We start from the raw sequence: 57671 nt of genomic DNA on the forward strand, positions 1-57671 counted from the left end.
CGCCAGCGTTCGTCCTGAGCCAGGATCAAACTCTCCATGAAAAACCATAGAAAAACAGCCACCAACCCAAAGGCCGGCAACCAGAATTTCGAAACAATCTTCCCAGCAGAGACAAAATCCCAACCAAAAAAAACAAACAACCGACAACCACCCAGGAGCTTAACCCCAGACGGCATCAATCATCACAAAAACCACACCCCCACAAACCACTGTCCGCGAGGATGCAGCACCAAAAAAATTGGCATTAACAATCCATCAACACACTATCGAGTTCTCAAAGAACACACACCCGCGGCGCGTCAATCCCCATCGGGAACCTGCTACCGAAAGCTTGTTCAGGACGTTGCGTCCGTCTCCGGGGCAACTTTTCCAGCCTAGCAGAGTCATGAGGGCCGGTCAACCAGTGTCTGGTCGAGGTCTTCGGTGATTCTGTTCGGCCCCGCAGCGATTACTACCGCTTTCGCAGTTCGTGTCTCGCGTTGGGTGGTCTGCGCTGAGCCCGGTTTCCCAGTCCCGGATTCTTGCTTTCCCGGGAGGCGCCGTGGCGCGCTGACTTGGAAGAAGTTACGCGGCTCGCGAGCAGCCCGTCAAATCGCCTGGTCAGAGCGACGCCCAGTTCGTTCACCGCAGGTCAGCACGCCCGTACCAGTTCGCTTCAGACGTCTCGAAAACATGGACGTTGCAAGCGATTTCGGTGACGCCCGCCACATCTGGCGGGTTTCATGGACGGGTCTTCAGCCGTTGACGCGCTCGATCTCGGCCCCGAGACTGCGCAGTTTCCCGATGAACTCGGGGTATCCGCGATCGATGTGGAAGACGTCGTGCACCTCGGTGATCCCGTCGGCGACAAGACCGGCCAGCACGAGACCCGCGCCGGCACGGATGTCCGAACACCACACCGGCGCGCTCGAGAGCTGTTCGATCCCGCGGATCACCGCATGGTGACCGTCGGTGCGCGCATCAGAACCCAGTCGGACCATCTCCTCGACGAACCGGAACCGTGCCTCGAACACGTTCTCGGTGATCACCGACATCCCTTCGGCCACCGCCGCCAGTCCGATCGCCATCGGTTGCAGGTCGGTCGGGAACCCCGGGAACGGCAGGGTCGAGAAGTTCACCGCACGCGGACGGTCTGTCTGACGAACACGGAAGCCGTCGGAGAACCTCTCCACCTCCGCGCCGGCATCGACCAGCTTGTTCAACACCAACTGCAGGTGGGCGGGGTCGACGCCGGTCACCCGGATGTCCCCCCTGGTCATCGCAGCTGCAATACCCCATGTCGCGGCAACGATCCTGTCGCCCACCACCACGTGGGTCGTCGGAGACAGCTTCGCCACCCCTGTCACGGTCAGAGTGGACGTCCCCTCCCCCGAGATCCGGGCACCCATCTGCTTGAGCATCACGCAGAGATCGATGATCTCCGGCTCCCTCGCAGAGTTGTCGATCGTGGTGGTTCCATTCGCCAGCACCGCGGCCATCAGGATGTTCTCGGTTGCCCCCACCGACGGGAACTCCAGGGCGATCGCAGCGCCGGTCAGCGATTCTGCTTCTGCCACAACACATCCGTGCTCGATGGTGCTGTGTGCACCGAGCGCTCGAAGGCCGGCCTGATGCATGTCCAGGGGTCGGGATCCGATGGCGTCACCGCCCGGGAGGGCGACCACGGCGCGACGACACCGCGCGATGAGAGGCCCCAACACGCACACCGACGCGCGGAACTGCTTCACCGCGTCGAAATCGGCGTGGAACTTCGGCTCGGCCGGGGTGTCGATCGTGACGGTCTCGCCGTCCAGGGTCACCACGGCCCCCAACCCCCGCAGCACGTCGGCCATCAGCGGGACGTCGGCGATCTCGGGACAGTTGGTGAGCGTCGTGCGCCCCTCCGCCAGCAACGCCGCGGCCATCAGCTTCAAGACGCTGTTCTTGGCGCCGACCACCGAGACCTCGCCGTGAAGGCGTGCGCCGCCGGTCACCAGAAAGCGATCATTCACGACCCGAGCCTATCCACTCACGCCATCGCCACTGTTCGCGGGCGGAACTCACTGTGCTCCCCACCCCCGAGCGCCCGGTAGGTTTGCGGCCATGGCTGTCCACCTCACTCGGATCTACACCCGCACCGGCGACGACGGGACCACCGGGCTCAGCGATTTCTCGCGGGTTCCGAAGACCGACGCGCGGGTTGTCGCCTATGCCGACTGCGACGAGACCAATGCGGCGATCGGCACCGCAATCGCACTCGGTGATCCCGATGACCATGTCCGGGCGGTGCTCACCACCATCCAGAACGACCTGTTCGACGCAGGTGCGGATCTCGCCACCCCGGTCGTCGCCGAGCCGGAGTACCCGCCCCTACGTATCGCGCAGAGCTACGTCGATGCCGTGGAGACCTGGTGCGACGAGTTCGGGGATCCGCTCGAACCCCTGACCTCGTTCATCCTGCCGGGGGGAACCGTCCTCAGCGCCCTGCTGCACCAGGCGCGAACGGTGACGCGGCGGGCCGAACGGTCGGCGTGGGCGGCCGTGGCCGCGCACCCCGACAACACCTCGGCGCTCCCGGCGAAGTATCTCAACCGGCTCTCTGATCTGCTGTTCATCATGTCCCGAGCGGTCAACACCGACGGCGACGTCCTCTGGACTCCGGGAGGTCAGCGGCAGCGGCCGCCCGCCAGGGACGAGTGACGCTCAGGCGGAACGTCGTCGGACCGACCGGACCGGTGGTCTGGACTCCACCCACGACTGGAACGCCGTGACCGCACCGGAGGCCATCGCGAGCTCGAAACCCGCACCGTCTGCGTCGATCTCGAGGATGGTCATCGCGTCGATGACCTCGACCTCGGTTCCGCGGGGCGCTCGACGCCCCCGCGTCTCGATCGCCTGACGCGCGATGACCTCGCTGGGACCGGTCCGCAGGCTGCTCAGTCGGTAGTAGATCAACGAGTGGTCGTCGTAGCGGACGATGCCGTGACGCCACCCCCGGTCGTCGCCGGCCGGGAGACTTCGCAGCAACACCGCGGTGCCCCGACTCCGCAGCCGCATGACTCGGAATCCCACCAGCGCCAACACCGACACCACCACGGCGACGAGCAGCGCGACGCACACGCCGAGAACCATCACCGACATCGTGTGCTCCTGCCTGACCTCGTACCCTGCGACCACCTCGACATACACCGATCCCCGCACGCCTCGAAAGGCTGCGGGGATCGACGTGTAGGTGTCGCTGTCCTCACCACAATGCCACGACCGAGCTGGTCATGGCACCGGGCGAGGTGCACATCACTTCTCCTGCGTGAGCTGCTCCACAGCTCGGATCCGCGAGAGTGCGCGATCGTGTTCCTCGGACCCCTCTTCGGCGGACTCGAGTTCGGCGCGCGCGGCGTCGGCATCGATGTCGCGGGCCCACTCGGCGGACTCGGCGAGCACCGTGACGGCGTCGCCGGTCACCGAGAGGAAACCTCCCTGTACCGCCGCGACGCGACGGGTGCCGTCGGTCTGCTCGATCACCACGAACCCGCCGGCGATGAGCTCGCCGAGCAGAGGTTCGTGGTGGTTGAGGATGCCCAGTTCGCCCTCGGTGGTCTGTGCGATCACAAAGGTGGCCTCGCCGGAGTAGAGACGCTCCTCCACCGAGACGACCTCGACCGGAAAGCCTGTGTCAGCCATGAGGTCGCGTCACTTCCCCGAGATCTTCTCGGCCGCGGCCTCCACGTCGTCGAGTCCGCCACAGCTGTTGAACGCCTGCTCGGGCAGGTGGTCGAACTCGCCCTTGCAGACGCGGTCGAAGGCCTCGATCGTGTCCGCGAGCGGGACGACCGATCCCTTCTGACCGGTGAACTTCTCGGCGACGATGAAGTTCTGACCCAGGAACTTCTGGATACGACGTGCACGCTGCACCGTCACCTTGTCCTCTTCGGACAGCTCGTCCATACCGAGGATGGCGATGATGTCCTGCAGCTCCTTGTACTTCTGCAGGATGCGCTTGACCTCGTTGGCGACGCGGAAGTGCTCGTCACCGACGATCGATGCCTCGAGGATGCGCGAGGTCGAGGTCAGCGGGTCGACGGCCGGGTAGATACCGAGCTGCGAGATGGGTCGTGACAGCTCGGTGGTGGCGTCGAGGTGGGCGAAGGTGGTCGCCGGCGCCGGGTCGGTGTAGTCGTCGGCGGGGACGTAGATCGCCTGCAGCGAGGTGATCGAGTTACCGCGCGTCGAGGTGATCCGCTCCTGGAGCTCGCCCATCTCGTCGGCCAGGGTCGGCTGGTAACCGACGGCGGACGGCATACGGCCGAGCAGCGTCGAGACCTCGGAACCGGCCTGGGTGAAACGGAAGATGTTGTCGATGAACAACAACACGTCCTGGTGCTTCTCGTCGCGGAAGTACTCGGCCATGGTCAGGGCCGAGAGGGCGACGCGCATACGCGTGCCCGGCGGCTCGTCCATCTGGCCGAACACCAGGGCGGTGTCCTGCAGAACGCCCATCTCCTCCATCTCGAGGTGGAGGTCGGTGCCCTCACGGGTGCGCTCACCGACGCCTGCGAACACCGAGGTGCCGGAGAACTCGCGGGCGATACGGGTGATCATCTCCTGGATCAGAACGGTCTTGCCGACACCGGCACCACCGAACAGACCGATCTTGCCGCCCTTGACGTAGGGGGTGAGCAGGTCGATGACCTTGATGCCGGTCTCGAGGATCTCGGTCTTGCCCTCGAGCTGGTCGAAGGGCGGCGGCTTGCGATGGATGCTCCACTGCTCGCCGTCGCGACCGGTTCCCGGCGAGTCGAGGCAGTCACCGAGAGCGTTGAACACGTGGCCCTTGACGACGTCACCGACGGGGACGGAGATGGACTTGCCGGTGTCGACGACCTCGGTGCCGCGGGTCAGGCCGTCGGTCGGCTGCATGGAGATGGTGCGCACGAGGTTGTCACCCAGGTGCTGGGCGACCTCGAGGGTCAGCGTCTTCGCGACCGACTCGAGCGCGATCTCCGCGTGCAGCGCGTTGAACAGCTCGGGTACGGCTCCACGGGGGAACTCGACGTCGACGACGGGTCCGATGACGCGGACCACGCGCCCGGCCGTGTCCTTGGCCGAGGAGCCCTGGGGGGCTTCAGTTGTTGCAGTGCTCATTGTTGGTCACTTCCTGGCTTGGAGGGCCGATACAGCTCGATGTGTCATGGGTGCGGCTGCCGCCGCGGTTCTACTTCGCGAGAGCGGACGCGCCGCCGACGATCTCACTGATCTCCTGGGTGATCTGCGCCTGACGCAGCTGGTTGGCCTGCCGCGACAGGTCGGTGATCAACTCGTCGGCGTTGTCGGTCGCCGCCTTCATGGCGGTCCGTCGGGCCGCCGACTCCGACGCAGCCGCCTCGAGCAGCGCGGCGTACACACGGGTCGCGATGTACTTCGGCAGCAGAGCCGACAGCAGCGTCTCGGCACCGGGCTCGAACGAGTAGTTCCGAGCCTCGGTCGACGAGTCGTCCCCGCCCGACGACGAATCGTCGGATTCCCCGTCGTCCTCGGACACCACCAACGGTGCGATCCGACGGACCTCGGGGACCTGGCTGAGCATCGAGACGAACCGGGTGTAGACCAGGTGCAGCTCGTCGAGTCCCTCGAGGGCGTGGTGCTCCTCGGTCTCCTCGACCTCGGTACCCGAACCCGCGACGAACAGATCGACCAGGCGGTCGGTCGCCGTCTTGGCGTCGGAGTACCGCGGCTGCTGGGAGAACCCGGTCCACGATCCCTCGACGTCGAGATCGCGGAAGGTGAAGTACCGCAACCCCTTCTTTCCCATCACGAAGATGATGGGGTCCTTGCCCTCGTCGCGCAGCAACGCCAACAGCTCACGGGTGGCCCGCAGGACGTTGGAGTTGTAACCGCCGCACTGGCCGCTGTCACTGGTGACGACCAGCACGCCGGCACGCTTGGGCTCCGGACGCTCCACCAGCAGCGGGTGATCCAGGGTCGCCGACTTGCTGGCCAGTTCGGAGAGGACCGAGGTCATCTCCTCGGCGTAGGGCTTCGACGCGGTCACCCGGGCCTGGGCCTTGGTGATGCGCGAGGTCGCGATCAGCTCCTGCGCCTTGGTGATCTTGCGCGTCGACTGGACCGACCTGATGCGTGAGCGCAGTTCACGAATACTCGCCATCGGCTGCCTCACACCTCCTTCGGGTTGACCACACGGTCACGGTTTGTCATGGGTCCTACGACTTCTTCTTGAGCTTGATCTCCTCGTTGTTGACCTCTTCGGGGTCCAACGAGTCCGACTCCTCCTCGTTCACGACGCGCGATCCGTCGCTGGCGAGGAAGCCCTGCTTGAACTTGTTCGTCTCGTCGACCAGGGCCTCGGCCTGATCGTCGGACAGTGCCTTGCCACCGGCGATCGAGTCGTAGACACCGGTCGCGCTGTGGTGCAGGTGGCTGATCAGTTCGCTCTCGAAGCGCTTGATGTCCTCGACCGGGACCGAGTCGAAATGTCCCTCACCGCAGAGGTAGATCGAGACGATCTGGTCCTCGACGGCAGCCGGGCTGTACTGATCCTGCTTGAGCAGCTCGACCCAGCGGGCACCACGCTCGAGCTGGGCCTTCGAGGCGTCGTCCAGGTCGGAGGCGAAGGCCGAGAAGGCTTCCAGCTCACGGAACTGGGCGAGCTCGAGACGCAGCGAGCCACTGACCTTCTTGAGGCCCTTGGTCTGCGCGGCGCCACCGACACGGGAGACCGAGGTGCCGACGTTGATCGCCGGTCGGACGCCCTTGTTGAACAGGTCGGACTCGAGGAAGACCTGTCCGTCGGTGATCGAGATGACGTTGGTCGGGATGAACGCCGAGACGTCGTTGGCCTTGGTCTCGATGATCGGCAGGCCGGTCATCGAGCCGCCGCCGAGCTCGTCGGACAGCTTCGCGCAACGCTCCAGCAGACGCGAGTGCAAGTAGAAGACGTCACCGGGGTACGCCTCGCGGCCCGGCGGGCGACGCAGCAGCAGTGAGATGGCGCGGTAGGCCTCGGCCTGCTTGGTCAGGTCGTCGAACACGATGAGGACGTGCTTGCCCTCGTACATCCAGTGCTGCCCGATGGCCGAGCCGGTGTACGGCGCCAGCCACTTGAAGCCGGCCGAGTCGGACGCGGGCGCGGCGACGATGGTGGTGAACTCGAGAGCTCCCGCGTCATCGAGCGCCTTCTTGACGCCGGCGATCGTCGAGCCCTTCTGGCCGATCGCGACATAGATGCAACGGACCTGCTTGTCGGGGTCACCGGTCTCCCAGTTCGCCTTCTGGTTCAGGATCGCGTCGATGCAGACCGCGGTCTTGCCGGTCTTGCGGTCACCGATGATCAGCTGGCGCTGTCCGCGACCGATCGCGGTCATCGCGTCGATGGCGGTGATGCCGGTCGCGAGCGACTCCTCGACGGGCTGACGCTCGAGAACGCTGGCCGCCTGGAGCTCGAGCACGCGGGTCTCGGACGACTCGATGTCGCCCTGCCCGTCGATCGGCTGACCGAGCGGGTTGATCACGCGGCCGAGGAAGTTGTCACCGACCGGGACCGAGAGCACGCCGCCGGTACGGCTGACCTGCTGGCCCTCCTCGATGGATTCGTAGTCACCGAGGATGACCACGCCGATCTCGTCTTCGTCGAGGTTCAGTGCGACACCGAGGACGCCGCCGGGGAATTCCAGCAGCTCGTTGGCCATCGCGCCGGGGAGACCACTGACGTGGGCGATTCCGTCGGCGGTGTCGGTGACGACACCGACCTCCTCGCGGGACGCCTCGGCCGTGAACGTCGAGACGTACTGCTCGATCGCGCCTTTGATCTCGTCGGATGAGATCGTCAACTCCGCCATGAGTATTCGTCTTCCTTGCGTTGGGGTGGGTATGTGGTGGCCTGGGCCAGTGGACTTCGGGACGCCGCGGTGCGGCAGCTACCTGGGCAGCTCTTCGGCCGCCTTGGCCAGTCGGGTCGCGACGTCTCCGTCGATCACCTCGTCGCCGATGGCGACCCGGAGGCCGCCCAGCAGGCTTGGATCGATCTCCACCTGCGTGGAGATCTCACGGTTGTAGATGCGCCCGAGCACTGCGGTGAGCCGCTCCTCCTGGGCATCGGTCAGCGGCGATGCGGACACCACGTGGGCGACCGACTCCCCGCGACGGGCCGCGGCGAGCTCGGCCAGATCCGACACCGCGGATGCTGCGGCCTGGCCGCGGAGCAGCCGGACGGTCTGATCGAGAACCGCCTTGGTGACGTCGTCCACCTTGCCGGCGACCACGGTGTCGAGAAGCTCGAGACGCTTGTCGGCGGGTGCGTTGACGTCCGAGAGCAGCGCGCTGAGTTTCGGCTCGGCCACCAACAGGCGACCGAAACGGAACAGCTCGTCCTCCACGTTGTCGATCGTGCGCGCCTTCTCGGCGACGATCAGCAGTGCGAACCGCGCGAGACGCTCGATGGCGAAGGTGAAGTCGCTGGTCGCCGACCAGCGACCGACCACCGCGCTGCGCAGCAGTGCGAGGGTGTCCTCCCCCAGCTTGGAGCCGAAGAGGTTGTCGATGATGCCGGTCTTGGCGTCGTCGTCGTCCGAGGCCTCGGCCAGGTGCTTGCGCAGCACCGGCTCCGAACCGAGCAGCGCGACCACGTCGGCGAGTTCGCCGGCGAGGGTCCGCAGTCCGGAGTCGTCCAGCGACTCGACACGGCGGTCGAACTCGTCGGACAGCTTCTTGATGGAGTCGCGCGAGGCAGCGCGCATCGAGTGCACGCCCACCAGGTCGGCGGGCGCCGAGATCCGTGTGGATCCGGCGACCTCGCCGGAGGACGCCATGTCCCCCAGCTCGTCGATCACGCGGTCGACCGACTGCTCGCGAGCGGTCGGATCGTCCAGGTGCTCGCGGACCAGGTTGCTCGCGATCTCGACCGAGGTGAGGCCGAGGTCGCTGCGCAACTGGCGGACCAGGGCCGCGCGGTTAAGCGCGACCTGTGACTTGCCGTGCTCGGTGATGCGCTTGACCTCGTGGTCGGCCTGCACCGACATCTCCTCGGAGATGGCCTGTGCATCGGCCCGGGCGTCCTCGCGGATCTGGCTGCCCGCGGCCCGTGCCTCCTCGACGGCGTTCTTGTGCGCCTCTTTGGCCTCGGCGAGCCGCTTCTTCGCGTTCTCGCTCTCCTCGATCTGCGTCGCGATCGTGGTCTGCTGCGACTTCATCGCCTTGCGGACCGGGGGTGCGACGTAGCGGACGAGGACGAAGATGATCACGAAGAAGCCGACGAGTTGTCCCAAGAAGATTCCCATGGGTCAGCTTCCCTTCGCGCTGGGCTGCGGGGCGTCGGCGGAGAGCCGGTCCACCGAAGCGGCGAGTGTCGAATCGGATTTCACGTCGAAGCCGAGCACCCGGCTGGCGAGATCCGCCGACAGGGTCCCGACCTCGGAGCGTGCCTGCGTCGCCGCCTGCTCGCCCTGGGCGTTGAGCTGCGAGGTGGCCTCGGAGAGAACGGAATCCGCCTCGGCCGTTGCCCGCTGCTTCATCTCGTCGAGACTCTCGCGGCCTTTCGCGCGAGCCTCGTCACGGATACCGGTGGCCTCGCCGCGAGCCGACTTCATCGCCTCGCGGTACTCCGATTCGGCGTGCTCGAATTCCTCGGTGGCGGCACGGTTGTCCTGCGACGTCTGTGTCACCTGATCCTCGCGCTCCTCGAGCACCGCCTTGATGGGCGGCACGACGAACTTGCCGATCACGGCGAGAACGATGAGGAAGATGATCAGAACGACGAAGAACGTGCCGTTCGGGATGAGGAAGTTCTGTGCGGCGAGCGCCATGGTGCGTTACCTGATTCCGTGTCTACCCGGTCCCCGACGTGTCAGGAGGCCGAGATCGGGGTGGCGAACACGAAGAGAGCCATGAACGCCAGGTTGATGAAGTACGCGGCCTCGACGAGACCGACGGTGATGAAGAACGGGGTGAACAGTCGGCTCTGCGCCTCGGGCTGACGGGCGATTCCCGCGATCAGCTGAGCACCGGCCAGGCCGTCGCCGATGCCGGCTCCGATCGCGCCGCCGCCCAGGATCAGGCCGCCGCCGATCAGTGCACCCATTCCAATCGTTGGATCCATGTGACTTTTCCCTTTCGGTGTACTGGCACCGCCGGTGCCAGTTGTGGTGCCGGCCGATGCGGTCATCAGCCAGGTCGTGGTGGCCGATCGGAGATCGGCCGGGTCGGGTCCGGCGGGTGCCGGACCGTGGTTCTAGTGCGCGTCCTCGGATTCCATCGACTGACTGAAGTAGAGGATGGTCAACAGGGCGAAGATGAAGGCCTGGATGAGTCCGACGAAGAGGTCGAACAGCTTCCAGACTGAGTTGGGGGCCCACATGATGTAGGGCGGGAACAGCGTGATCAGCGAGACCATGATGCCGCCGGCGAAGATGTTGCCGAAGAGTCGCAGCGAGAGCGAGACCGGCTTGGCGATCTCCTCGATGATGTTGATCGGCGCGAGTCCGATGACGTGACCCTTCACCAGCTTGACCGGGTAACCGATCGGTCCACGCTTGCGGAAACCGGCACCGTGGTACCAGACGAACACGGTCAGTGCGAGCGCATAGACGAAGTTGATGTCGGAGGCGGGCGGCTTGAGCCACTCGGCGGCGACGCCCTCGGAGTTCCCGTACTGAACCGGCAGGACGGCCAGCCAGTTGGAGATCAGGATGAAGATGAACAGTCCGACCGCGAGCGGGAGGACGAACGGCGCGACGCGCATGCCGATCGAACTCTCGATCTGTCCGCGCATCTGATTGGTCACGGCCTCGAAGAACAGCTGGACCCCGTTGGGGACGCCGCGTGAGGTGATCTTGGCCCGCAGGAAGAAAGCGAGACCGATCAGGATGATCGCGGCGACGGATGTGCCGATGATGGTGTCGAGGTTGAACGACATTCCGAGGAAGTCGACCACGGTGTGGTGCCCGACCTCGATCTTGGAATCGGATTCTTCGGCTTCAGCAGCCAGGTTGAAGACTACGGTCATGACTGCTTGCGGAGTCCTTTCATCACGGGGATCACCGTGGACAACACCACGATCACCTGACACAGAGCGAGCCCGAACATCACGCCGAGACCGTCGGGGCGGAAAAAGAACGCGATCACCAACGCGGCGACGGTGATCAGACCGAGACGGACCGCGGTGTTGAGGACAACCGGCTTCTTGCGTGGGTTGTCACTCGCCGTCGCCGCCCCGACCGAGGCCTGGACCATCTTGGCGTTGAGAAGGGAGAGCACGAGACCTGCGGCGAACCAGACGCCGAAGAAGATGTGACCCAGGAACCCGCTGATCACCAGGACGACCACGGCCAGAACGGACGCGATGATCGCGGGACGGGCCAGGCTGAGCGGGATCTCCGGGTAATAGACCGGTGCCGAGTCTGGGGCTGACGTCGTCATCTGCCTCTCCTCGGGTCGGAGCGCACGGTACTCGTCGTCGAGCACCAGTGGTCGTACTTGGTGTGGGCGGCGTCCATCGAGCGTGCGAGCCGCTCGGGTAAAGCGGACGTAAGCTCCCGGTTCGTTGTGACACTACCAACACCGTTTCGGGCGTCTGACGTGGGGTGCATGTTGGTGCGGTGGTTATTCCCTGTCGTGCTGTGCCCTACTACCCGAAATAGTACTACAACGGATAGTTTGTCCGTTTCACCGGATACCCGCGGGTCAGACGTCACTTGTGCGGACTGCGACGAGTCGTCGGCGGAGTCTCGGGACCACGGTGGCGATCATCGCGATCACCAGTCCCCCGGCCAGGGCGGGGGCGACGACGGTCACCGAGAAGACGGTACTGGCCGCCACGCTGAACGCCAGGACCGCCACCCAGAGATAGATGACCAGGACGACGCGGCGCTGGGAGTGCCCGAGCTCGAGCAGACGATGGTGCAGGTGCATCTTGTCCGGGGTGTAGAAACCGACGCCGGCACGGGTGCGGCGGATCACCGCCAGCAGCATGTCGAGCATCGGGATGAACATGACCGCGGCGACGAGGATCAGGGGCGAGAGCAGGGTGAAGATGTCGGCGGGACCGTAGGCGTAGATCGCGACGCGACCCGAGGCACTCGTCGAGGCGGTGGCGAGCATCAACCCGATCAACATCGAACCGGAGTCACCCATGAAGATCCGTGCGGGTTGGAAGTTGTGCGGGAGGAAGCCGAGGCAGGCACCCGCGAGACTCACCGCGATCAGCGCGGGCGGGTAGTAACTGACGTCGCCGCCCTGATCGCGCAGCAGGCCGATCGAGAACAGCAGGATCGCCAGCGCGGCGATGACGGCGAGGCCGGCGGCCAATCCGTCGAGGCCGTCGACGAAGTTGATCGCGTTGATCGTCGCCACGGTGATGGCGATGGTGAGCAGACCGGACTGCAGAGGATCCAGTACGACCGTGCCGATGTCGCCGAACGGGACCGGGACAACCGTCCAACTGACGCCCATCAGCACGAGCACCCCGGCGGCGGTGAGCTGACCGACGAACTTGGTCAGCGCGTCAAGCCCCCACCGGTCGTCGATGACGCCGACCGCGACGATGACGAACCCGGCGACGACCACGGCGTCCATGTCGTGGGTGTAGGCGAACCCACGGGTCAACGCGGGTAGCTGTTGGGCGAGCACGATGGCGGCCAGGACACCGGTGAAGATACCGACGCCACCGAGACGCGGGGTGGGGATGGCGTGCACGTCCCGTACCCGGGGCACTGCGACCGCGCCGGTGCGGGTGGCGACCACGCGCACGATGCCGGTGGCCAGATAGGTGATCACGGCGGCCGCGATGCCGACCAGCATCAGCTCTCGGAGCGGTACACCCGCCCCGCTACTGGCTGCCTCGGCGAGAATCACGGCTCAACGCTACTAGTGCGGGAGGCGCGCCCCACTCAGGCTCGCAGCGAGGCCGCGTCCACACCGAGGACCTCGGCGATCTGCTCCACGGTGACCGCTCCCGTACGCAGGATCGTCGGCGCCGCGCCGGTCAGGTCGACGATGGTGGACGGCGTCGCGTGGGCCGCGGGGCCGCCGTCGAGGTACACCGCGACATCGTCGCCGAGCTGGTCACGCGCGTCGGTCGAGGTCGTCGCGGGCGGTTGTCCGGAACGGTTCGCGCTCGACACCGCCATCGGACCGACCTCGCGCAACACCTCGATGGCCACCGGGTGCAACGGCATCCGCAGCATCACCGATCCCTGGGTGTCGCCCAGATCCCAGGCGAGGGAGGGCGCCTGCTCGACCACGAGGCTCAGGCCCCCGGGCCAGAAGGCACGGACGAGCTCACGGGCCTGCGTCGACACCGACAGGACCAGACCGTCGATGGTGTCCCACGACCCGACCAGCACGGGCACCGGCATGTCGCGACCGCGCCCCTTGGTCGCGAGCAGGCTGGTGACGGCGTCGGAGTCGAAGGCGTCGCAGCCCAACCCGTACAGGGTGTCGGTGGGCATGACCACGAGACGTCCCGCCTTGACGGCGCCGACCGCGGCGCGGACCCCCGCGCTGCGCGAATCCGGTTGGTTGCAATCGAACACAGTGCTCACGCGATCATCCTTGCACGTCATCTCGGCTCGCCTCGGCGGTGCGTCGGGCGGTCACGAACCGGGGACGTCCGGCGAGGTCTGCTCGGGCCGTGATCTCGTCGAAGCCCCCGTGTCCACGCAGTTCGGCGACGACCAGGTCGGCGGTGGTGTCGTCGTGCTCGATCGCGCATCGCCCCCCGGGTACGAGGGCGTGGGCGATGAGCCCGATCATCGGGGTGATCACGGACATCCCGTCCGCACCGGCGAACACGGCGACGGCGGGATCGTGCTCGATCACCTCGGGCGACAGGTCGGCGCCGACGGGGACATACGGCGGATTGCTCACGACGAGGTCGGCCGTGTCGGGACCGAGGACGTCGTGGGAACGGACATCGCCGTGGATCACCGTCAGTCGGCGGCGGACACCCTCCACGGCGCGGGTGACGTTGTCGCGCAGCCAGATCAGGGCATCGGGGTCGTTCTCGACGGCGATGACGGTCGCGTCGGGCACCGTGGTGGCGACGGCGATGGCCAGGGCTCCGCTACCGCTGCAGAGATCGACCACACGCGGATGGTCGATCCCCGAGCAGACCGCGCCCGCCCATTCCAGGATGGCCTCGGTCTCGGGACGCGGGACGAAGACACCGGGGCCGACCGCGAGGTCGATCGGTCCGAACGACGCCGAGCCGACGATGTGCTGCAGGGGCTCACGAGCGGCCCGTCGGTCCAGCCACTCGTCCAGGAGGGCGGCCTGGGTGTCGGTCGGGTCGTCCGCCGCGATCAGCCGACCTCGATCGACGCCGAGCACGTGCGCGAACAGCAGTTCCGCGTCGACACGGGGCGAATCGACGCCGGCCGCGGTCAGGCGGTCGACGGCTGCGGCGATGATCGCGCGGTTCACCGCGACCCGACGGTCACTGGGCCTCGAGTCGCGCCTGTTTGTCGGCGGCGACCAGGGCGTCGAGAAGTGCGTCGAGATCCCCGTCGAGGACGGCGTCGAGGTTGTTCGACTTGTAGCCGATCCGGTGATCGGTGATCCGGTTCTCCGGGTAGTTGTAGGACCGGATCCGCTCGGACCGGTCGACGGTGCGGACCTGCGCGGTACGCCCCTCGGAGGCCTCCGCCTGCGCTTTCTCCTCGGCGGCGGCCTGCAGTCGTGCGGCGAGCACCTGCATCGCACGGGCCTTGTTCTGCAGCTGCGACCGTTCGTTCTGGCAGGTCACCACGATGTTGGTCGGCAGATGGGTGATTCGGACGGCGGAGTCGGTGGTGTTAACACCCTGACCGCCCTTACCCGAGCTGCGGTAGACGTCGATCCGCAGGTCGGACTCGTCGATCTCGATCTGCTCGACCTCGTCGGGTTCCGGGTACGCCAACACCCCGGCCGCCGAGGTGTGGATGCGGCCCTGCGATTCGGTGACCGGGACCCGCTGGACGCGGTGGACGCCTGCCTCGAACTTCAGTCGCGCCCACACACCGTCGGGCGAGTCCCCCGGCGACTTGATCGAGAGCGTCGCGTCCTTGTATCCACCGAGATCGGACTCGGTCACGCCGAGGATCTGGGCCTTCCACCCGTGGCGTTCGCAGTACTTGAGGTACATCCGGGCCAGATCGGATGCGAACAGAGCCGATTCCTCGCCACCGGCCCCGGACTTGATCTCGAGCACGACGTCGTCGCCGTCGTGCGGATCACGTGGGGCCAGCAGATCGGTGAGGGTGGCGTCGAGGGTCGACACCGTCCGCTCGAGTTCGGGGATCTCGGCGGCGAAGGACGCGTCGTCGTCGGCCAGCTCACGGGCGGCCTCGAGGTCGTCCCGCGCGGCGGCGAGCCTGTTGTAGGTGCTCATCACCGGCGCCAACTCGGCGAACCGCTTGCCGACGCGTCGGGCGGCGGCGGGATCGTCGTGCAACGACGGGTCCGACAACTGGGTCTCGAGGCCCGAGTACTCGGACAGCACGTCATCGATGGCGGTGCCCACTGACTTGTCGGTCACGGGGTCGACTCCGTTCTGCCGGTTTTCTCGGGGTGGACAAAGCGAAGACGCCCGCCCCGCGCTGGTGCACGGGACGGGCGTCGACGGACGGGCTAGTTGGAGGCTTCGGCCTCGGTGGCGGCTGCGCCCTTGGCGGGCCGCTTGCCGTAGCGCTTCTCGAAGCGCGCGACACGTCCACCGGTGTCGAGGATCTTCTGCTTGCCCGTGTAGAACGGGTGGCACTGGGAGCAGACCTCGACCGAGATCTGGCCGCTCTCCTTGGTGCTCCGGGTGGTGAAGGTGTTCCCACAGCCGCACACCACGGTGGTGTCGACGTAGGTGGGATGAATACCCTGCTGCATCTGGTGTCCCTTTCATGGTCGCCGGGTCACCGGCCGTGACGCGACGTGTGCCGCGCGGTGGACGGTGTGAACCGGAACCGGACTTGATGGAGCGCGCCACCTGCTGGCGCGCAACGGGCCGAGTATGCCAGACCGGAACCCGAGAAAACCAATCTGCGGCTTCCCCGGCCGATCTGCTCGACTGATGGACTCAACCGGGACAGACCTGCATCTATTCCGGCGAACGGTCCGGGTCAGTCGTTGTTCGTACCCGGCGTGTTCTGCTGGACCTGCATCAGGAACTCGATGTTGGTCTTGGTCTTCTTGAGCTGCGAGATCAACAGGTCGATCGCCTGCTGTGAGTCGAGTCCGGAGAGCACGCGGCGCAGCTTGTGCACGATGGCGAACTCGTCGGGCGACATCATCAGCTCGTCCTTGCGGGTGCTGGACAGGTTCACGTCGACGGCCGGGAAGACCCGGCGCTCGGAGATCTTGCGATCGAGCTTGAGCTCGGCGTTGCCGGTGCCCTTGAACTCCTCGAAGATGACCGTGTCACCGGTCGATCCCGTCTCCACCAGGGCGGAGGCGATGATCGTCAGCGAGCCGCCGTTCTCGATGTTGCGCGCCGCGCCGAGGAACCGCTTCGGCGGGTACAGCGCCGTCGAGTCGACACCACCGGAGAGGATGCGCCCGGACGCCGGCGACGCGTTGTTGTACGCGCGGCCGAGTCGGGTGATCGAGTCCAGCAGCACGACGACGTCCTTGCCGTTCTCCACCAGGCGTTTGGCGCGCTCGATGGCGAGCTCGGAGACCGAGGTGTGATCCGACGGCGGCCGGTCGAAGGTGGAGGCGATGACCTCGCCCTTCACCGAGCGGGTCATGTCGGTGACCTCTTCGGGACGCTCGTCGACGAGAACGACCATCAGGTAGCACTCGGGGTTGTTGATCGAGATCGCGTTCGCGATGTCCTGGAGGATGGTCGTCTTACCGGCCTTCGGCGGCGAGACGATCAGCGCACGCTGACCTTTACCGATCGGCATGATGAGGTCGATGACGCGGGTGTCGAGCTGCTCGGGACGGGTCTCGAGGCGGAGTCGCTCGTTGGGGTAGAGCGGCGTCAGCTTGTTGAACTCCGGGCGGCGGCGGGCCGCCTCCACCTCGGCGCCGTTGACCGAGTCGAGTCGAACGAGCGGGTTGAACTTCTGACGCTGGCTGCTCTGCTCGCCGTCGCGCGGCAGTCGGACCGCACCGGTCAGGGCGTCGCCCCGACGGAGTCCGTTCTTGCGGACCAGGTTCATCGAGACGTAGACGTCGTTCGGCCCGGCCAGGTAGCCCGAGGTCCGGACGAACGCGTAGTTGTCGAGGACGTCCAGGATGCCGGCGACCGGCTGCAACACGTCGTCCTCGTTGACGCTCGTGTCGTTGTTGCCGCCGCCACCGTCCTGCCCGTCGCGGTCGCGTCCACGGCGACGCTCGCGGAAACGACGACCCCGCCGTCCGCGGCCGTTGCCCTCGCCGTCGGGATCGTCGTCGCGGGGACCGTTGTTCCGAGGACCGTTGTCGCGGTTCTGCTGGTCCCGGTTGCTGTCGCGATTGTTCTCGCGGTTGCCGTTGCCGTCGCGATTGTTGCTCTCGCGGTTGCTGTTGTTGTTGCGGTTGCCCTGGTTGCCGTCGCGGTTGCCGTTGTTCCGGCCGCCCTCGCGGTTGTTCTCGCGGTTGCCGTTGCCGTCGGTGTTGTCACCGCGGTTGCCGGACTCGGCGCGATCGGATCCGCCCTGGCCGCGGCCCTGGTCGGATTTCGCTGCGCCGGCGCCGTTCGCGTCCTTGGCGTTGTTCTCGCGACTGTTGTTCTCGCGGTTGTTGCTGTCGCGGTTGTTCTCGCGACTGCCGTCGCGGTTGCGGCGGCGGGTGCGATCGCCGCCCGCTTCGGTCGACTCGGCGGTCGCGTCGCTCGCGGGGGCGTCCCCTGCGGACTTGTCGGCGGCCGGGGCGTCGACTCGCGATGTCGTCGCGGTGGCGTCGGATCCGGTGGCACCCTGCTCGGAGCCGGTTGCGGCACCGTTTCGGGTGGTCGCGGACTCGGGGTCGTTCGTGGGGGCGGTCGTGCTCGTACGCTCGACGGTCGTGTCGGCGGACGGGGCGTCGGCCACGGTGGTGGCGCGTTCCTTGGCGGGACGGGTCGACGAGGCGCCGCCCTGACGGTCGGCGATGGCGGCGATCAGGTCGCCCTTGCGCATCCCCGACGTTCCCTTGATGTTCAGTTCGCCGGCCAGCGCTCGGAGCTCGGTGAGCACCATCGAACTGAGGCCACCGCCACGTGCGGAGCCCGATTTGGCCGGTCGTGAGCTGGGAGTGTCTCCCGCTGACTCGGGCGCCGCGTCGTCGGCAGGCGCTGAGATCAGGTCCGTATCGGTCACGGATTTCCTTTCGTTCCCCCGCAGCGCACCGCGAAGGGTCTTGATCATCCCCGTCGAGTCGACGCGGGATGTCGAACCCGCCGGACCGGCGGGCTTCAAGTGGTGTGATCTGCCGTCATCGTGATCCGGCGACGCACGCTCTACCTCGATCGTTGACCGGAAAGCTGTGAACTCCCTGGCAGGGCCCGGATGACGGGTGGGCACCAGGAAAATGTGCACCCAAACGGTGATCGAAGAAAGCACGGCCTGGACGACACGTCCACGGCTAGACAAACACATGCTAACCATGATCCGTCGGATCCGGCAACACCCTGCATCGACGTGTCGCCGACGCGGCAGATCTCAGCGGACGCTGACCGGTCCCGCGATCGTGAGGTCGTGGACGCGGAAGCCGAGGTCGGAGGCCATCACCAACGACTGTTCGGGCAACGGTTGATCGTGCAGGGCCATCACCGAGGGTCCCGCCCCGGACACGAACGCCGCGACGCCGCGTCCGCGCAGTTCGGCCACGACCCGCGTCGTCTCGGGCAACACCGGGGCACGGTAGTTCTGGTGCAGTCGGTCCGAGGTGGCCGCGGGCAGGCAACTCGGATCGGAGGTCAACGCCACCACGGCCAGCGCACTACGGCTCAGGTTGTGCACGGCGTCGGCCCTCGGGACGGCATCGGGCAGCAATCCCCTGGTCAAGGCGGTCGACGACTCGGTTCCCGGCACGAAACCGGTGACCCGGATGGCGGGGTGGACCTCGAGTCGGCGGGCCTGATAGCGCGGTCGGCCGTCCACCACATCGGTCCACGACACGATCGCCGAGCCCAGGACACTCGCCGCGGCGTTGTCCGGGTGGCCCTCGAACTCGCTCGCGAGCTGGATCAACTCATCGGCCGAGAACCCCGCGCGGACACCGCTCTTCGCCATCAGCCCGGACGCCGCGGCCAGGCCGGAGACGACCGCCGCGGCCGACGACCCCAGGCCACGGGAATGCGGGATCGCGTTGGTGCAGAGGATGTCGAGGCCGGGTGCGGTGACCCCGCCGGCCTCCAGTCCGCGCAGCAGAGCACGGACCACCAGGTGCGTGTCGTCGAGCGGGACCGCCCCCTCCCCCTCACCGGTGACCAGCACGCGCACACCGGACTCCGCGGTCGAGACGGTCAGATCGTCGTACACGTCGAGGGCGAGTCCCAGGCAGTCGAAACCGGCACCGAGGTTCGCCGACGATGCGGGAACGCGTGTCTCGACGGTGATCCCCTGCGGCAGAACCGAATACATCGTCGACTCAGCCGAGGTCAAGGGCGCGGGCAACGGCACTCGGATCGACCTCGATCGCCTGCACGGTGGGCATGCCCGCCAGCGCGGTGTCGGGGTCCTTCAGACCGTTGCCGGTGACGGTGCAGACCACCATCTCCCCGGCGCTGACCCAGCCGTCGGCGCGCGCGGCCAGCAGACCGGCGACGCTCGCCGCCGACGCGGGCTCGACGAAGACACCCTCACGCTGGGCGATCAACCGGTACGCCTCGAGCAACTTCTCGTCGGTAGCGGCACGGAACTGACCCTTCGAGGCGTCCTTGGCCGCCTGGGCCTGATCCCAACTGGCCGGCGACCCGATGCGGATGGCGGTGGCGATGGTCTCGGGGTTCTTGATGGGCTGACCGGTCACCAACGGGGCGGCCCCGGCGGCCTGCACGCCGAGCATCCGCGGACGCGAGTCGGTGATCCCGTCGGAGTGGTACTCGTCGTAGCCCTTCCAGTACGCGGTGATGTTGCCCGCGTTGCCGACCGGGAGTGCGTGCACGTCAGGGGCGCGACCGAGGACGTCGACGATCTCGAAAGCCGCCGTCTTCTGGCCCTCGATGCGCGCGGGGTTGACCGAGTTGACCAACTCGATCTCGGAGAACTCCGCGGTGGCCTTGCGGGCGAGCTCGAGGCAGTCGTCGAAGTTGCCCTGCACCTGGATGATCTTGGCGCCGTGCATGACTGCCTGAGCGAGCTTGCCCAGCGCGATCTTGCCCTCCGGGATCAACACCGCGCACGTGATGCCCGCCCGGGCGGCGTAGGCCGCGGCCGCGGCGGAGGTGTTGCCGGTCGACGCGCACAGCACCGCGGTCTTGCCCTGGTTGACGGCGTTGCTGACCGCCATGGTCATGCCGCGGTCCTTGAACGATCCGGTCGGGTTCAGACCCTCGACCTTGAGGTACACCTCGCACCCGGTGATCTCCGAGAGGTGCCGGGCGGCGATCAGCGGGGTGCCGCCCTCGAGGAGGGTGATCACCTTCCAGTCCGGTTCGACCGGAAGGCGATCGCGGTAGGCCTCGATGAGTCCCGGCCAGGCCGAGTGCACCGGGGTGGTCTTGCTAGTCATCGGTTCCCTCCAGTCGGAGGACGCTCGACACGCTCAGTACGGAGTCGAGATCCTTCAGTGCGTCAACGGTTTCCGAGAGCGCCGAGTCCGGCGCACGGTGGGTGACCACGATCAGGCGCGCGTTCTCCTCGGCGCCTTCCTGGCGCACGGTGGCGATGCTGACGCTGCGCTTGGAGAACTCCCCGGCCACCGTCGAGAGGACGCCCGGTCGGTCGGCGACCTTCATCGAGACGTAGTAGCGGGTGTTCACGTCGCCCATCGGTGCGATCGGCAGTGAGGCGTAGGTGGACTCGAGCGGTCCGCGCCCGCCGTGCACCTTGTTGCGTGCGGCCATGACGAGGTCGCCCATGACCGCCGACGCGGTCGGGGCGCCGCCGGCGCCCTGCCCGTAGAACATCAGTCGGCCCGCGTTCTCCGCCTCGACGACCACGGCGTTGAACGCCCCGTTCACCGATGCGAGAGGATGCGTGTGCGGGACGAGCGCGGGGTACACCCGTGCGGAGATCCGTTCGCGCCCACTGGAATCGTTGATCCGCTCGCAGATCGAGAGCAGTTTGATGGTGCAGTCCAGGGTGGCCGCGGAGACGAGGTCGTCAGAGGTGATCGACGAGATGCCCTCGCGGTAGACGTCGCTCGCGGTTACCCGGGTGTGGAACGCGATGGAGGCCAGGATGGCCGCCTTGGCCGCGGCGTCGTACCCCTCCACGTCGGCGGTCGGGTCGGCCTCGGCGTAACCGAGGCGTCCGGCCTCCTTCAGCACGACCTCGTAGTCCTCCCCGTCGGCGGCCATGGCCGACAGGATGAAGTTGGTGGTGCCGTTGACGATTCCCGCGACGCGTTGGACGGTGTCGCCGGCCAGCGACTGCATGAGCGGACGGACCACCGGGATGGCACCGGCCACCGAGGCCTCGAAGTAGAGGTCCACCTTCGCCGACGCCGCCAGGGTCGCCAGCTCCCCGGTGTAGTCGGCGAGAAGTGCCTTGTTCGCGGTGACGACGGACTTGCCGTGCTCGAGCGCGGTGGCGATCAACGTGCGCGGTACGTCGATCCCGCCGATGAGCTCGACCACGATGTCCACGTCGTCGCGGACCACCAGGCTCGCCGGGTCGTCGGTCAGCAACGACGTCGCGCAGGCACGCGCCTTGTCGAGGTTGCGCACCGCGACGCCGCGGATCTCGATGGGCGCACCCACTCGGGCACGCAGGTCTTCGGAGTTCTGGAGCAGGATCCGGACCACTTCGGCCCCGACGTTGCCCATCCCCAGTACTGCCACACCGATGGGTCGGCCGGTTCGGTCGCTCATCTCGTCACCTCCAGGCTCACTAGGTCTTCCACGGTTTCGCGACGCAGCACCAGCCGCGGCGCGCCGTCCCGGACGGCCACCACCGCCGGCCGCATCGACATGTTGTAGCGACTCGACATCGCGTAGCAGTAGGCGCCCGTCGCGGCCACGGCGAGCAGGTCACCGGGGGCCACGTCGGCGGGCAGCCAACAGTCTTTCACGACGATGTCGCCGCTCTCGCAGTGTTTTCCGACGACCCTGCTGAGCACCGGGTCGGAATCGGAGGTACGCGAGACCAGGCGGACGTCGTACTCCGCCTGGTAGAGCGAGGTCCGGATGTTGTCGCTCATCCCGCCGTCGACGGACACGTAACGACGATGGGTGCCGCCGCCGAGCGCGACGTCCTTCACGGTCCCGACCCGGTAGACGGTCACGGTCCCGGGCCCGGCGATGGCGCGGCCGGGCTCGACGGCGAGGATCGGGGTCGGCAGACCCAGCTGCTCGGACTGGCGCGTGACGATGTCGGCGAGGGTGGACGCAACCACCTCGATGGGAGGCGGGTCGTCCGAGGGAATGTACGAGATACCGAGTCCGCCACCGAGATCGAGCACCGAGAGCTGCGAGGTCTTGTCCACCCCGAACTCGGCGACGATGTCTCGGAGCAACCCGAGGACCCGGTGCGCGGCGAGTTCGAAACCGTCGAGATCGAAGATCTGCGATCCGATGTGGCTGTGCAGGCCCACCAGACGCAGGTTGTCGGTGTCGAACACCTGCCGCACCGCGTCCATGGCGACGCCACCGGACAGCGAGAAACCGAACTTCTGGTCCTCGTGCGCGGTCGAGATGAACTCGTGGGTGTGTGCCTCGACGCCGACGGTGACGCGGATCAGCACGTCCTGGACGATCCCGGCGTCCCCCGCGGCGGCGTCGAGTCGTTCGATCTCGATGGCCGAGTCGACGACGATGTGCCCGACCCCCGACGTCACCGCCAGGGCCAGCTCGTCCGGCGACTTGTTGTTGCCGTGCAACGCGATCCGATGCGTCGGGAACCCAGCGCGCATCGCGACGGTGAGCTCACCCGCCGAACACACGTCGAGCGAGAGCCCCTCCTGGTCGACCCAGCGGGCGATCTCGCCGCACAGGAACGCCTTGGACGCATAGTGCACCCGACCGGTGGACCCGAACGCGGCGAGCATATCGGCACACCGTGAACGGAAGTCGTCCTCGTCGATGACGAACAGCGGCGTGCCGTACTCCTGCGCCAGCTCGGTCACGGGGGCACCGGCCAGCACGACGACACCGTCGTCGGCACGGGTGGCGTTACGTGGCCAGACCGCAGCGGGCAGGACGTTGAGTTCGGCTGCGCCAGTGGGGTTCTCGGACCGTCGGGTGGCGTTGACGCCCTCGGCGTGGCGGGGTCCGGCTGGGTGGGTCATCACATCCGTTCCGGGGCGCTCACGCCCACGAGGTCGAGTCCGTTGGCGAGGACCTGCCGGGTCGCCGAGCACAGGGCCAGGCGTGCCGAGTGCACCGGCCCCGGGGTCTCGTCACCCTGGGGCAGGATCCGGCACCGGTCGTAGAAGCGGTGATAGGTCCCGGCCAGGGTCTCGAGGTAGCGACAGACCCGGTGCGGTTCGCGTAACTGCGCTGCGGTCGCGACCACGGCGGGGAAGTCACCCAGGGTGCGGATGAGGTCACCTTCGGCCGGGTCGACCAGTTCGGCGAGGTGCGCGGAGTCGGCGACCACACCGAGATCGGCGGCGTTCCGGGCGATCGCCGACAGCCGTGCGTGCGCGTACTGCACGTAGTAGACCGGGTTCTCGTTCGACTGGGTGGTCAACAGGTCGAGATCGATGTCGAGGTTGACGTCCACCGACGACCGGATCAGCGAGTAGCGGGCGCCGTCGACACCGACCGCGTCGACGAGGTCCTCGAGGGTGATCACGGTGCCCGCACGCTTGCTCATCCGGACCGGGACACCGTCGCGGACCAGGTTGACCAACTGTCCGATGAGGACCTCGACGGTGTCGGGGTCGTCGCCGAGAGCGGCCGCACCGGTCTTGAGACGCTTGACGTAGCCGTGGTGGTCGGCGCCGAGCATGTAGATGCACAGGTCGAAGCCACGACGGCGCTTGTCGCGGTAGTAGGCGATGTCGCCGGCGATGTAGGCCGCCTCGCCGTCGCTCTTGATGACGACGCGGTCCTTGTCGTCGCCGAAGCTCGTCGACCGCAGCCACCAGGCGCCGTCCTTCTCGTACAGGTTGCCGTTGGCCTTCAACTCGGCGATGCACTCGTCGACCAGACCTGAGGAGAACATCGCGTTCTCGTGGGTGAAGACGTCGAACACAGTGCCGAACTCGTTCAGGCTCGACTTGATCTGGTCGAACATGAACTCGACGCCATCGGCGCGGAACCGTTCGAGACGCTCGGACTCGGACAACGAGGCGATGTCGGGGTTCTTCGCCACGACCCGCTCGGCGATCTCGCCGACGTAGGCGCCGGCGTACCCGTCCTCGGGGGTCGGCGCCCCGTCGGCGGCGGCCTGCAGCGACCGGGCGAAGCGGTCGATCTGCGTGCCGTGGTCGTTGAAGTAGTACTCGCGGGTCACCGCCGCACCCTGCGCGGCGAGCACGCGGCCCAAGGCGTCCCCCACCGCCGCCCACCGGGTTCCGCCGAGGTGGATGGGCCCGGTGGGGTTGGCCGAGACGAACTCGAGGTTGATCGCGCGGTCGGCGAGGGCCGTCCCACGTCCGAACCCGACGCCGGCGGCCAGGACGTCGGCCACGACCACGTTCTGGGTGGCGGCGGCGAGTCGCAGGTTCACGAACCCCGGACCGGCGACGTCGGCCGAGGCGATGCCGTCGGTGGTCGCCAGTTCCTCGATGAGCCATCCGGCGAGGTCGCGCGGGGACAGACCGAGTTTCTTGGCCAGCTGCAGGGCGATGTTGGTGGAGTAGTCGCCGTGCTCGGGGTTGCGTGGGCGCTCGACGGCAACCGCGTCCGGGACCACCGACGCGTCGAGTCCTCGTCGGGTCAGCACCGTCGTGGTCGCGTCACGCAGCACGGCAGGCAGATCGGCGGGAGTCACGGTTGACCATCCTATTGGCCGCAGGTCGCAACCCGACACCCGCGGTGGGCCACCACCATCCCCGGCGCGGATGCGCGTGGGGAAAATGCGCGGACGGCTGTCAGTAGACTGTGCTGCGCATACTCAGACGAAAGGCAGTCATGGCGACCGAGAGCCCCCGGCCGGCACCGAACACGAGCTCGACGAATTCCCCGTCGGGGCCACCCGCGTCCAAGTCGTCGCCCAAGAAAAAGAAGAAGTCACGTCCGGGAACCGTTCCGACGGTCAAGGCCGGTGGCCGCCGCCAGATCCCGTGGATGACCGTCGGCGCCGTGGTGGTGGTGCTCATCATCGTCGGAGCACTCGCCGCCTACCTCGCGCCGAAGTACATCGACCGCGAAGAGGCCCAGAAGTTCGTGCCGAGCGCCTCGAACCCCGATCCGTCCGACAACATCAACGGCGTGACGAAGGTCTTCTATCCGGCCGGACAGCACGTCGCCCCCACCCAGCGCGTCGCGTACGACCAGTCGCCCCCGTTCGGCGGACCCCACGACGCGATCTGGGCGACATGTACCGGGATCGTCTACCCGAATCCGTTGCGTTCGGAGAACGCCGTCCACGCGCTCGAGCACGGATCGATCTGGATCACCTACAACCCGGAGACCATCGCCTCGGGCGATCTGGACAAACTCAAGAGCAAGGTAGAGGGGCAGCAGTACATCCTGCTGTCGCCGTACCCGGGCCTGAGCAGCCCGATCTCCCTGCAGTCGTGGGGCCATCAGCTCAAGCTCGACTCGGCGGGCGACAACCGCGTCGACGAGTTCATCACCGCCCTGCGCCGCAACTCGCAGACCAACGTCTACCCGGGCCAGCCGCAGCAGTCGGCGTACCCCGAGGTCGGCGCGACCTGCGATGCACTGGTCGGGCAGGGCTTCGATCCGAGCAACCCGCCGCCGGCCGATTCCGGCCCGGTTCCGGCCAACGCGGTCCCGATGTCCGGCGAGGGCACGCAGCAGGCCACCAACGAGGCAGGCGTACCCGCCGCACCGACGACCCCGGGCGCGGCGACCGCTCCCGCGGTCCCGGCTCCCACACCGGCTCCGGCGGGCTGATCCGACATGTCGACCGACGCCTCCACCGACCGGATGCCCTCCGACGCCCCGGAACGATCCGACCGACGCTCGCTGCAGCGTCAACTGCCCGCACTGTTGGTCCTCGGTGCGGTCGCGATGCTGCTGGTCGGCGTCGCGATCGGGCTGATGATCCGCGGCGACGGCGGTGGGACCGACCGGCCGGCCGCCGACTCGGCCGCCGTCGGGTTCGCGCAGGACATGTCGACCCACCACGCCCAGGGTGTGGCGATGGCGAAGGTCGCGCTGACGCAGGCGCAGTCGCCGGAGGTTCGGGCACTGGCCTACGACATCCTCACCCAGCAGACCAACCAGATCGGGCAGATGCAGTCCTGGCTCACACGCTGGGACCGTCCGATGGACAACCCGGGTACGGCGATGGCCTGGATGTCGGCCGACGGTCACGACCACTCGGGGTCGATGGGTCAGATGACGGCCATGCAGATGACGGCGGGCAACGGGGTCACCACCCCGCTCATGCCCGGCATGGCCACCGCCTCCGACATGGCGCGGCTGCAGTCACTGCGCGGCGACGCGGTCGACGTCGACTTCCTCCAGCTGATGTTGCGCCACCACCGCGGCGGTCTGCCGATGATGGAGTACGCCGTCGACAAGGACCACGTGTCGGAGCCCTATGTCCGGGAGCTCGCGCAGCAGATGATCAACATCCAGACCAACGAGGCCGACACCCTGGCGAAGATGCTCGCCGAGCGCGGTGCCGCCCAGCTGCCGATGAACTGACCTTCGACCGTCCCCAAAATCGTTGAGGATTGCTAACCGTCGAGTAGGCCACGTCACAGGATGTGAAAGTATGTCGGGCGTGCGACTCAGCCGCACACCGTCGTCCACCGAACTCAGCAGCACCTGGGGGTATTTTGAGTCCGTTTCGTCCGCACGAGTCGACGACCTGTGTCGAGGGCGCGTCGTGAAGGCCGCCGACGTCAGCTCCGCCGATCGGGATTGGACGCAGTACTACGAGCCGTCCGACCATTATCAGATCGGTCGTGAGGAGATCCGCGAGTTCGCGCGGTCGATGAAGGACGCACACCTCGTGCACTGGGACGACGAGTTCGCCGCGAAGCGCGGTCACGAATCACTCGTCGCACCGCTCACCTTCACCGCCCGCCTCGCCGGGACCGGTCTCAACTGGCTGATGGAGAACGTGCTCACCGAGTACGACACCAGCGCCTTCGTGCAGACCGATCAGGTCTTCACCTACCACCGTCCGTTGCACGCGGGCGACCGACTGCGGTTGATCATGGGCCTCGCGCCGATACGTCAGAAGGCGGGCGGCGACACCATCACCGTCTCCGGACTCCTGGTCAACGAGCACGACGAACTGATCCAGACCCTGCAGACCACCGCGGCCGGCCGTCGCGGGGCGCAGACCGAACCGGCACTCAACGCCGCCCTCACCGACGTCATGATGGGCGACTTCGTCGCGCCGACGACGACGTCGTGGAGCGAGATAGAAGGCGAGCCCGCGTTCACCGACATCGCCTGGGACAAACCGCTCGACCCGTCCGTCCCGGCCTTCGACGACCTCGCGGTCGGAGACGAACTGCCTGCACACACCGTCACGCTGCGCCGTGGCGACCTGGTGAACTACTCGGGCATCTCCGCCGACTACAACCCCATCCACTGGAGTGATCGGGTCGCCGAGATCATCGGACTCGAGACCACCATCGCCCACGGCATGTTGACCATGGGCATGGGATCGGGTTTCGTGACCTCGTGGCTCGGTGACCCTGCGGCGATGCGCGACTATCGTGTCCGTTTCACCGGCATCGCCTACGTGGCCGATGACGCCCCGGCCGAGGTCGAATACACTGGCCGGGTCAAATCGCTGGACAGCGAGGCGAAGACGGCGACCATCGCGATCCAGGCGACCTTCCGGGGCAAACGGATATTCGGGCGCGCGGTTGCCACGGTGCAGTTGAGATGAACCGCGCTTTCGAATGAACCGATAACCCAGTCAGCACCACAGCCACACCCATGACGCACCGGCATCGTCGCCGAGGTGTCCACACCAGAGAGGTTCCGTTTTGACCACCGAAACGCCGTTTTTCGAGGACGTCCAAGCCCACTACGACCTGAGCGATGATTTCTTCGCACTCTTCCTCGACGAGTCCCGCACCTACAGCTGTGCGTACTTCAAGGAAGAGGACTACAGCCTCCACGAGGCCCAGATCGCGAAGATCGATCTGTCGCTGGGCAAGCTCGGCCTCGAGCCGGGTATGACGCTGCTCGACGTCGGCTGCGGCTGGGGCGCCACCGCCCTGCGCGCGATGGAGAAGTACGGCGTGAACGTCATCGGACTCACCCTCAGCAAGAACCAGTACGGCCACGTCAAGAAGCTCGTCGAGGACAAGGCCGCCGAGACCGGTCTGTCCGGCGACATCCGCCTGCAGGGCTGGGAGGAGTTCGACGGCAAGGTCGACCGCATCGTGTCGATCGGCGCCTTCGAGCACTTCCGCTTCGAGCGTCACAAGCAGTTCTTCGACTTCGCCTACAACGCGCTGCCCGACGACGGCAAGATGCTGCTGCACACCATCACCGCCTACGGCCTGTCGCACCACCACGAGACCGGCAACAAGATCGGCAAGGACGACTTCGCGTTCCTGCGTTTCATCGCGACCGAGATCTTCCCCGGCGGGCAGCTCCCGCTGCCCAAGCAGGTGACCGACGGCGCGACGAACGCAGGGTTCACCGTCGAGAAGGTCCAGCCGCTGCAGTTGCACTACGCACGCACCCTCGACGCGTGGAGCAAGGCCCTCGGCGAGAACCGGGACAAGGCCATCGAGCTGTGTGGCCGCGCCAACTACAACACCTACGTCAAGTACTTGAGTGGCTGCGCCGCGTCGTTCCGCAAGGACATGATCGACGTCATGCAGTTCACCTGCGTGAAGGGCTAGTCACCCACCCCGGGGCGCACCGCCCCGTCGCACGACCATCGAGTCGGCGTTCACACGGTCACCCGTGCGAACGCCGACTCGACTGCTTTGGCGGCCGCCGCGGCGGCGTCGGCGGGTGCGATCATCTGTGCGCCGACCGCTTCGGCGCGCCGGATCGTGTCCGGCCGCAGGAGCACGGCGAGCCCGTCGGTGAGCGTCGCCGTGTCCAGCGTCGACAGGCGCGTCGAGGTACCGATCCCGAGTCTGGTGACCGCCGCACCCCAGTGGGCCTGATCGGCCCCGGCCGAGGCGACCATGGTCGGCAGGCCGGCGCGGACGGTGGCGGCGGTGGTTCCCGCTCCCCCGTGATGCACGGCCGCCCGACACCGCGGCAGCACCGTCGCGTGGTTCATCGCGCCCGCGACGAACACGTCGTCGGTGCCCACACCCACCCCTTCGGAGCCCCCTCGTGCGCCCACCAGCGCACGGATGCGCAGGACCCGGGCCGTGTCGCGGATCGCGGTGTGGACGCGCTCCGGATCCGAGAGCGGCGCGCTGCCGAACGAGATGTACACCGGCGGCGGGCCGGTCTCGAGCCATGTCGACAGCGGACCGTCGCCGGCGACCTCCTCGCCCACCGCCGCACGTTCGTCGACGGGAAGGTCCAGGAAGCCCACCAGTGGCCGATCGGCCCCCCATTCCTGGTTCAACCCGGGGAAGAAGACCGGGTCGTAGGCCTGGATCTGCAGCACTGCCTCGCGCTGCAGACGGTGCGTGAGTCGATGGCGGGCGGCGGGCAACCCCAGACGGGCCCGGAACCGGTTCTCGGGTCCCTTGCCGAAGGTCCACGTGATGGCGTCGGCGGTGCGCCACGAGGCACGGTTGACCGCGGCGGGCAGGGTGCGCGACGACGGGATGGCGCCGACGACCCCGTTCTCCGACATCGCGCAGAACCGCATGGTGGCCATCGGCACCGCGAGGTGCTCGGCGAGGGCGTGGATGCGCTCCTGGCCCAACGGGCCGCTGATCAGCCCGTCCACCCCGGCGTCGGCGGCGAGGTCGGTGACCGTCTCGGCGAGATCGGCGTCGAAGCGCGCGAAGCCCTCGGCGACCTGCTGCTGCGCCAAGCGCAGTTTGCGCACGGGGTTGCGGGTGGCCAACAGCTCCCGGGATCTGTCGCTGTCCCAGTACGACTCGCTGTCGAGACCGATGGGGAGCGCGGCGAGCCCCATGGAGGCGGCGAACCCCACGTAGTTGGGCGGGACCAGCATGGTGACGGTGTGCCCGCGCCGGGTGAGCTCGTGGCCCAGGCACACGCCCGGCTGGATATCGCCCCTGCTGCCGTAGAAAGACAGTGCCAACTTCATGTGGCCAGATTAGGTGGAATGTGTGCCCCCGGCAGGATTCGAACCTGCGGCCTTCCGCTCCGGAGGCGGACGCTCTATCCCCTGAGCTACGGGGGCTCGACGGGCGAGAGCCAGACTATCGCACGGCTCGTCGCTCACCCAAACCGCTGGCCGGAGGTGCCGATCATCTGCAGCGCCGACCCACCCTCTCCGCGAATCACCCGCAGCTGCGCGGGGATTCGCGCGCGCATCTCGTCGACGTGACTGACCACCCCGACGACCCGCCCGCCGGAGCGCAACTCGTCGAGGACGCCCATGACCAGGTCGAGCGCCTCGGGATCGAGCGTCCCGAAACCCTCGTCGATGAAGATGGTGTCGAGGACGCGGCCGCCGGACTCCGCCGAGACCACATCGGCCAGGCCCAGCGCGAGGGCGAGCGAGGCGAAAAATGTCTCACCGCCGGACAGGGTGTTCGCGGGACGGACCGCGCCGGTGTACTCGTCCCGGATCTCGATACCCAACCCGGATCGGCGACCTCGCGACGCGGCGGCATCGGAGTGCGCGAACTCGTAACGCCCCGAAGACATCTGACGCAGACGGAACGAGGCGGCCAGGATGACCTCCTCGAGGCGGGCGGCGAGCACGTAGGACCGCAGCGACATCCGCCGCGAGTTCTGACCACGGCCCGCCACGAGCTCGGCGAGGCCCTGCAGCTCGGCGTCGCGTGCCGCCGCCGGCGCGAGCACCGACACCGCCGACCAGAAGTCGGCGCAGAGGTGCTCTAGTTTCGCGGCCGTCGCGACGGCGCTCGCGTGGCGCGTCGCCGCCGATGTCGCTGCCGTGTCGGCGGCGATCCGGTCGGCCTCGAGCCGGTCGAGGTCGGGGCGGTCGGTGCCGATGACCCGGGCGACCTCCGGGTCGTCGACCGTCGCCTGGGCCGCGGCCCGGATGTCGGCGGCCTGCCGGACCTGCTTCTCGAAGCCGGCGATCTCAGCCGGTGTCAGCAGGGCGGCCCGGGCCGCGGTGACGGACTCGAAACCGGTCTCGGCGAGCGCGACGTCGAGTCGGGCCGTGCACTCGCGGACCCGGTCGTCGGCGGCGGTGCACGCCGACCGGGCCTCGCGGACCTGGGTCAGGGCGGCGCACGCGTCGGCGAGCGCACGGCGGCGGGCGGCGACGGTGGTCGTACCGTCGGTGGCCGAGGCCGTCTCCGCGTCGAGGTCGGCGAGTCGTCGTGTGAGGTGCGCCCCGCGTTCGCGGAGCTCGGCGACCAGGGTCTGCAGGGCGGCGCGGTCGGCGCGCAAACGCTCGGTGTCGGCGTCGTGCGCGGTGAGGTCGGCACGGACCGTCGCCTCCGCGTGCGCCTCCTGCGACACACGGCGACGCTCGCCGACGATCCGGTCCACCTCCGCCGTCGCCTCGTCACGGGTGACACCACCCGTGCGTTCGCGCCACAGTGCCCGATCGGTCTCGATGGCGGCCAGCGCGCGTTCGGCGGCGGAGCGGTCGGTCTCGCAGGCCCTCTCCTCGGCTCGCGCGTCGGCCTCGTCCTGCTCGCGGACGTGTTCGGCCTCGGTCACCGCGGGCGCGGGATGTTCGGTGGCACCACACACCACGCACCGATCACCGTCGCGCAGACCGGCTGACAGTTCGGCGGCCATCCCGGCGATCCGGCGTTCCCGCAGGTCGAGGACCCGCTCGCGGGCCAGCTGGTGACGATCACGGTGGGACGCGAGCTGCGTGCGCGCACGCTCGACGTCGGCGTCGAGGTGCTCGAGTCGGGCGTGCGCGGTCCGGGCCACCTCGGCGGCCTCGGCCGCGGTGCGCAGTTGCGGCAGTCGGGCGCTCGCGGCGACGGCCGCGGCCAGAGCCTTCTCCGACTCGGCGCGTCGACGCGGCGCCGACGCCAGCGCCTCGTCGACGGAGACGATCTGCTCGTCCGCGCGCACCCGCGACGCCGTCGTGTCGTCGATCGACCGCACGAGGGCGGGGCGTTCGCCGATACGCCTCTCCAACGGTTCGAGGCGCCCGGCCTCCGCGGTCCACTGCTCCATCGCGTCCTCGATCGCCGCGCGGTCGGTCGGCGCGGCCGGCCACGACAGTCGGTGCGCGAGTGCGGCGCCGTCGTCGGTGGCTGTGAGTCGGGCGTGCGCCTTCTCCCGCACGGAGGTCACGCGGGCACACTCCTGTTGTGCCCGTTCGTGTTCGGCGGCCACCGCTCGCACCGGCTCCGCGCGGCGTGCGGCATCGACCATGCTGTGGGCGGAGGCGATCGTCGTCCGTTCGGCGTCGAGCGCGGCGAGTTGCGCCTGGGCGGTACGGCCGCGCCGATGGAGTTCGTGGACGTATCGGGCCTCCGTATGCGCGCGGTCGGCCGACCGGGCCGCCTCGCGGGTCGTCCCCACGTGGTCCGCGGCCGCGACGACCTCGGCTCGCACGGAGTCGAGAAGCTGCTGCGCCCAGTCGAAGTCGGGTTCGACCGGCTGCGTCGTGTCGGCCACCACGGCGATCTGCCCCGCCAGGCGGTCCACCGCCTGCCCCTTGTCCTCGAGCTCGGTGCGGCTGGTCCGCGCCCGTTCACGCAACCATCCTTCGAGGTCGTTGAACCGCTCGGTCTCGAACAGTCGCTCCAGCAGTCGTTCCCGGTCGTCGGTGGAGGCGCGCAGGAAACGCGCGAACTCGCCCTGCGGCAACAACACCACCTGGAAGAACTGGTCCGCGGTCATGCCGAGGATCCGGGTGATCACCTCACCGATCTCGGGCAGTCGCGCCAGATTCGGGCCCGACCCGTCGACCCAGGTCAGGGTTCCGGCCGCATTCACCCTGGTCAACCCTGTGCCGCGCTTCTTCGTCCGGTGGTGCTCAGGGCTGCGGGTGACCCGGAGTCGGCGTCCGCCGATGGTGGCCTCGAGTGTGACCGACGGTGAGTCACCGGGTTTCGCGTGGTCCGACAGCAACCGGCGGCCGTCGTCGCGGGCCCCCGGGACCCGACCGAACAGCGCGAACGCGACGGCGTCGAGCACCGTCGTCTTGCCCGCCCCGGTCTGACCGTGCAGAAGGAACAGGCCGTCGACACCGAGGGCGTCGAAATCGACCTCCGCGTCGGCCGCGAACGGTCCGAACGCGTGCATCTGCAATGAGTGCAGTTTCACGCCGTGAGCTCGGATCCGACGTCGAACAGCATCAACTCGGTGGGTCCGGTCTCGGCGTCGCCGCCGACGGCGCGCACGGCGGAATCGAGCAGCAGCAGTTCGCGGGCACTCGGCTCACTGCGGACGTCGGTGACGAAGGACGCGACGATCTCGCTGTCGGAACGGCCCCGGATGCGGTCCCGGTAGTCGATCCCCGCCTCGACGCGCGGACTCTGCCACTCGACGTGGACCGCCAGTGGAAACCGTTCCCGCAACGTGCGCATCGCGTCGATCGGCCGGACGGGGTCGGTGAGGATCGCCTCGACGTAGTGATCCTCGGCGCCGACATGGTCGGGCGAGGTCACGAGATCGGAGAGGGTGCCGGTCAGCCGGCTGAGCCCGCGGACCAGGGGTAGCGGCACCGGACGGACCTCCGACACCCCGGTCGCATCGAGCTCGACGATCCAGACGCCCTTGTCGTGGGTGCGCTCGCCGAAGGAGTACGGCAGCGGCGATCCGCTGTACCGCACGGTCTCGGTGACGGTCTGCGGCGAGTGCAGATGCCCCAACGCGACGTAGTCGGCACCCGAGAACGTGCTCGCGGCAACGGTTTCGACCCCGCCCACCGAGATCGATCGCTCCGAACCGGTCGCGACGGCGCCCACCACGAACGCATGGGCGAGCACGACCGACCGTCGCGGCTGCGTCGCCAGGTGCTCGCGGACCCGCCCCATCGCCGCGTCGAGCACCTCGGAATGACTACGCGCCTGCGGTACATCGAGCGCGGCCCGCGTGACGTCCGGCTCGAGATAGGGGATCCCGTAGAACGCCACCTCGCCGTGCTCGTCGGCGATGACCACCGGGTCGGCGATGCCGGCCACCGAGGTGCGCAGGTACAACCCACCCGCCGCGGCGAAACCCGAACCGGCACCGAGACGCGTCGGCGAATCGTGGTTGCCCGACGTCACGACGATCTTCGCGCCCGCGGCCCGGATGGCCTCCAGCACGGCGTCGTACACCGTCACCGCGTCCGCGCTGGGCACCGACCGGTCGTAGACGTCGCCCGCCACCGCCACCACGTCGATCGACTCCGCCGCGACGAGATCGGCCAGGCCGATCAGCGCGCGCCGCTGATCGTCCAGCAGGTCCACGCCGTGGAAGGTCCGACCGATGTGCCAGTCGGAGGTGTGCAGGATGCGCATGAGAGAACCGTACGACCGGGCCCCGACAGAGCCGGGACCCGACGGCGGCGTGCCGTGGGCGGCCTCATCACATCCACCTGGGCTCGAACGCGACGAACGATCCTTCATCACCCGTGCGGGTGTCATGTGGATACTGGATCAGGTGACATCAGTCCAGGACACCCCGACGCCCACGCGGCCGCACCCATCGGTGACGACGCTGCGCGCGGTCAACGGCATCGTCGCCGCCGGGTTGACCATCGGCGTGGGACAGCTCGTGGCCTCGGTGTTCGACCGTGCGGCGTCACCGCTGTTCGCGGTGGGATCCGCGGTGATCGATCTGACGCCCAAGCCGGTACGTGAATTCGCGATCAGCACCTTCGGGACCGGGGACAAGACCGCCCTGCTCGTCGGGATGGGGGTGATCGTCGCGCTGCTGGCGGTTGTCGCCGGATTGCTCGAATCCGCGCGGCGCTGGTGGGGGTCTGCACTGTTCGCCGCCTTCGGTGCACTCGGCGTCGCCGCGGCGGTGACGCGACCGGCTGCGGGGGCCTGGTGGTTCCTCCCGACGGTTCTCGGTGTGGCCGCGGGCATCGCATTCCTCCGGTTCATGGCGGTCCGACTGGACTCCCCGACCACCGACGAGGCCGGAACCGGACCGGATCGGCGCACATTCCTGCTCGGCGCATCCGGGGCGGGCGCGGCCGCGGTGGTCACCGGGGTCGCGGGCAGCGCGCTCGACCATTTCTTCAACGACGTCAGTCGGGACCGTTCGGCGTTCTCGGTGCCCCGGGCGGTCAACACCATCGACCAGTCCGCCGGTGACGACGACGGCGCGACCCCGTTCATCACCGACAACGGCGACTTCTACCGGATCGACACGGCGCTGCAGCCACCGCAGCTCACCAGCGGCGCCTGGTCGCTGCGGATCCACGGCATGGTCGACCGCGAGGTGCGGATCGACATGGCGGCACTGCGCAGGATGCCGGCCATCGAGAAGATGGTCACCCTCACCTGCGTGTCCAACGAGGTCGGCGGCGACCTCATCGGCAACGCGACCTGGACCGGTTACCGGCTGCGCGACCTGCTCGCGATGGCGGGCGCGTCCGACGACGCCGACATGGTGCTCTCGACCAGTTCCGACGGTTTCACCGCCGGCACCCCGCTCGAGGCACTGACCGACGACCGCGACTCACTGCTCGCCGTGGCCATGAACGGCAAGCCGCTGCCCATCGAGCACGGTTATCCGGCGCGAATGGTGGTCCCCGGTCTGTACGGATACGTCTCGGCGACGAAATGGGTGGTGTCGCTGGAGGTCACGCGATTCGACCGCGCCAAGGCGTACTGGTCGACGCGTGGGTGGTCGGAGAAGGGCCCCATCAAGACGAGTTCCCGCATCGACGTCCCCCGCGACTCCGCGACGGTGAACGCAGGCCGCGTGGCCGTCGGCGGGGTCGCCTGGGCGCAACCGCGCGGGATCAACGCCGTGCAGGTGAAGGTCGACGACGGCCCGTGGCAGAGTGCGCGTCTGCTGGCCCCGGACAACATCGACACCTGGCGGCTGTGGAGTTGGGACTGGGACGCCACCTCGGGAGACCACACCCTGACCGTCCGCGCGATCGACGGCGAGGGACGACAGCAGTCGGCGGTGGTGTCGCGACCCGACCCGGACGGGTCGACCGGACTGCACACGATCGACGTCTCGGTCAGTTGAGGACCGCGACCACCGGGGTCGCGCGGTCGGTGATCCATCCGGCCAGCAGGTCGAGCGAGCGGGTCGCCGCCTCGTCGTCGCGGTCGACCAACCACCACTGGATCATCCCGTAGATCAGTTGCAGCGCACCGCGGACCACGTCGCGCTCGCCCCCGTTGAACGTCATCGCGCTACGCGTACCGAGTTCGGTCAGGAACTGCAGACCGTACTGCTCGGCCAGGCCGTTCTGGCGTAGGGCCGCCGACGCCGACCCGGACGAGTCGGGCGCACGCAACGACACCACCGTCGACTCGATCAGGACGAGCCACCGCTGCGGGTGTTCGCGCGCCAACATCAGCGCCGAGGCGAGGGTGTCGGAGATCATCGTTCGCAGAGCCGCACTGCCGGTGCGGATCTCGATGGGATCGTCCGGGGTCTGCTGGATGGTCAGGAACGCCTGCAGGTGGGTGGTCACGGCCCGTTCGACCATGGCCGCCATCAGCTCGTCCTTGTTGGCGAAGCAATAGTGCACGACGCCGAGGGAGACCCCCGCCTCCTCTGCCACCGCACGCACGGTCACCGAGTTCATCCCCGACCGCTGCGCCAACCCCAGCGCACACTCGACGAGTTGATCGCGCCGCTCGCCGATGGTCAGTCTCGACAACATGGTTGCAAGTACAACCGACTGCCGATGGACCGTCAACCAGGGGCGACGCCGCCCCCGTTCGTCTCAGGGCGTCGGCGCCGGGACCGACTGCGCCACAGGTGTGACCGGCTTGTCGGCCGCCACCGACGCGGGTGGGGACCCCAGGTGGCGTGGTCGGGCCAGGAACACCGCCGCGACGACGCCGAGGAGCAGAACCGCGGCGGGTAGGTAGATCGCCTGACCCATCGCGGTCGCGAATCCCTCGCGCAGGAATGCGGGCAGTCGGTCGACGTCGCGGGGCACGGCGCCGCCGACACCGGGCAATTCGGCGGCGAGACGGGTCTGCAGCAGGGCGCCGACCGCGGCGCTGCCGAGCACCGATCCCACGACACGCATGGTGTTGTAGACGCCGGCGCCGGCGCCGGCCTGCGCCATGGGGAGGTTGCGATTCGCGGTGGCGGCCAACGGAGCCCAGATCCCGGCGCTCGCCAGGCCCATCAGGCTGACCGGCAGCAACAGCATCCACACCGGGGTGTCCGGACGGGCGATCAGCCCCAGCCACCCGATCGCGACCGCGTTGAGGAACAGACCCGATCCGATGATGTACCGGGGATGCGTCGTGTCGACCATGCGGCCGACGAACGGCGCCAGCACTCCGGTGATGAGCGCCATCGGCACCAGGACCAACGCCGACTGCGTCGGTGTCATCCCGCCGACGAGCTGCAGGTAGAACATCATCGGGACCATCAACCCCGACGTCGCGAACCCCATGGCCGCGATGCCGACGTTGGAGAGCGAGAAGTTGCGGTCGCGGAACAGCGACAGCGGGACCAGCGGTTCGGTACGGATCTTCGACTGCCACCACACGAACACCGCGATCACCGCGACCCCTCCGGCGACGAGAACCCAGATCCACGGCGCCCAGTCGTACTTCTCGCCGTCCTGGATGCCGAACACCAACGCGCTCAGTCCCACCGCGCTCAACACCACGCCGACGACGTCGAACTGACGGACGCGGGTGTCGACGGTCGGGACCAACCACCACGCGAGGACCACGCCGATGATGCCGACGGGGACGTTGATGAAGAAGATCCACTCCCACCCGAGGCTGTCGACGAGGACGCCGCCGAGCAGGGGTCCGACCAGGGTGGCGACACCGGCGACGGTGCCCCACACGCCCATGGCCGCGCCACGGCGCTCGGCCGGGAACATCCGGGTGATCAGCGACATCGTCTGCGGGGTGATCAGGGCGGCGCCGATGCCCTGCAACGCACGCGCCGCGATCAGCTCCCCGATCGACCCGGAGAGACCGCACCACACGCTGGCTACGGTGAACACGATGAGGCCCGCCTGGTACATCAGCTTGGGGCCGAACCGATCTCCCAGGCGCCCGGTGATGAGCAGGGGCACGGCGTAGGTCAAGAGGTAGGCGCTGGTGACCCAGATGACGCCGTTGAAGTCGGTGTCGAGGCCCTCCTGGATCTTGGGCTGGGCGACCGCGACGATTGTCATGTCGACCAGGATCATGAAGAACCCGAGGCAGAGCGCGCCGAGCGCGGCCCATGGACGGTCGGTCACCGGCTTGAACGCCGGCGGAGCACTGGTGGTGTCGGTCATGTCGTCACGTCTTCCGTGTGGGTGGTGTGGGATGCATGATGCGCCGGGGTACCGACAATCGCGGAGAAGTCCTCGCCCGCCAACGGACACGGCGCGCTCTCGCCGCGACGCGCGTGGTCCATCCACGGCAGTGAGCCGTCGGCCAGTCGAGCGCGGACCGAGCGCAGCCAGTCGAGTTGGGCGGTCAGTGTCGCGCAGCGACAACCGATGTCGAGCAGGAACATCTCCGACACCCCGCGGTCGGTGGCCTGCGTGCGGGCGCTCCGGTAGTAGTCGAGCTCGTCCGACATGGCGTTCAGACGGCGATCCAGCAGGTCGACGACCTCGGCACGCGGCAGTTCGTGCGATTCGGCGAGCGCGAGGTAGAGCTCCGGGAACTCGGTGGTCGGGCTACCGAGCATCGCCGACAGGCGCGTCCGCAGGGCCGTCGAACCCGCGGCGGTGATCGCGTAGACGGTCCGCTCGGGACGGTTGCCGGCGCGCTCGACCTCGTTGACCTGCAGCAGATCTCGCGCCAGGAGGCGGTCGACGGTGTGGTAGAGCGAACCCGCGCGGATGTTGGCGAAACGGTCCTCTCTGCGCGCGATCAGGGTCTGCACCATCTCGTAGGGGTGCATTGGGCGTTCGGCCGTCAGACCCAGGACCATCACCGCGAGAGGCGTCAGTTCAGCCGCCATGACCCCTCCTCCGGTGTCGCTCCGCCTCGAATATTCCAGGTGGAATAATCACAGACCGATCAGCAACACGCAAGTGGTCCCCCGCACGGGCTAACCTGGTCGGGATGAGTACCCACGACACCGCCACCGAGTCGAATCCCGGGAAGTACGTCGAGCCGGGCGCCGACTTCGTCCGCGACACCAACTACATCGAGACCCGCATCACCCGCGACGGGGCGGACGGTTACCCGGTCGAGGCCGGCCGCTACCGGCTGGTCGTCGCGAGGGCCTGCCCGTGGGCCAACCGGGCGATCATCGTCCGACGCCTGCTGGGTCTGGAGGGCGCGATCTCGATGGGCCTGTGCGGCCCCACCCACGACGCCGACAGCTGGACGTTCGACCTCGACCCCGGCGGGCTCGACCCGGTGCTGCAGATCCCGCGGCTCAAGGACGCCTACCTCGCGCGGTTCCCCGACTACCCGAAGGGCATCACCGTGCCCGCGATGGTCGATGTGCCCACCGGTCAGGTGGTGACCAACAATTTTCCGCAGATCACCATCGACTTCTCACTGGAATGGACCGAGCACCACCGCGACGGCGCACCGCAGCTCTACCCCGAACACCTACGTGCCGAGATCGACGAGGTGAACGCAGGCGTGTTCACCGAGATCAACAACGGCGTCTACCGCTGCGGGTTCGCAGGCAGCCAGCAGTCCTACGATCGCGCCTACGCACGGCTGTTCAGCCACCTCGACAAGATCAGCGACCGTCTGGCCACGCAGCGGTACCTCGTGGGCGACACGATCACCGAGGCCGACGTCCGGCTGTTCACCACGCTGGCGCGGTTCGATCCCGTCTATCACGGGCACTTCAAGTGCAACCGCTCGAAGCTCTCCGAGATGCCGGTCCTGTGGGCCTACGCGCGAGACCTGTTCCAGACACCGGGCTTCGGCGACACCACCGACTTCACGCAGATCAAGCAGCACTACTACATCGTGCACAGCGACATCAACCCCACCGGCATCGTGCCGCAAGGCCCGGACCTGCGCGGATGGAACACACCACACCATCGCGCGGAACTCGGCGGACGACCGTTCGGCGACGGCACCCCGCCGCCCCCGGTCGAGGGCGAGGTCGTCGCGGCGCAGGACTCGGCGCCCCGATGAGTTCGTCGGATCCGGGCGCGACGACGCCCCCCGCAGTCGAGAAGCAGTCCGGCGGCTCGGGGACGATCGTCTCGATCATCGACCGCGCCCAGCGGTTGCAGGCCCCCGCGGTCGCCGCGTACGTCCGGCGCCTGCGCGACGCCAACCCCCACGACGCCCCGGCGCAGATCATCGACCGCCTCGAATCGCGATACCTGAAGGCGGTCATGGGTTCCGGCGGCGCGGTGGGTGCGGCCGCCGCCGTCCCCGGTGTCGGCACCATCGCCTCCATCGCCGCTCTCGGCGGCGAGTCGGCGTTCTTCGTCGAGGCCTCGGCGCTGCTGGCGCTCGCGGTGGCCGAGGTCCACGGCATCCCGATCGATCACAGCGAACGTCGCAAGACCCTGGTCCTCGCGGTGGTGCTCGGTGAGCAGGGGGTCCTCGCACTCGGCAAGGCGTTGGGCACCAAGAGCAACAACGCGCTGGGTCGCGTGGCCGGTGGGGCGATCCCCACCCCGGCGCTGCGGAACCTGAACAAGGCACTGATGAAGAAGCTGATCAAGAAGTACGCGGCCCGTCGCGCCCCGCTGATGGTCGGCAAGCTCCTCCCGGCCGGTGTGGGCGCGGCCGTCGGTGGTGTCGGCAACCGCATGCTGGGTCGAAAGATCATCGACAACGCGCGCAGCGCATTCGGTCCCGCACCGACGAACTGGATCATCGACGGCACCGTGGTCGACGGATCGGTACAGGGTCAGGCGGCGATCGACACGAGAGATCGGTGAACGGTGGCTGGATAGCCCGACTGGTCGCAGAATGCCTCCGCAACCGGGCCCTCGTCACCATCACCCTGGCGGTCACCGGCGTCGGCGTCCTCATCGACCTCGCCGCACCGCTGCTCACCAAGGCGGCCATCGATGACGCCACCGGCGTCGCCTCCCACGGCTTCTCGATCGCGGCGATCGCCTCGGCGTTGGCCGGTCTGGGTGTCATCCGGTTCGGCGCCCAGTACGTCCGCCGGCTCACCGCCGGCCGTCTGTCGCTGACCGTCCAGGACACGTTGCGGCGGGGACTGTTGAGCACCCTGCTCCGACTCGACGGCACCGCACAGGAGTCGATCAGCACCGGCCAGGTCGTGTCGCGGTCGATCTCGGATCTGCAGTTGGTCCAGGGCCTGCTGGCGATGGTGCCGTTGTCGCTCGGCGCGGTGGTCCAGGTGGTCCTCGCGTTCTGCGTCATGGCCTACCTGTCGCCGCTGCTGACCCTCGTCGCCGTCCTCGTCATCCCGGCGGTGGCGGTGGTGGCGTTCCGGACCCGCAAGGCCCTGTTCGCCGCGACGTGGTCGGCCCAGCAGTCCGCGGCCGACGTCGCCCAGCACGTCGAGGAGACGGTCACCGGGGTCCGGGTGGTCAAGGGGTTCGGCCAGGAGGGTCGCTCGGTCGACGAGCTGGTCGGTCACGGCCGACGTCTGTTCTCCCAGCGCATGCGGGCCGCAGCGATCAACTCACGCTTCACGCCGACCATGGGCGCCATCCCACAGGTCGCGATGGTCGGGGTCATCGCGCTCGGTGGCTACCTCACGGCCCGCGGCGACATCACCGTCGGCACGTTCCTGGCGTTCGCCACCTACATCACGACGATGACGTCGCTGGCACGGCTGTTGACCAACCTCATCGTCTCCGCGCAGTTGGCCCGCGCCGCCGTCGAACGTGTCTACGACGTCATCGACCACCCGGCCGATCCCGCGCTGGCCAACACCCGCACCGTGCCCTCGGGCGCGGTCGGACTCCGACTACGCGACGTGCACTTCGGGTTCGACGACGATCCCGCCGACGGAGGTCGGGAGGTCTTCTCCGGGCTGGATCTGGAGGTGGGACCCGGCGAATGCGTCGCCGTCGTCGGGCCACCCGGATCCGGCAAGTCCACCATCGCCGCACTCGTCGGCGGGATCCACCGACCGCGCAGCGGAGCGGTCGAACTCACCTCGCACGGAACCGTTCTCGACGTCGCGGAGCTGTCCCCCGACGCCCTGCACGCCACGGTGGGGATCGTCGTCGACGAACCGTTCCTCTACTCCGACACGATCGCGGCGAACATCGCGCTCGGTCCGGAAGCCGACGAGACCGGTGCGGTCCCCGACACGGCGCGTCGAGCGCGCGTGACCGAGGCGGCCCGCCGGGCCAGCGCGCACGACTTCATCACGGCTCTGCCCGACGGGTACGACACCGTCGTCGGCGAACGCGGACTGACCCTCTCGGGCGGACAGCGTCAGCGCATCGCAGTGGCCAGGGCGCTCTACGCCGATCCCCCGCTGCTCGTCCTCGACGACGCCACCTCTGCGGTCGACGCCACCACCGAGGCGGCGATCCTGGGCTCGCTGCGCAGCACACCGGGCCGCACGATGGTCCTGCTCGCCCACCGGAGATCCACGCTGACCCTCGCCGACCGTGTCGCGGTCGTCGACGCCGGCGTGGTTCTCGACTCCGGCACGCCGGAGGAACTGGACGCCCGCTGCCCGCTGTTCCGTTCGTTGATGTCGCACACCGCCGACCCGAGCGATGATCTCGACGCCGACGCGGGACCGACCCACACGATGCCCTCGGACGACTCTCTGTGGCCCCCGGCCCTCGACGCGTCCGCCACCGACGGCAGTGGCTTCGGGGCCCGCGTAGGCGCCAGCGTTCCCGCCCGCGCGGGTCGGCGCGGCGGCGGGGGTGGCGGAGGTGTCGCGGGCGCGCTGGGCTCGATGCCGGCCACGCCTGCGGTGCTCGACGCGGTCGCGGCGCTGCCGCCTGCGACCGAGGAACCCGACGTCGACGTCGCGGCCGCCCGCGCGCACGATCCGCAGTTCTCGTTGCGGCGCATGCTCTCCCCCGTGCGCTGGCTGCTCGCCGGCGCCATCGTGGCCATCGCCGTCGACACCCTCGTCGGTTTGGCGTTCCCGTCGATCGCGCGGATCGGCGTCAACGCCGCCACCGCTGATCACCTGACCTCGCTGTGGATCGCCTCCGGCGTGGGCCTGGGACTGGTCGCCGTCGGGTGGGTCGCGACGTCGCTGATGACGATCATGAGCTCACGCGCCGGTGAACGCGTGTTGTTCACCCTGCGCATCCGCAGCTACGCCCATCTGCAACGCCTCGGCCTCGACTACTACGAGCGCGAACTGTCGGGTCGGATCATGACGCGGATGACCACCGACATCGACGCGCTGTCGTCGTTCCTGCAGACCGGGCTGTCGACCGCGGTGGTCGCGGTGCTGACCATCGTGGGGGTCGCGGTCGCGTTGGTGCTCACCGACCCGAGCCTCGGCGCGTTGATGCTGCTCGTGTTCCCACCGCTGATCGTCGCCACGGTGATCTTCCAGCGGATCTCGTCGCGCGCCTACACCCGGTCACGGGAACTGATCAGCTCGGTCAACGCCGACTTCCAGGAGAACGTCGCCGGGCTGCGCACCACCGTCCTCTATCGACACACCGAACCGGCCGAGGCACGGTTCGCCGGTCGCGCAGCGGAGTACGTCCGCGCTCGGATGGTGTCGCAGCAGGCCATCTCGCTGTATTTCCCGTTCATCACCCTGACGTCGGATCTCGCGACGGCCGGCGTCATCGCCTTCGGGGCGCATCAGGTGAGCACCGGCGCGACGGGAGCGGGAACCCTGGTGGCGTTCGTCCTGTACCTCGGCATGCTGTTCGGGCCGGTGCAACAACTCTCGCAGGTGTTCGACGGATACCAGCAGGCCGTCGTGGGCCTGCGGCGCATCGGGGATCTGCTGCGGACCGAGAGCAGCGTCGCCGCCGGCGCCGACGCCGACCCCGCGGTCAAGACCACCGTCGAGCCCACCACCCACTTCACCGGCCACGCCGGACTCGACGCGGTGCGATTCCGCTACGAGACCGCGACCGACGACGCGCTGCGCGGAGTGTCGATCGACCTGCCCGCGGGGACGTCGCTGGCCCTGGTCGGACAGACCGGTGCGGGCAAGTCGACCATCGTCAAACTCCTCGCCCGCTTCTACGACCCGACCTCGGGGTCGGTGCGCATGGACGGTCGCGACATCCGCGACTACCCCCTCGACCGCTACCGATCCCGTCTCGGCGTCGTCCCCCAGGAACCGCACCTGTTCACCGGGACGGTCGCGTCGAACATCGCCTACGGCCGACCCGATGCCGACCGCGACCGGATCACCGCCGCGGCCGCCGCCGTCGGCGCGGTGGACATGATCGCCGGCCTGCGAGGCGGCATGCACCACCGGGTGGGTGAGCGAGGGCAGGGGTTGTCGGCCGGACAGCGACAGCTGATCGCGTTGGCCCGCGCCGAACTCGTCGACCCCGACCTGCTGCTGCTCGACGAGGCGACCGCGACACTCGACCAGGCCACCGAGCGCCAGGTACTCGCCGCCGGTCGCCATCTCACCGGATCACGCACGTCGGTGATCGTCGCCCACCGTCTGGCGACCGCGGCCCGCGCCGACCGCATCGCAGTCGTCGCAGACGGTCGGATCACCGAACTCGGAACCCACGACGACCTGCTCGCGTTGAACGGGAAGTACCGCGAGCTCTGGGACGCGGGTGTGACACGAGTCGACGGCGCCTCCACACTCCGCTGAGCGGCACCGATCCGCGACCACCGGTCCGTGTGCATCGCGTGTGAGCGGGGACTAACCTTTGGTAGTCGGGCGTTGTTGTACCACCGGGCCCACCAGACACACAGATCAATCAGGGAATAGAGGCGAGATTCTGCCGTGAGCAGCAGTTCGGTTTCAGACTTCGGACAGAACGAATGGCTGGTCGACGAGATGTACCAGCGGTTCCGCGAGGACCCGGACTCGGTCGACGCGAGCTGGCACGAGTTCCTCGCCGGCTACGAGCCCAAGACCGAAGACGGAGCCGCGACGAACGGCAACGGCTCGGCCACGAAGGCATCCGACGGGGCAGGCAAGAACGGGGCGAGCAAGCCCGTGTCGTCCTCGGCCGCGCCGGAGAAGGGGGCCGACGCCCCCGCCACCGCGGTGAGCGAGGCTCCCGCGACGAAGGCCGCATCCGGGCAGGCGGTGCAGAGCCGCGACAGTTCGGCAGGCAGCAACGTCACCCCTCCGACCACCCGTACCTCGCCGGCGACGAAGACCGTCCCCGTCGAGAAGGCCGTCAGCAAGGCGCCGGACCCGAACAAGGGCACCGTGCCGAAGAAAGAGGCGACCGACAAGAAGGACACGGCCGCGAAAAACGGCGCGGGAACCAAGTCGGAGACCAAGCCGTCCGGTGACGCACCGGTGCAGACCGAGGACAGCACCAAGATCCTGCGTGGCGCGGCTGCCGCCGTCGCCAAGAACATGGCGCTCTCGCTGCAGATCCCGACGGCCACCAGCGTGCGTGCGATCCCGGCGAAGCTGATGATCGACAACCGCATCGTGGTCAACAACCATCTCGCGCGGACCCGCGGCGGCAAGATCTCGTTCACCCACATCCTCGGCTACGCGATCGTCCAGGCGGTCAAGGCGTTCCCGAACATGAACCGCCACTTCGACGAGCTCGACGGCAAGCCCAACGCGGTCTCCCCCGCCCACATCAACCTCGGTCTCGCGATCGACCTGCCCGGCAAGGACGGCAGCCGGTCGCTCGTCGTCGCGGCCATCAAGCACACCGAGACGATGAAGTTCGGCGAGTTCCACGCCGCCTACGAGGACATCGTCCGGCGCGCCCGTGACGGCAAGCTGACCGCCGACGACTTCGCAGGCGTCACCATCTCGCTCACCAACCCCGGCACCATCGGGACCGTGCACTCGGTACCCCGCCTGATGAAGGGGCAGGGCGCGATCATCGGCGCCGGTGCGATGGAGTACCCGGCCGAGTTCCAGGGCGCGAGCGACGAGCGGATCGCCGAGATGGGCGTCGGCAAGCTGATGACCCTGACCTCGACCTACGACCACCGGATCATCCAGGGCGCGGAGTCCGGCGACTTCCTCCGGACCATCCACAACCTGCTCCTCGACGACGCCTTCTTCGACGAGATCTTCACCGCGTTCCACATCCCGTACGAGCCGATCCGGTGGCGCAAGGACATCGCGTCGCCCGCGGTGGACAAGAACGCACGGGTCCTCGAACTCATCGCGGCGTACCGCAACCGGGGCCATCTGATGGCCGACATCGACCCGTTGATGATCGACTCCGATGCCCGGACCGCGCACCCCGACCTGAACGTGCTGACCTACGACCTGACGCTGTGGGATCTCGACCGGGACTTCAAGGTCGGTGGCTTCCACGGCCAGGACACGATGAAGCTCCGCGACATCCTGTCGGTGCTGCGCGATGCCTACTGCCGCCACGTCGGCGTGGAGTACACCCACATCCTCGAGCCCGAGCAGCAGCAGTGGCTGCAGGAGCGGGTGGAGATCAAGCACGCGAAGCCGCCGATCGGCGAGCAGAAGTACATCCTGTCCAAGCTCAACGCCGCCGAGGCGTTCGAGACGTTCCTGCAGACCAAGTACGTCGGGCAGAAGCGCTTCTCGCTCGAGGGTGCCGAATCGGTGATCCCGATGATGGACGGCGTCATCGACCAGAGCGCCGAACACGGCCTCGACGAGGTCGTCGTCGGCATGCCGCACCGCGGCCGGCTCAACGTCCTGGCCAACATCGTCGGCAAGCCGTACTCGAAGATCTTCACCGAGTTCGAGGGCAACCTGAACCCGTCGCAGGCACACGGGTCGGGCGACGTGAAGTACCACCTCGGAGCCGAGGGCAAGTACTACCAGATGTTCGGCGAGAACGAGATCAACGTGTCGCTGACCGCCAACCCGTCCCACCTCGAGGCCGTCGACCCGGTGCTCGAGGGGCTCGTGCGCGCCAAGCAGGAGATGCTCGACCGCGGCGACGAGGCCTTCACGGTCCTGCCGCTCGCGCTGCACGGCGACGCCGCGTTCGCCGGACAGGGCGTGGTCGCCGAGACGCTCAACCTCGCGATGCTGCCCGGCTACCAGACCGGCGGCACGGTGCACATCGTGGTCAACAACCAGGTCGGCTTCACCACCGCACCCGAGCACTCGCGCTCGTCGGAGTACTGCACCGATGTGGCGAAGATGATCGGTGCGCCGATCTTCCACGTCAACGGTGACGATCCCGAGGCCTGCGTGTGGGCCGCGAAGCTCGCCGTCGACTACCGGCAGGCCTTCCACAAGGACGTCGTCATCGACCTCGTCTGCTACCGCCGCCGCGGCCACAACGAGGGCGACGACCCCTCGATGACGCAGCCGGCCATGTACGACGTCATCGACACCAAGCGAGGCGTCCGCAAGAGCTACACCGAGGCCCTGATCGGTCGTGGTGACATCTCGACCAAGGAGGCCGAGGACGCCCTGCGCGACTACCAGGGTCAGCTCGAACGGGTCTTCAACGAGGTCAAGGAACTCGAGAAGTACCAGGCGGCCCCGAGCCCGTCGGTCGAGTCCGACCAGACGCTGCCGACCAAGCTGATGACCGGCATCGACCGCGCGACGGTCGAGGCCATCGGTGATGCGTTCGGCGAGGTCCCCGAGGGCTTCTCGGTCCACCAGCGCGTCAAGCCGGTACTCACCCGACGCAAGGAGATGTCCCGCGAGGGCAACATCGACTGGGCGTTCGGCGAACTGCTGGCCTTCGGATCGCTGGTCGAGGAGGGGCGCACGGTGCGTCTGTCCGGTCAGGACTCGCGTCGCGGCACCTTCAGCCAGCGACACTCGGTCATCATCGACCGCAAGACCGGTGAGGAGTACACGCCGCTGAACCAGCTCGTGTCCACCGAGGGCGAGCGTTCCGGCGGACGGTTCAACGCCTACGACTCCGCACTCAGTGAGTTCGCGGTCGTCGGCTTCGAGTACGGCTACTCGGTCGGCAACCCCGACTCACTCGTGTTGTGGGAGGCGCAGTTCGGCGACTTCGTCAACGGCGCGCAGTCGATCATCGACGAGTTCATCTCCTCCGGTGAGGCCAAGTGGGGTCAGCTCTCCGACGTGGTGTTGCTGCTGCCGCACGGCCACGAGGGTCAGGGACCCGATCACACCTCGGGCCGGATCGAGCGGTTCCTGCTGCTCTGCGCCGAGGGCTCGATGACCGTCGCCGTCCCGTCCACCCCGGCCAGCTATTTCCACCTGCTGCGTCGTCACGTGCTCGACGGGATCAGCCGACCGCTCGTGGTCTTCACCCCGAAGTCCATGCTGCGCAACAAGGCCGCCGTCTCCCCGGTGGAGGACTTCACCGAGGGCAAGTTCAAATCGGTGATCGACGACCCGTCCATCACCGACCAGAAGGTGCGCGACAAGGTCACCCGCGTTCTCATGGTGAGCGGCAAGCTCTACTACGAGCTCGCGGCGCGCAAGGAGAAGGACGGCCGCGAGGACGTCGCCATCATCCGCATCGAGCAGCTCTACCCGATCCCGCATCGCCGACTGGGCCAGATCCTGGAGCAGTACCCGGCCGTGCAGGAGTTCCTCTGGGTTCAGGAGGAGCCGGCGAACCAGGGTCCGTGGCCGTTCTTCGGCCTCAACCTGCCCGAGATCCTGCCCGAGTACTTCTCCTCGCTCAAGAGGGTGTCGCGTCGCGCGATGTCGGCACCGTCGTCGGGATCGAGCAAGGTCCACGCCGTCGAACAGCAGGAGATCATCGACAAGGCCTTCGAATAATCACTCGCTCGCTGCCGCTGCTCCCCCGAGCAGCGGCAGCGACGAGGTGATCAGGTCGAGCAGGTGTTCGCGTTCGATGTCGTCGTCGCCGGTCAGCCACGCGACGGTGACCTCCTCGACGAACGCCATCCAGCCGTCCACGGCGATCCGTACCAGCGGCGTCGGACGCAGGTCGAGGGTCCAGGCCTGGGCCAGCACGCGATCGGCCATCACCGACCGCGTCTCCTCGAAGACCTCCTGCATCGCCGGGTCGGCCCCGATCGCCCCACGCAGCAGGGTGACGTAGACGTGCCGGTGTTCGGAGACGTACTCGACGAACGCCGACATCGAACCGCGCAGGATCAGCATCGGGTCCGCGAGCGACAGATCGGGTTCGGTGCACTCCAGCATCTGCCGGCTCTGTTCACGGGCGATGGCCACGTGGAAGTCCTGTTTGGACTCGAAGTAGTGGAACAACAACGCCCGGGACACGCCCACCGACTCGGCGATGGCGTCGATGGTGACCTGATCCAACGTCCGGTCGGCGAGCATGGACATCCCGTGCTCGATCAGCTGCTCACGACGAGCTTCCGGGCTCATCCGTGTGCGCTTGGCCTGCGTCATGGAGAAGAGTGTACTGAATTGATGTCAATAGCTTATTGACGGGTCGTCAATAGCGTGTAGGATCGTACCCATGAACGATGTCAAGATCGCTATCGTAGGCGCCGGGTTCTCCGGCATGGGTGCTGCAATCAAGCTGCAGCAGAACGGATTCGAGGATTTCCTCATCCTCGACCGCGGCTCTGACTTCGGAGGCACCTGGCGCGACAACACCTATCCGGGTGCCGCTTGCGACGTGCCCTCGCATCTCTACTCCTACTCGTTCGAGCTGAACCCCAACTGGTCGCGGTCGTTCTCCAAGCAGGCCGAGATCCACCAGTACATCAACGCGGTCGCGGAGAAGAACGAACTGCACCGCCGCACGCGCTTCGGCGTCGAGGTCATCAATGCGGTGTGGAACGAGGCCGACAACCGGTGGATCGTCGACATCACCCATCCCGAGACCGGCCCTGAGCAGGTCCGCGCGGAGATCCTCATCGGCGCCATCGGCCCGCTGTGCGAGCCCCGCCTGCCCGACGTGACGGGCATCGCCGACTTCGAGGGCGAGATCTTCCACTCCGCACGCTGGAACCACGATGTCGACCTGACCGGCAAGCGCGTCGCCGTCATCGGCACCGGCGCGTCGGCGATCCAGATCATCCCGGAGCTCGCCCCCAAGATCGGGCACATGGACGTCTACCAGCGCACCGCCCCGTGGGTGCTCCCCCGCGCCGACCGGAAGTACACCGGCCTCGAGCACTGGCTGTTCCGCAATGTGCCCGGCGTGCAGCGTCTCTCGCGTACCGGCATCTACCTGGCCCACGAGCTGGTCTCCTACGGACTCACCCACCGGCCCGACGTCCTGCGCCCGGCACACGCCGCAGGCAAGGCCAACATCCGCCGCGGCATCTCCGATCCCGCCAAGCGCGACAAGGTCACCCCGAAGTTCAAGGTGGGTTGCAAGCGCATCCTGCTGTCGAACACGTACTACCCGGCGCTCGGGCAGGACAACGTCGACGTCATCACCGACGGTATCGACCACGTCACCCCGACCGGCATCGTGACGAAGGACGGCGTGACCCGTGAGGTCGACGCGATCGTCGTCGCCACCGGCTTCCACGTCACCGACTCCCCCGGCTTCGAACACATCGTGGGCAAGGACGGCGACAGCCTCGCGCAGAGCTGGGCCAAGACCGGCATGAAGGCCTACAAGGGTTCGATGATCCACGGGTTCCCGAACCTGTTCCTGATGGTCGGGCCGGCCACCGGGTTGGGCCACACCTCGATGGTGTTCATGATCGAGTCGCAGCTGAACTACCTGGTGGACTTCCTCAAGACCACCGAGCGCAACGACATCACGCGCACCGAGGTCCGCGCCGAGGACGAGAAGGTCTACAACAAGTCGATCCAGAAGACGCTGTCGACCAGTGTCTGGGAGAACGGCGGCTGCGCGAGCTGGTACAAGGACGAGTTCGGCAACATCACCACGCTGTGGCCCGGCTTCACCTTCAATTACCGCAAGGCCACCAAGAACTTCGACATCGCGGCCTACGACACGACACGTGTCACCGCGACCGCCGACGCGAAATCCTGAAGGGAACTGACACTGTGAAGAATTTTGCAGGCAAGGTCGTGGTCATCACCGGTGCCGCCTCGGGGATGGGTCGCGACCTCGCGCTCCAGCTCGCGGCCAAGGGCGCCAAGCTCGCCATCTCCGACATGAACCCCATCGGGCTCGACGAGACGGTGGCCATGCTCGAGAGCCGTGGGGCCGAGGTTCATTCCCAGTTGCTCAACGTCGCCGAGCGCGAGTCGGTGCTGGAGTACGCCGACACCGTCGTCGCCCACTACGGCAAGGTCAACGTCGTGTTCAACAACGCGGGTATCGCTCACCACGCCGAGGTCGAGCAGACCTCGTTCAAGGACTACGAGCGTGTGATGGACGTCGACTTCTGGGGAGTCGTCAACGGCACCAAGGCATTCCTGCCGCACATCATCGCCTCCGGGGACGGCCACATCGTGAACACCTCGTCATTGTTCGGCATCCTGGCCATCCCCGGTCAGAGCGCCTACAACGCCGCGAAGTTCGCGGTGCGCGGCTTCACCGAGTCGCTCAACCAGGAGATGCAGCTCGCCGGGCACAACGTGAAGGTGACCTGCGTGCACCCCGGTGGCATCAAGACCGCCATCGCGCGCAACGCCACCGTCGCCGACGGCAGCGACGCCGCGCAGTTCGCCGCGATGTTCGACAAGAAACTGGCCAAGACCACCTCGCCACGGGCGGCGGAGATCATCATCAACGCCGTCGAGAAGGACCGTGCGCGTGTCCTCGTGGGCGCGGATGCGAAGATCCTCGACCTCGTCGTGCGCCTGACCGCCTCGAAGTATCAGGCGGTCACCGCGAAGGTCAGCGGCTCGATGCTCAAGCCGCGATGACCTATTCGCCCGCCGGCCCCAAGCTCCCCATCGGAGTGGTCGAGCCGATCACCCGGCTGATGTACCGGGCGATGCTCCACCCGAGTCTGCCGTTGTCGCTACAGCGGGCCGCAGCCGACCGCGCGCTCGACATCGAGCCGTTGCCCCGCGACACCGTCGTGCGCACCCTCACCCTGGGTGGTCGTCCGACCGAGCGGGTGACGGTGGGCGCCAGCGAGACCGACCGAGCCGTGCTGTTTCTCCACGGCGGTGGGTACACACTCGGGTCACCGCACTCGCATCGTCATCTGGCCGCGCACCTCGCGTCGGTGACCGGTGCGGCCCTGTACCTGATCGACTACCGCCTCGCGCCGGAGGATCCGTACCCGGCCGCCGTCGACGACGCGGTGGCGGCGTTCCGCGACCTCGTCGACAACCACGGGTTCTCCCCCGCCACGATCGCCGTGGCCGGCGACTCGGCGGGCGGCGGGTTGTCGGTCGCGACCGCGCGCCGACTCGTCGACGATCACGATCTGCGCCCGGCCGCACTGGGTCTGATCTCGCCGTGGGTCGATCCCGGTGACGACAGCCACGAGACGTGGTCGACCGATTCGGTGGTCAACCGCAGGTGGTCGCGATTCTGCGCGGCGGCCTACCTCGCCGACGGCGACCCGACGGACCCCGGTTATGCGCCGCTGCACGGCATCCTGACCGGACTTCCCCCGACGGTGGTGCACATCGGTGAACGGGAAGCGTTGTACCAGCAGGTGATCCGGTTCACCGAGAAGCTGCGAGCATCCGACGTCGAGGTCGATCTGATGGAGTTCCCCCGGCTGTGGCACGTCGGGCACCAACAGGCAGGCATGTTGCGCGAGGCCGCCGACGCCGTCGACCACATCGGTGGTTTCCTGCGTTCACATCTGGCCTGACCGCGTCCCCCTCCGAACCCGGCGATAGGGTTCTGCGGTGGGTACAGCGGTGGTGTTGGCGGTCGTGGCTCTCCGACTCATCGTCCCGCTGTTCATCCCCCGGTTCCCGGTGCCGGCGATCATCGCCTCGCTCGTGCTCGACGCGGTCGACCAGACCGTCTTCCAGCAGGTGCCCGGCCTCGACATCGACGGATACCAGCAGTACGACAAGGCGCTCGACGTCTACTACCTGGCCATCGCATATCTCTCGACCCTGCAGAACTGGTCGGATCCGTTCGCGTTCGGCATCGCGCGGTTCCTGTTCTACTACCGCCTGATCGGCGTCGTGCTGTTCGAGTTCAGCGACGCGCGCTGGTTGCTGCTGGTGTTCCCCAACACCTTCGAGTACTTCTTCATCGCCTACGAGGTGGTGCGCACGCACTGGTCGCCCACACGTATGCGCCGACGTCTGCTGCTGGCGCTGGCGGTCGGCATCTGGGTGATCATCAAGCTGCCCCAGGAGTGGTGGCTGCACATCGCCGAACTCGACGTGACCGATGAACTGAAGACGAAGGTCTTCGGGGTGGACCTCACCGACGGCTGGGGCACCGCCGTCGCGAACCGCCTCTGGGTGGTCGGCCTCGTCATCGTGCTGGCCGTCGTCCTGGTCGTGCTCGCCCGGATCGGTCTCCGCCGTCTCCCGCCGGGTGACTGGCCGTTCGGATTCGACGTCTCGCAACGCACTCGCGGTGGCAACGTCGATCAGGTGCCGCCGACGGTACGGGCCCGTCAGAACGCGTTCGTCCGGGGTCCGCTGTTGGAGAAGATCATCCTGGTCTCGATGATCCTGATCGTGTTCTCGCAGATCCTGCCGGGCGTCAACGCCTCCCGGACCCAGATCGTGGTGACCGTCGCGATCCTGATCGTCGCCAACTCCGTGGTCAGCCACTGGCTGGCCGGGCGCGGAGCGCAGTGGAGTTCGACGCTCGCCCAGTTCGTCGCGGTCAGTGTGATCAACGCCGGTGTGGTGGCGGCGTTGGTCGTGCTCCCGACGCCCGGCGGGGCCTCGGTCCAACCGATCCCGGCGCTGTTCTTCCTGCTGCTGCTGTCACTGATCGTGACGCTCTACGACCGCTACCGGATGCTGCGGATCCTGCGGGAGCGCAAGCCGTTCCCCATCTGGGTGCTGCGCCGCCGTGCCGGTCGGGCCCTACGGGTCTCCGCGGCCCGCAACTCCTCCGAGTGAGACCGTCTGCCCGGGTGTGAGCTCGTGCACCGTCGTGTCCGGCGCGGCCTGCGCCGCGGCGGCACGGAACTGCGCGCCCGGTGGGAGGAACTCGTCCGGCGCGATCCCGTCGAGTCCGATCGGCCACAGGGTCCCGAAGTGGATCGGTACGGCGTCGGCGACCGCGAGTCGCGCGGCGGCACGGCCCGCACGCTCCGGGTTCATGTGCCCCTCCCCGAGTCCCGGCCCCCATCCGCCGACCGGGAGCAGGGCCACGTCGCACCTGCCCACGGCGTCGGACATCCCGTCGTAGAGGTCGGTGTCGCCCGCGAAGTAGGTGTCCGCGGTCCCGGAGATCACGTATCCCACCGGTGTGACCGCACGGTGCGCCCACGGCACGCGGTGACCGTCGTGCTCGGCGGGGACCGCACGGATCCGGACCGACCCGACCTCGACGACGTCGCCGGGCTCGACTTCACGGATGTCGCGGTCGGCGAGCAGGCGCAGACCGGGCACCGCCGCTCGCGCCCCGCACGGCACGACGAGCGGGATGTCGGCGGACAGTGACCGCAGGGACCGCACGTGCAGGTGGTCGGAGTGCAGGTGCGAGATCAGCACGACGTCGGCGTCGCGGGCGGCGGGCGCCGGAACCGGACCACGCCGACGACGCAGGTGCGCGACCCCGCCGGTGAGGACCGGATCGGTGAGCACGCGGGTCCCGCCGTCGGCGACGGTGACCGTCGAGTGGCCCCACCAGGTGATGTCGGGCACGACTACAGGCTGTGCTCGCCGAGCCAGTTGTCGACGACCGTGTCGACGCTGCCCGGGTCGCGGGAGACCCGCTCGGCCATGGTCGCCAGGTCCGCGGTGGTCAGCTCGCCGGCCACCTTGTTGATGGCCTTGATCTGATCGCGCGTCAACGCCGCGGTGGAGAACACCGGGACGAGGTTCTGTGCGCGGATCGCGGGCTGGTCGGCCGCGTCGGCGGGCGCGGCCGACGCCTGCGGGCGGCCGTTCGCCTGCTGTGTGGCGTCGGCGAGTGCCTGCAGGTTCGCTTCGGTGCCCGCGGTGGACAGGGTGGACACGAGACCGACGGCGTTCTGACCGGCCACCGCCGACACCACCTCCGACACACTCGAGACCTGACGGAACGGCCCGAACCGGCAGCCCACGCCGCCGAGGGCCGCGAGTGTCCCCGGGTCGGGGGCGCGGTCGCCGACCACGGGCAACCCCGCAGGCAACCGAGAGCACTCGGACAGCTCGTCGACGTCGCGCGCCGATGCGAGCGACGCGGCGACGACCACCTGCAGCTGATCGGAGACCGGGGTCGGGTCGCCGACCGAGACGCCCTGCGGCAGCGCGCTGTTGAGCGCGGCGTAGACGGCATCGGAACCGGTGTCGGTCGCGTTGGGGGCCAACTCCGCGAGCAGGCTGCCGGTGAACGCGGGGAAGAGGTCGACGCGGCCGGAGTCGAAACCCGCGAGCAGACGCGGGTAGCTCGCGGTGACGACGTCGGACGCCACGGCGGCACCGTTGTGCCGCAGCACCTCTGCGTAGATCTGCGCGGCCACCCGCGGCGCGGCGCCCGGTGCGCTGCCGATGACCAGGTCGGTGTCGGTACCCGACGAGTCACCGCAGGCGACACCGCCGATCAGCACCGCCAGCACGACCACGATGGCCTGGGCGGCACGGACGGGAGCGGACGGGCGCCTCATGGTGTCGACTTCCTACTCCTCGCCGGCCGCGGCCGCGACGGCAGCGGCGACCGCGGGTGCCACGCGGGGGTCGAGCGGGCTGGGGACGATCATGTCGGCGGCCAATTCGCCGCCGAGGACCCCGACGATCGCGTCGGCGGCGGCTATCTTCATGGTCTCGGTGATCCGTCGGGCGCGGGCGTCGAGGGCACCCCGGAACACGCCGGGGAACGCCAGGACGTTGTTGATCTGGTTCGGGAAGTCGCTGCGCCCGGTGGCCACGACGGCCGCATATCTGCGGGCGATGTCGGGGTGGACCTCCGGATCCGGGTTGGACAGCGCGAGGATGATGCCGCCGGGTGCCATGGTCGCCAGGGCCTCCTCCGACACCGTCCCGGCGCTGAGACCGAGGAACACGTCGGCCCCGACCATCGCGTCGGCGAGGCCGCCCGTGCGGCCCTCGGGATTGGTGCGACCGGCGAGGTCGGCCTTGACGTCGTGCAGGTCAACCCGGTCGGCGGAGACGATCCCCTTCGAATCGATCACGGTGACGTCGGCGATCCCGTCGGCGAGAAGCATGTTGGCACAGGCGACCCCGGCCGCCCCCGCGCCGGACACGACCACCTTCAGGTCGCGGCGGTCGCGGTCGAGGTGCGTGCACGCACCCTTGAGGGCGGCGAGGACGACGATCGCGGTGCCGTGCTGGTCGTCGTGCATGACCGGGCAGTCGAGCGCCTCGATGACGCGCTTCTCGATCTCGAAACACCGTGGCGCGGAGATGTCCTCGAGGTTCACCGCGCCGAACGACGGACGGAGTCGGACGAGTGTCTCGACGATCTCGTCGGGATCCTGGGTGTCGAGCACGAGCGGGATCGAGTCGAGTCCGGCGAAACTCTTGAACAGGGCCGACTTGCCCTCCATCACCGGCAAGGACGCACGCGGACCGATGTCGCCGAGACCGAGGACGGCGCTGCCATCGCTCACGACGACGACCAGCCGGTCGGTCCAGGTGTAGCGGCGGACGAGTTCGGGATCGGCGGCGATGGCGCGCGACACCTCGGCGACGCCGGGCGTGTACGCGATCGACAGGGCACGTCGGGTGTCGAGCGGCGCGGTGATCCACACCGACAACTTCCCACCCTCGTGCCCGGCGAAGATGTCGTCGCGGGTGATGTCCACCGGCGTCGGGCTCGCGGTGGACGGTTCGCTGGCGTCGTCGACGACGGTGTTCGGCACGGCGCACACGCTACCCGTAGGGCCCCGGCCGTCCGCGGCCGTACCATGGCGTCGCGGCCGTCGGCCGTCGGCCGCCACGCCCCGCGGCCGCAGATGCACCACACGCCCGAGGAGGTCCCACCATGCCGTCGTTGCCGTCCCTACGACCCGGCGGTGGAGGCCCCTCCCGACCTCAGGTCCCGATCCCGCCCGCCCGTGCGGTGGTCGACTGCGCCGTCTACGTCGACGGCGTGCGGATGTCCGGGCGGCGCTCCTACAGCGAGGCGCTGGCCGAGGTCCGTGCGACCGGTGAGGGTTTCGTCTGGGTCGGGCTACACGCTCCCGACGACCGTCAGATGAACGGTGTGGCCGAGACGTTCTGTCTGCACGAGTTGATGGTCGAGGACGCGGTGCACGCCCACCAACGGCCGAAACTAGAACGCTACGACGACACCCAGTTCATCGTGTTGCGCACCGTCAAGTACGTCGAACACGAGTCGCTGAACACCACCAAGGAGGTGGTCGAGACCGGCGAGATCATGATCTTCGTCGGCCCCGACTTCGTCATCACCGTCCGGCACGGCGACTTCACCGAGCTCAAGGGC

47 protein-coding genes and 1 tRNA gene (1 of these 48 running past the window's edge) are annotated in these 57671 nt (G+C 68.1%); 15 read left to right on the forward strand and 33 right to left on the reverse strand.

From position 1 onward, the window contains the following. Nucleotides 1-734: 734 nt before the first annotated feature. The gene (gene murA, locus IEV93_RS13925) at nucleotides 735-1991 is read right to left on the reverse strand and encodes a UDP-N-acetylglucosamine 1-carboxyvinyltransferase (protein WP_188490612.1); all 1257 of its coding nucleotides are present in this window, start codon (nucleotides 1989-1991) and stop codon (nucleotides 735-737) included. 91 nt (nucleotides 1992-2082) lie between these two features. Here murA and IEV93_RS13930 point away from each other — a divergent pair, with 91 nt between their 5' ends. Then, entirely contained in the window at nucleotides 2083-2679 is a 597-nt protein-coding gene (locus IEV93_RS13930; protein WP_188490613.1) for a cob(I)yrinic acid a,c-diamide adenosyltransferase, read from the forward strand. Nucleotides 2680-2682: 3 nt separating this feature from the next. On the opposite strand, the gene IEV93_RS13935 is transcribed toward IEV93_RS13930, so the two are convergent. From IEV93_RS13935 to argS, 21 genes are all read right to left on the reverse strand, one after another. Beyond that, a complete protein-coding gene (locus IEV93_RS13935; RefSeq protein ID WP_188490614.1) occupies nucleotides 2683-3120 on the reverse strand; it encodes a DUF2550 domain-containing protein in 438 nt (145 codons plus the stop codon). Between the two features lie 153 nt (nucleotides 3121-3273). Then, a complete protein-coding gene (locus IEV93_RS13940; protein ID WP_188490615.1) occupies nucleotides 3274-3660 on the reverse strand; it encodes a F0F1 ATP synthase subunit epsilon in 387 nt (128 codons plus the stop codon). A gap of 9 nt (nucleotides 3661-3669) precedes the next feature. Then, the gene (atpD, locus tag IEV93_RS13945; protein ID WP_188490616.1) at nucleotides 3670-5121 is read right to left on the reverse strand and encodes a F0F1 ATP synthase subunit beta; all 1452 of its coding nucleotides are present in this window, start codon (nucleotides 5119-5121) and stop codon (nucleotides 3670-3672) included. A gap of 70 nt (nucleotides 5122-5191) precedes the next feature. Further along, complete coding sequence (locus tag IEV93_RS13950) at nucleotides 5192-6142, reverse strand: F0F1 ATP synthase subunit gamma (protein WP_188490617.1); 951 nt, start codon at nucleotides 6140-6142, stop codon at nucleotides 5192-5194. A gap of 55 nt (nucleotides 6143-6197) precedes the next feature. After that, nucleotides 6198-7832 (reverse strand): F0F1 ATP synthase subunit alpha, encoded by a 1635-nt coding sequence (gene atpA / locus IEV93_RS13955; protein WP_188490618.1) that lies wholly within the window; start codon nucleotides 7830-7832, stop codon nucleotides 6198-6200. A 78-nt stretch (nucleotides 7833-7910) separates the two neighbouring features. After that, complete coding sequence (locus IEV93_RS13960; protein ID WP_188490619.1) at nucleotides 7911-9269, reverse strand: F0F1 ATP synthase subunit B/delta; 1359 nt, start codon at nucleotides 9267-9269, stop codon at nucleotides 7911-7913. 3 nt (nucleotides 9270-9272) lie between these two features. Next, nucleotides 9273-9794 (reverse strand): F0F1 ATP synthase subunit B, encoded by a 522-nt coding sequence (locus tag IEV93_RS13965; RefSeq protein WP_188490620.1) that lies wholly within the window; start codon nucleotides 9792-9794, stop codon nucleotides 9273-9275. A 41-nt stretch (nucleotides 9795-9835) separates the two neighbouring features. Then, nucleotides 9836-10087: a F0F1 ATP synthase subunit C gene (locus IEV93_RS13970; RefSeq protein ID WP_045822205.1), complete on the reverse strand. Its 252-nt coding sequence runs from the start codon at nucleotides 10085-10087 to the stop codon at nucleotides 9836-9838. Between the two features lie 132 nt (nucleotides 10088-10219). Further along, entirely contained in the window at nucleotides 10220-10993 is a 774-nt protein-coding gene (gene atpB / locus IEV93_RS13975; protein WP_188490621.1) for a F0F1 ATP synthase subunit A, read from the reverse strand. Then, the gene (locus IEV93_RS13980; RefSeq protein WP_188490622.1) at nucleotides 10990-11406 is read right to left on the reverse strand and encodes an ATP synthase subunit I; all 417 of its coding nucleotides are present in this window, start codon (nucleotides 11404-11406) and stop codon (nucleotides 10990-10992) included. Before IEV93_RS13980 ends, atpB begins: the two co-directional genes overlap by 4 nt. A 264-nt stretch (nucleotides 11407-11670) precedes the next feature. Beyond that, the gene (locus IEV93_RS13985) at nucleotides 11671-12786 is read right to left on the reverse strand and encodes a glycosyltransferase family 4 protein (RefSeq protein ID WP_188491548.1); all 1116 of its coding nucleotides are present in this window, start codon (nucleotides 12784-12786) and stop codon (nucleotides 11671-11673) included. A gap of 89 nt (nucleotides 12787-12875) precedes the next feature. Continuing rightward, nucleotides 12876-13529 (reverse strand): L-threonylcarbamoyladenylate synthase, encoded by a 654-nt coding sequence (locus tag IEV93_RS13990; RefSeq protein WP_188490623.1) that lies wholly within the window; start codon nucleotides 13527-13529, stop codon nucleotides 12876-12878. 4 nt (nucleotides 13530-13533) lie between these two features. Further along, nucleotides 13534-14409 carry a peptide chain release factor N(5)-glutamine methyltransferase gene (gene prmC, locus IEV93_RS13995; protein ID WP_188490624.1) on the reverse strand — a complete coding sequence of 292 codons (876 nt, stop codon included), beginning with the start codon at nucleotides 14407-14409 and terminating at the stop codon, nucleotides 13534-13536. 13 nt (nucleotides 14410-14422) lie between these two features. After that, nucleotides 14423-15502: a peptide chain release factor 1 gene (gene prfA / locus IEV93_RS14000; RefSeq protein WP_188490625.1), complete on the reverse strand. Its 1080-nt coding sequence runs from the start codon at nucleotides 15500-15502 to the stop codon at nucleotides 14423-14425. Between the two features lie 92 nt (nucleotides 15503-15594). After that, entirely contained in the window at nucleotides 15595-15843 is a 249-nt protein-coding gene (gene rpmE, locus IEV93_RS14005; protein WP_188490626.1) for a 50S ribosomal protein L31, read from the reverse strand. Nucleotides 15844-16076: 233 nt separating this feature from the next. Continuing rightward, nucleotides 16077-18239, reverse strand: coding sequence for a transcription termination factor Rho (gene rho / locus IEV93_RS14010; protein ID WP_188490627.1), 2163 nt, complete (start codon nucleotides 18237-18239; stop codon nucleotides 16077-16079). Between the two features lie 342 nt (nucleotides 18240-18581). After that, nucleotides 18582-19505 (reverse strand): homoserine kinase, encoded by a 924-nt coding sequence (gene thrB / locus IEV93_RS14015; RefSeq protein ID WP_188490628.1) that lies wholly within the window; start codon nucleotides 19503-19505, stop codon nucleotides 18582-18584. 7 nt (nucleotides 19506-19512) lie between these two features. Beyond that, complete coding sequence (gene thrC, locus IEV93_RS14020; protein WP_188490629.1) at nucleotides 19513-20595, reverse strand: threonine synthase; 1083 nt, start codon at nucleotides 20593-20595, stop codon at nucleotides 19513-19515. Continuing rightward, nucleotides 20588-21898 carry a homoserine dehydrogenase gene (locus tag IEV93_RS14025; RefSeq protein ID WP_188490630.1) on the reverse strand — a complete coding sequence of 437 codons (1311 nt, stop codon included), beginning with the start codon at nucleotides 21896-21898 and terminating at the stop codon, nucleotides 20588-20590. Before IEV93_RS14025 ends, thrC begins: the two co-directional genes overlap by 8 nt. Next, entirely contained in the window at nucleotides 21895-23316 is a 1422-nt protein-coding gene (gene lysA / locus IEV93_RS14030) for a diaminopimelate decarboxylase (RefSeq protein ID WP_188490631.1), read from the reverse strand. The genes IEV93_RS14025 and lysA overlap by 4 nt, the downstream gene beginning before the upstream one ends. Further along, entirely contained in the window at nucleotides 23313-24965 is a 1653-nt protein-coding gene (gene argS / locus IEV93_RS14035; RefSeq protein ID WP_188490632.1) for an arginine--tRNA ligase, read from the reverse strand. The genes lysA and argS overlap by 4 nt, the downstream gene beginning before the upstream one ends. Nucleotides 24966-25105: 140 nt before the next feature. Between argS and IEV93_RS14040 the strand changes: the two genes are divergently transcribed. The 4 genes from IEV93_RS14040 to IEV93_RS14055 all read left to right on the forward strand — a co-directional run bounded on the left by IEV93_RS14040 (nucleotide 25106) and on the right by IEV93_RS14055 (nucleotide 28989). After that, nucleotides 25106-26056, forward strand: a complete 951-nt coding sequence (locus IEV93_RS14040) for a thioredoxin-like domain-containing protein (RefSeq protein ID WP_188490633.1) — start codon at nucleotides 25106-25108, stop codon at nucleotides 26054-26056. 6 nt (nucleotides 26057-26062) lie between these two features. Further along, entirely contained in the window at nucleotides 26063-26815 is a 753-nt protein-coding gene (locus tag IEV93_RS14045; protein WP_229705185.1) for a DUF305 domain-containing protein, read from the forward strand. Between the two features lie 184 nt (nucleotides 26816-26999). Next, nucleotides 27000-28019, forward strand: coding sequence for a fused (3R)-hydroxyacyl-ACP dehydratase subunits HadA/HadB (locus tag IEV93_RS14050; protein ID WP_188490634.1), 1020 nt, complete (start codon nucleotides 27000-27002; stop codon nucleotides 28017-28019). 100 nt (nucleotides 28020-28119) lie between these two features. Continuing rightward, on the forward strand, nucleotides 28120-28989 hold the full coding sequence (locus IEV93_RS14055) for a cyclopropane mycolic acid synthase family methyltransferase (protein ID WP_188490635.1): 870 nt from the start codon (nucleotides 28120-28122) through the stop codon (nucleotides 28987-28989). A 50-nt stretch (nucleotides 28990-29039) separates the two neighbouring features. Here IEV93_RS14055 and IEV93_RS14060 read toward each other — a convergent pair whose 3' ends face one another. From IEV93_RS14060 to IEV93_RS14075, 4 genes are all read right to left on the reverse strand, one after another. Beyond that, nucleotides 29040-30335 (reverse strand): glycosyltransferase, encoded by a 1296-nt coding sequence (locus IEV93_RS14060; RefSeq protein ID WP_188490636.1) that lies wholly within the window; start codon nucleotides 30333-30335, stop codon nucleotides 29040-29042. 23 nt (nucleotides 30336-30358) lie between these two features. Next, nucleotides 30359-30431: transfer RNA gene (locus tag IEV93_RS14065), tRNA-Arg, on the reverse strand. A 38-nt stretch (nucleotides 30432-30469) separates the two neighbouring features. Next, nucleotides 30470-33466 (reverse strand): AAA family ATPase, encoded by a 2997-nt coding sequence (locus IEV93_RS14070; protein ID WP_188490637.1) that lies wholly within the window; start codon nucleotides 33464-33466, stop codon nucleotides 30470-30472. Further along, nucleotides 33463-34647 (reverse strand): metallophosphoesterase family protein, encoded by a 1185-nt coding sequence (locus IEV93_RS14075; protein ID WP_188490638.1) that lies wholly within the window; start codon nucleotides 34645-34647, stop codon nucleotides 33463-33465. The genes IEV93_RS14070 and IEV93_RS14075 overlap by 4 nt, the downstream gene beginning before the upstream one ends. Nucleotides 34648-34789: 142 nt before the next feature. On the opposite strand from IEV93_RS14075, the gene IEV93_RS14080 reads away from it, so the two are divergent. Further along, a complete protein-coding gene (locus IEV93_RS14080; protein WP_229705186.1) occupies nucleotides 34790-36340 on the forward strand; it encodes a molybdopterin-dependent oxidoreductase in 1551 nt (516 codons plus the stop codon). Here the strand turns inward: IEV93_RS14080 and IEV93_RS14085 are convergent. The 3 genes from IEV93_RS14085 to IEV93_RS14095 form a co-directional block, all read right to left on the reverse strand. Then, on the reverse strand, nucleotides 36333-36986 hold the full coding sequence (locus tag IEV93_RS14085; RefSeq protein WP_188490639.1) for a TetR/AcrR family transcriptional regulator: 654 nt from the start codon (nucleotides 36984-36986) through the stop codon (nucleotides 36333-36335). The two genes, IEV93_RS14080 and IEV93_RS14085, sit on opposite strands and share 8 nt — an antisense overlap. A gap of 63 nt (nucleotides 36987-37049) precedes the next feature. Further along, nucleotides 37050-38582 (reverse strand): MFS transporter, encoded by a 1533-nt coding sequence (locus IEV93_RS14090; protein ID WP_188490640.1) that lies wholly within the window; start codon nucleotides 38580-38582, stop codon nucleotides 37050-37052. Further along, on the reverse strand, nucleotides 38579-39259 hold the full coding sequence (locus IEV93_RS14095) for a PadR family transcriptional regulator (protein ID WP_188490641.1): 681 nt from the start codon (nucleotides 39257-39259) through the stop codon (nucleotides 38579-38581). Before IEV93_RS14095 ends, IEV93_RS14090 begins: the two co-directional genes overlap by 4 nt. A gap of 104 nt (nucleotides 39260-39363) precedes the next feature. On the opposite strand from IEV93_RS14095, the gene IEV93_RS14100 reads away from it, so the two are divergent. The 4 genes from IEV93_RS14100 (at nucleotide 39364) to IEV93_RS14115 (ending at nucleotide 49030) form a co-directional block, all read left to right on the forward strand. Then, nucleotides 39364-40404, forward strand: a complete 1041-nt coding sequence (locus IEV93_RS14100; RefSeq protein ID WP_188490642.1) for a glutathione S-transferase family protein — start codon at nucleotides 39364-39366, stop codon at nucleotides 40402-40404. Next, complete coding sequence (locus tag IEV93_RS14105; protein ID WP_229705187.1) at nucleotides 40401-41165, forward strand: hypothetical protein; 765 nt, start codon at nucleotides 40401-40403, stop codon at nucleotides 41163-41165. The genes IEV93_RS14100 and IEV93_RS14105 overlap by 4 nt, the downstream gene beginning before the upstream one ends. Then, nucleotides 41162-44986: an ABC transporter ATP-binding protein gene (locus tag IEV93_RS14110; RefSeq protein ID WP_308691215.1), complete on the forward strand. Its 3825-nt coding sequence runs from the start codon at nucleotides 41162-41164 to the stop codon at nucleotides 44984-44986. The genes IEV93_RS14105 and IEV93_RS14110 overlap by 4 nt, the downstream gene beginning before the upstream one ends. A gap of 189 nt (nucleotides 44987-45175) precedes the next feature. Further along, nucleotides 45176-49030 (forward strand): multifunctional oxoglutarate decarboxylase/oxoglutarate dehydrogenase thiamine pyrophosphate-binding subunit/dihydrolipoyllysine-residue succinyltransferase subunit, encoded by a 3855-nt coding sequence (locus IEV93_RS14115; RefSeq protein ID WP_371873861.1) that lies wholly within the window; start codon nucleotides 45176-45178, stop codon nucleotides 49028-49030. Here the strand turns inward: IEV93_RS14115 and IEV93_RS14120 are convergent, their stop codons facing one another. After that, nucleotides 49031-49633: a TetR/AcrR family transcriptional regulator gene (locus IEV93_RS14120; protein WP_229705188.1), complete on the reverse strand. Its 603-nt coding sequence runs from the start codon at nucleotides 49631-49633 to the stop codon at nucleotides 49031-49033. It abuts the gene before it with no gap. 70 nt (nucleotides 49634-49703) lie between these two features. Between IEV93_RS14120 and IEV93_RS14125 the strand changes: the two genes are divergently transcribed. Genes IEV93_RS14125 through IEV93_RS14140 form a run of 4 tightly spaced genes read left to right on the forward strand, consistent with a single transcriptional unit; the run spans nucleotide 49704 to nucleotide 54178 of the window. Then, nucleotides 49704-51203, forward strand: coding sequence for a flavin-containing monooxygenase (locus tag IEV93_RS14125; RefSeq protein WP_188490644.1), 1500 nt, complete (start codon nucleotides 49704-49706; stop codon nucleotides 51201-51203). 14 nt (nucleotides 51204-51217) lie between these two features. Beyond that, nucleotides 51218-52045 (forward strand): SDR family NAD(P)-dependent oxidoreductase, encoded by an 828-nt coding sequence (locus IEV93_RS14130; protein WP_188490645.1) that lies wholly within the window; start codon nucleotides 51218-51220, stop codon nucleotides 52043-52045. After that, nucleotides 52042-52953 carry an alpha/beta hydrolase gene (locus IEV93_RS14135; RefSeq protein ID WP_188490646.1) on the forward strand — a complete coding sequence of 304 codons (912 nt, stop codon included), beginning with the start codon at nucleotides 52042-52044 and terminating at the stop codon, nucleotides 52951-52953. The genes IEV93_RS14130 and IEV93_RS14135 overlap by 4 nt, the downstream gene beginning before the upstream one ends. A gap of 37 nt (nucleotides 52954-52990) precedes the next feature. Next, a complete protein-coding gene (locus tag IEV93_RS14140) occupies nucleotides 52991-54178 on the forward strand; it encodes a hypothetical protein (protein ID WP_188490647.1) in 1188 nt (395 codons plus the stop codon). Here the strand turns inward: IEV93_RS14140 and IEV93_RS14145 are convergent. The 3 genes from IEV93_RS14145 to IEV93_RS14155 are packed head-to-tail and all read right to left on the reverse strand — an operon-like array spanning nucleotide 54143 to nucleotide 57087. Beyond that, entirely contained in the window at nucleotides 54143-54928 is a 786-nt protein-coding gene (locus IEV93_RS14145) for an MBL fold metallo-hydrolase (RefSeq protein WP_229705189.1), read from the reverse strand. The two genes, IEV93_RS14140 and IEV93_RS14145, sit on opposite strands and share 36 nt — an antisense overlap. Before the next feature lie 2 nt (nucleotides 54929-54930). Next, entirely contained in the window at nucleotides 54931-55872 is a 942-nt protein-coding gene (locus IEV93_RS14150; protein WP_188490648.1) for a glycine betaine ABC transporter substrate-binding protein, read from the reverse strand. A gap of 12 nt (nucleotides 55873-55884) precedes the next feature. Beyond that, complete coding sequence (locus IEV93_RS14155) at nucleotides 55885-57087, reverse strand: NAD(P)-dependent malic enzyme (RefSeq protein WP_188490649.1); 1203 nt, start codon at nucleotides 57085-57087, stop codon at nucleotides 55885-55887. A 122-nt stretch (nucleotides 57088-57209) separates the two neighbouring features. Here IEV93_RS14155 and IEV93_RS14160 point away from each other — a divergent pair, with 122 nt between their 5' ends. Then, nucleotides 57210-57671: the start of a magnesium and cobalt transport protein CorA gene (locus IEV93_RS14160; protein WP_188490650.1), read on the forward strand. Its footprint extends 606 nt past the window's final position; only the first 462 of its 1068 coding nucleotides appear in the window; its start codon is at nucleotides 57210-57212; its stop codon lies beyond the right edge, outside the window.

The sequence above is a fragment of the Williamsia phyllosphaerae genome (genome assembly GCF_014635305.1).
Classification (GTDB): Bacteria; Actinomycetota; Actinomycetes; order Mycobacteriales; family Mycobacteriaceae; genus Williamsia_A; species Williamsia_A phyllosphaerae.

What these genes read in the sequence shown, in the direction of transcription:
- thrC (WP_188490629.1), bottom strand. Translation starts at nt 20,595, where the DNA reads ATGACTAGCAAGACCACCCCGGTGCACTCGGCCTGGCCGGGACTCATC.
- IEV93_RS13985 (WP_188491548.1), bottom strand. Translation starts at nt 12,786, where the DNA reads ATGCTGGTCGGCATCGCGGCCGCCGTGATCACCTATCTGGCCACCGGC.
- IEV93_RS14090 (WP_188490640.1), bottom strand. Translation starts at nt 38,582, where the DNA reads ATGACCGACACCACCAGTGCTCCGCCGGCGTTCAAGCCGGTGACCGAC.
- IEV93_RS14120 (WP_229705188.1), bottom strand. Translation starts at nt 49,633, where the DNA reads ATGACGCAGGCCAAGCGCACACGGATGAGCCCGGAAGCTCGTCGTGAG.
- IEV93_RS14040 (WP_188490633.1), top strand. Translation starts at nt 25,106, where the DNA reads ATGGCGACCGAGAGCCCCCGGCCGGCACCGAACACGAGCTCGACGAAT.
- IEV93_RS14115 (WP_371873861.1), top strand. Translation starts at nt 45,176, where the DNA reads ATGTACCAGCGGTTCCGCGAGGACCCGGACTCGGTCGACGCGAGCTGG.
- IEV93_RS13965 (WP_188490620.1), bottom strand. Translation starts at nt 9,794, where the DNA reads ATGGCGCTCGCCGCACAGAACTTCCTCATCCCGAACGGCACGTTCTTC.
- IEV93_RS13940 (WP_188490615.1), bottom strand. Translation starts at nt 3,660, where the DNA reads ATGGCTGACACAGGCTTTCCGGTCGAGGTCGTCTCGGTGGAGGAGCGT.
- IEV93_RS14075 (WP_188490638.1), bottom strand. Translation starts at nt 34,647, where the DNA reads ATGCGCATCCTGCACACCTCCGACTGGCACATCGGTCGGACCTTCCAC.
- IEV93_RS14100 (WP_188490642.1), top strand. Translation starts at nt 39,364, where the DNA reads ATGAGTACCCACGACACCGCCACCGAGTCGAATCCCGGGAAGTACGTC.
- IEV93_RS14095 (WP_188490641.1), bottom strand. Translation starts at nt 39,259, where the DNA reads ATGGCGGCTGAACTGACGCCTCTCGCGGTGATGGTCCTGGGTCTGACG.
- atpA (WP_188490618.1), bottom strand. Translation starts at nt 7,832, where the DNA reads ATGGCGGAGTTGACGATCTCATCCGACGAGATCAAAGGCGCGATCGAG.
- IEV93_RS13980 (WP_188490622.1), bottom strand. Translation starts at nt 11,406, where the DNA reads ATGACGACGTCAGCCCCAGACTCGGCACCGGTCTATTACCCGGAGATC.
- IEV93_RS13935 (WP_188490614.1), bottom strand. Translation starts at nt 3,120, where the DNA reads ATGTCGGTGATGGTTCTCGGCGTGTGCGTCGCGCTGCTCGTCGCCGTG.
- thrB (WP_188490628.1), bottom strand. Translation starts at nt 19,505, where the DNA reads ATGTATTCGGTTCTGCCGCAGGGGATCACCGTCGAGACACGCGTTCCC.
- IEV93_RS14135 (WP_188490646.1), top strand. Translation starts at nt 52,042, where the DNA reads ATGACCTATTCGCCCGCCGGCCCCAAGCTCCCCATCGGAGTGGTCGAG.
- IEV93_RS14125 (WP_188490644.1), top strand. Translation starts at nt 49,704, where the DNA reads ATGAACGATGTCAAGATCGCTATCGTAGGCGCCGGGTTCTCCGGCATG.
- IEV93_RS14085 (WP_188490639.1), bottom strand. Translation starts at nt 36,986, where the DNA reads ATGTTGTCGAGACTGACCATCGGCGAGCGGCGCGATCAACTCGTCGAG.
- IEV93_RS14025 (WP_188490630.1), bottom strand. Translation starts at nt 21,898, where the DNA reads ATGAGCGACCGAACCGGCCGACCCATCGGTGTGGCAGTACTGGGGATG.
- atpB (WP_188490621.1), bottom strand. Translation starts at nt 10,993, where the DNA reads ATGACCGTAGTCTTCAACCTGGCTGCTGAAGCCGAAGAATCCGATTCC.
- IEV93_RS14045 (WP_229705185.1), top strand. Translation starts at nt 26,063, where the DNA reads ATGTCGACCGACGCCTCCACCGACCGGATGCCCTCCGACGCCCCGGAA.
- IEV93_RS14060 (WP_188490636.1), bottom strand. Translation starts at nt 30,335, where the DNA reads ATGAAGTTGGCACTGTCTTTCTACGGCAGCAGGGGCGATATCCAGCCG.
- IEV93_RS13970 (WP_045822205.1), bottom strand. Translation starts at nt 10,087, where the DNA reads ATGGATCCAACGATTGGAATGGGTGCACTGATCGGCGGCGGCCTGATC.
- IEV93_RS14105 (WP_229705187.1), top strand. Translation starts at nt 40,401, where the DNA reads ATGAGTTCGTCGGATCCGGGCGCGACGACGCCCCCCGCAGTCGAGAAG.
- atpD (WP_188490616.1), bottom strand. Translation starts at nt 5,121, where the DNA reads ATGAGCACTGCAACAACTGAAGCCCCCCAGGGCTCCTCGGCCAAGGAC.
- IEV93_RS13930 (WP_188490613.1), top strand. Translation starts at nt 2,083, where the DNA reads ATGGCTGTCCACCTCACTCGGATCTACACCCGCACCGGCGACGACGGG.
- IEV93_RS14150 (WP_188490648.1), bottom strand. Translation starts at nt 55,872, where the DNA reads ATGAGGCGCCCGTCCGCTCCCGTCCGTGCCGCCCAGGCCATCGTGGTC.
- rpmE (WP_188490626.1), bottom strand. Translation starts at nt 15,843, where the DNA reads ATGCAGCAGGGTATTCATCCCACCTACGTCGACACCACCGTGGTGTGC.
- IEV93_RS13960 (WP_188490619.1), bottom strand. Translation starts at nt 9,269, where the DNA reads ATGGGAATCTTCTTGGGACAACTCGTCGGCTTCTTCGTGATCATCTTC.
- IEV93_RS13950 (WP_188490617.1), bottom strand. Translation starts at nt 6,142, where the DNA reads ATGGCGAGTATTCGTGAACTGCGCTCACGCATCAGGTCGGTCCAGTCG.